We start from the raw sequence: 52375 nt of genomic DNA, 5'->3' as shown, positions 1-52375 counted from the left end.
GTCCCGGGCTCGCGGTCTTCAGCATAGGGGGGCCTCTTGTCCTGCGTGATCCTTTTAGAGGCCTTCGGGCCTTGATCCGCAACCCGTCGAAGGCCATCGAAAGCGGATGAAGACGCCTTCCGACCGCACCCGACTGATCGCCGGCGCCACCCAGAGGGGACGCGGGCGCCGACCCGTCAATCCGCCGGTGGAGCGCGCCTCCACCATGCTCAGCGATCGCGCCGATCAGATGCGCGACGAAAGCCTCGGCCCCGTCTACGGCCTGGCCGGAACCACCGCCGCGCGGGAGCTGCGCACGGCTCTTGCGGGGCTGGAAGGCGCGGCCGAGAGCTGGATCGTCCCATCGGGCCTCGCGGCCGTAACCGTGCCGCTGCTGGCGGTGGCCCGGCCGGGCGACGAGATCATCGCCTCCGACGCCGTCTATGGCCCCAGCCGTCGCTTCCTGTCGCGCTGGATGACCGCCCGGGGCGTCAGCGTGCGCTTCCATGCCGCGGAGGCGAGCGCCGAAGAAGTCGCCGGGCTGATCGGCGAGACCACCCGCGCCGTCCTGATCGAATCGCCGGCCTCCCTGACCATGGACATGCTGGACGCCCCGGCCCTGGCCGCCGCCGCGCGGGCGAAAGGCGTGATCAGCATCATGGACAACACCTGGGGCGCCGGGCTGGCTTTCAAGCCGCTGAGGCATGGCGTCGATATCAGCGTCCAGGCCGTGACCAAATACGCCGCGGGCCACTCCGACCTGCTTATGGGGGCCATCGCCACGAACGACGCCGCCTTGGGCCGGGCCATCGACGGCACGATCGAGGACGTGGGCTGGCACGTCTCGCCCGACGATGCCTGGCTGGCCCTGCGCGGCCTGCGCACCCTGCCCTTGCGGATGACCGAACAGGCCCGGTCGGCGCTGGAGATCACGACCTGGCTGGGGCAGCAGCCCGAGGTGGCGCGCGTCCTCTACCCGCCCCTGCCTTCCGACCCCGGCCATGCCCTGTGGGCCCGCGACTATTCGGGCGCGGCCTCCCTGTTCGGGTTGGAGATGAAGGGCGGCACGACCGAGGCCGGACGCGCCTTCCTCGACGCGCTCAGCCTGTTCGGTCTGGGCTATTCCTGGGGCGGCTATGAGAGCCTGGCCACGCACGAGACGCACCAGATGGCCTACCGCCAGTCGCCCGCGCGCCTGGCCGGCGAACTGCTGCGGTTCCACGTCGGCTTGGAGGATCCGGCCGACCTGATCGCGGATCTGGATATCGGCCTCGCCGCCTGGCGCAAGGCCCTGAAGGCCTGAAGAGCCTGGCCTAGTTGGCGCGCAGCTCGGGCATCAGGCCGAACACGACCTCGCGCATGTTCGACTGGGGCGGGGCCATGGCGCGCAGGAAGTTGACCGTGTTGCCGGCGGCGCCCTCAAAGGCGAAATGGGTGTTGGTGAAGCGGCAGTTGATGAAGTTGGGCGGCGTGCCGCCTTCATAGAGCAAGCGGGCGTCGACGAACTCGCAATCGCGGAAGGTGGCGCCGTCCAAGCGGATGATGCCCTTCAGCGTCTGGTTCTTCGTCTCGGCCATGCCGGCCTCCTGAACGGGCGGCCCGACGGCCGCATTGAAAACTGGCGCGCCCAGCAGGACTCGAACCTGCAACATCCCGCTTAGAAGGCGGGTGCTCTATCCGGTTGAGCTATGGGCGCCGGGTTAAGCCGTGAGGCCTGTGGTTGAAGTAGCGCTACGCGCCGTCGCCGCAAGGAGAATCCGGCTCAAGTAGCGCGAACGCGCGGTAGCCGAACGCAGAATGTGGCTCAAGTAGCCCGAAGTGCGGTAGCCACAACGATCAGTGCGTCCAGGACTGCTTGCGGTTGGTGGCGAAGTTGTCGGCGTAGGCCTTGAGGATCAGCGGCGGCTCCTGCGGCGTGTGCAGGCGGAACGGGATGCCGTAGCGGTCAGCGTAGGCGACGGCCTCTTCCTGGGTCTCGAAGGTCAGGCGGACCTGACCGTTCATGTCCGACGAGCCGATCCAGCCCATCAGGGGATCGGTGGTGCGCGCCGACGCCGGTTCGAACTCCAGCCGCCAGTCCTTCGACTTGGCCTTGCCCGACTGCATCGCGGTCTTGGCGGGGCGGTAGATGCGGGCCAGCATGGGCGGAGACTCTCGACAGGGAAGCGTTGTGAAGGCGTCTTATACCGCGTCGCAGCGAGGCGTCGAGGGCTCAAGCAGCGAGCGACCACGTCGCGAGCGGTAGCCTCTTCAAAAGGATGATTGGTCGGAGTGAGAGGATTCGAACCTCCGACCCTCTGGTCCCAAACCAGATGCGCTACCAGGCTGCGCTACACTCCGGCGGCGGGATTTGGCACACTCGGCGCCGCACCGCAAACGCGAACCGGCCCAGAGGCGCAGAAAGCTGACGCAGATAGCGGCCTCAGTTGTGGAAGAAGGGGTGGCGAACGACGTCGCCGGCCTTGGCGCCGATCTCCCCCATCCGGCCCGCACGGACCTCCAGCACGCCCTTGGCCGCACCGTTGGAGCTGAGCACCGCTTCCGAGAAGGGGGTGGCGTGCGAGGCGATGGAGACGATGTGGCCGTCTTCCGAGATGTAGACGATGTCCAGCGAGCTGGGGGTGTTCTTCATCCAGAAGCCCTGCTCGGCCGCGACCTCGAACTCGAACAGCATGCCGCGGTCCGCTTCAAGCGGCTGGCGGAACATCAGGCCGCGCTGGCGCTCGGCCTCGTCGTCGGCGATCTCGACCATGAAGGCGTGTTCGCCGGTCGCGGTGACCACGGTCAGGGGTTCCAGCGGACGGCCGGCCGAATCAACCGGGCCCTTCGTGCCCTGGGCGCAGGCGGCCAGGACCAGGAACAGGCCAGAAACGACAAATCGACGCGTGAAGCTCATGGGTACGCCCTCCAGGGGGCGAACCTTAGCCGCCCGGTTTGATCTCGGCCACCACCAGTCCCTTGGGACCTTCGGCGAACACCACCCGGACCGTCTCGCCCGGGACCAGATCGTCCAGGCCGAAGCGCCGCAGGGTCTCGATATGGACGAAGATATCGCCCGGGTCATTGGCGCGCACCACGAAACCATAGCCCTTGGTGCGATTGAACCATTTGACGGTGGCGGATTCCATCTCGCCGGCGGCGACGGAGGTCTCGGCGCGCGGCTGGACGCCGCGGCTGTCAGCGCGCAGGCCGTCATAGCCGGTGCGGCGTGGCGGGGCGACCTGCGCATCGCCCGCGCCGAGTTCGTGGACGAGCACGACCTGCCAGCCCTTGGCCCGGCGTGCGCAGTCAAAGGTGATCGACGCGCCCTCGCCCGCGGTCTCGTGGCCGCAGTCCCGCAGGCAGCTCACGTGCAGCAGCACGTCCTTGGCATCGGTCCGTTCAGGCTCGTCAGGCACGATGAAGCCGTAGCCCTTGCCCGGATCGAACCATTTCACCCGGCCGGTGATCCGGACCACGTCCGGCGCCTCCAGCCCCTCGTAATCAGACACAGTCACTTCCCCCTGTCCGCACCTCCTGCGGAACGGCGTACGTTTACCACGGTTCTGTGAACGAGAGAAAAGACAAAAACGCACGTTTCGCGCGCGTCAGGGGAATTTAGGGCAAGACATTTGCTGAAAAGACACGACTTTCCCGCTTCCGCGCAAAAACGGTCACTTTTCGTCAGGATGTCGGGGAAGATCCCGCTGGCAGTCCCTAGGGGAGTCGAACCCCTCTCTTCAGGTTGAAAACCTGACGTCCTAACCGATAGACGAAGGGACCGCTGTGCGAGAGCAGTCGATGTATTGCCGCCGATTTCCGGAGGTCCGCGTGGCAGTCCCTAGGGGAGTCGAACCCCTCTCTTCAGGTTGAAAACCTGACGTCCTAACCGATAGACGAAGGGACCGCTGCGCGAGAGCGGGCGATATAGCCGCCGATTCCGGGGGGCGCAACACCAAATCGACGATTGTTTTCAGGACGCCATTCGAGGGTCGGCGACGTCCTCGATTTCGAACTGGACGCCACGGCGGCCGTTCCAGTCGTCCGCCTTCAGACGACCCGCGACGCTCAGGCCGCCCTGCCCGGCCAGCAGCGCCTTGCCGAGCGGCAGATCGGCGCAGCGCCAGGCGATGGCCTTGACCGAGGCGCCGTCCGGTCCAACCAGGCGACAGCGCACATGGCCGCCATTCATGGCCACCGGCTCGCGCGCCTGCACCCCGGCCAAGGCGAACAGGGGCTCGGGGTTGGCGGGGCCGAAGGGAGCCAGTTGCTCGAAGGTCTCGAACAGGGCGCGGGTCGCGCCGCCGGGCTCGATCAGGGCGTCGATCTCGACCCGGTCCAGAACCTCGGCCTCGACCTGTTCGCCCGACAGGCGGTCGTTGAGGAAGTCGCGAAGCGCGTCGATGCCGTCGGTCTTCACCGTCAGCCCCGCCGCCATGGCGTGTCCGCCACCGGCGATCAGCAGGCCCTCGTTCCAGGCGGCCTGGATGGCGCGGCCCAGGTTCATGCCGGGCTGGGACCGACCCGAGCCCTTGCCGATGCCGTTCACGGCGTCGACGCCGATGACGATGACGGGCTTCCTCCAGCGTTCGCGCAGACGGCCCGCGACGATGCCGACCACGCCCGGGTGCCAGTCGTCGCCCGCGATGACGACCACCGCCGAGCCGTCGTCGTGGGCCTTGGTCTGTTCGACGCGGCGCGTGGCCTCTTCGGTGACCAGACGTTCGATCTCGCGACGGCCGATGTTGAGGGCGTGCAGCTCTTCGGCGATGACCCGCGCCTCCTCCGGGTCGTCGGTCGACAGCAGGCGGGCGCCGAGGTCCGACTTGCCGATCCGGCCGCCCGCATTGATGCGCGGCCCCAGGATGAAGCCTGCGTGATTGGTCTTGGCGGGGCCTTCCTCGGCCTTGGCGGCGGCCAGCAGGGCCTTGAGGCCGGGGTTCTTCCAGTCCGACATGACGCGCAGGCCAAGGCCCGTGAGCGCGCGGTTGAAGCCGGTCAGGCCGGTGACGTCGCAAACCGCGCCCATGGCGGCCAGATCCAGCCACTGGCGGATGTCGGGCTGGTCGCGCCCCCCGTTTTCAGCGGAGAACAGCCCCCTCGCCCGCGCCTCGCGGTTCAGGGCGGCCAGAAGCACGAAGACCACCCCGGCGGCGGCCAGATTGCCCTGACCCGAATTGTCGCCCGGCCGGTTCGGATTGACGACCGCCAGACACTGCGGCGGCTCCTCGCGCATCATATGGTGGTCGATGACCACGACGTTCAAACCGATGGCGCCGGCATGGGCCACCGCCTCATTGGCCGCCGCGCCGCAGTCGACGGTGATGACCAGATCGGCGCCCGAGGCCTTGAGCGTGTCAAAGGCCTTCGCGCTGGGGCCGTAGCCCTCGGTCAGGCGGTCGGGGACATAGATGGGCAGATCCGCGCCCATGGCCCGGAACCAGCGCACCAGCAAGGCCGCGCTGGACGCGCCGTCCACATCATAGTCGGCGAAGACGTGGATGCTCGATCCGGCCGTCAGGGCGTCGAGGATGGCCGAGGCGGCAGCGTCCATGTCCATGAAGCTGGACGGATCGGGAAACAGGGCCTTGAGTGTGGGTGTCAGGAAGTCCGCCCCCTGATCGGCCCGGACCCCGCGCGAGGCCAGGGCCCGGGCCAGGGGCTCGTCGAGGCCAAGGGCTTGCATATGGGCGCGGGTGACCGAGGGCTCGGCCGGACGCTGCCGCCAGGCCCGTCCCGACAGCGAGCGAGACACGTCGAGGAACTGGCTGATGCCGCCGGAAGGGATACCCCCGTCAGCCATTACAACGGCCGCGTCGTGCGGATGCGGCGCACGGTGTGGGTCGAGGAATCCATCACCACCGTATGGGTGCTGACCAGGCCGCGCTCGATCTTGACCCCGTCCAGCAGGGCGCCGCCAGTCACGCCGGTGGCGGCGAAGACGGCGTCGGTCGCGACGATCTCATGCAGGTCGTATTTGCGGTTCAGGTCGGTGATGCCGATCCGGTGGGCGCGGGCCCGTTCGTCGTCGTTGCGGAACACCAGCCGCCCCTGGAAGTGGCCGCCGACGCATTTCAGCGCCGAGGCCGCCAGCACGCCTTCCGGCGCCCCGCCCGAGCCCAGATAGAGGTCGATTCCGGTCGCGGGGTCCGTCGTATGGATGACGCCCGCCACATCGCCGTCGCCGATCAGCATGACCTTGACCCCGACCTCGCGCAGGGCCGCGATCAGTTCGGAGTGGCGCGGCCGGTCCATGACGCAGACGGTGATGTCGCGCGGATCGACGCCCTTGGCCGAGGCCAGGGAGCGCACATTCTCGGCCGGGCTCATATCGAGATCGACGGTGCCGGGCGCATAGCCGGGGCCGATGGCGATCTTGTCCATATAGGTGTCGGGCGCGTGCAGCATGCCGCCCCCGGCCGACATGGACAGGACGCACAGGGCGCCCGGCATGGCCTTGGCCGTCAGGGTGGTGCCTTCCAGCGGATCGAGGGCGATGTCGACGGCGGGGCCGCGGCCCGTGCCGACCGCCTCGCCGATATAGAGCATGGGCGCCTCGTCACGCTCGCCCTCGCCGATGACGATCAGGCCGTCGATCTCCAACTGGTTCAGCTGGGTGCGCATGGCGTCGACGGCCAGCTGGTCGGCCTGCATCTCGTCGCCCCGGCCGATCTGGGCGAAGGAGGCGACAGCGGCGGCCTCGGTCACGCGCACGGCGTCGGCGGCGAGGCTGGAAAACGGGATTTCGGTGGTCGTCACCTTGCGGCGCTCATCGAGCGGCCGGGTGTCGAAGGGGGCCGTATCGGCCATTGCGTGTCTCCTTGAGGAGCATGATCCCCGGATTCTTGGGTCCGGGCGAGACTAACTTCAGTCCGTGACGGCTATTGGGGCGCCGGCTGGGGTTGTGGCGTGGACGTGCGGCCGACCGGCGGCGGAGCCTTGGCGCGGTCGCGCAGGGACTGGGCATAGGCGTCCAGCTCGGCAGCCGTGCGGGCGGCGTCGGGCGAAACGGGCGTCGCGGCGACGCGGGCGGCGACCTCGCGCTCCAAAGCAGCCGGGTCGCTGTTCTGCCACTGCAGGGTCGAGACCTCATTGGCCAGGGCGCCGCCGGTCGCGCGCAAGGTATTGACCTGCTGGGCCACCTGGGCCGCGGGCGGCACGGGCTCGGACGAGCGCGGGAAGTCCTCCCAGCGCGGATAGGTGCGATTGGCGTCGACCAGGGCCTGGACGCGCGGGGCCAGCGGCGAACTGGCGTCCGTTTCCGGGTCGAAGGAGCCGACGCAGGCGGACAGGCCCGAGGCCATTCCCAGGACCGCGCCGGCCATAAGCATCGGCCGCATCATCTTTTTCACAACGCGAGCGTTCATTTCAGAGCCGGTCATATGCCATGATCGCATTCGGCGGAAGGGCGGCGTGCAGTCCCCCACGCCGGGAAACGCCGAAGGACCCCTGATGGCCAAGCGACCGACCAAGGCTTCCAAGACCGAAACGCCCGTCGCCGCGCCCAGAAAGGCCGGTCGCCCGACCTCCGCCAAGCCGCCGCGCCCCCGCGCGAAGAAGGCTGCCGACGCCGCTGTTGAGCCCGTCGTAGAGGCCGCCGCCCCTTCCCCGCCTGAGCCGAACTCTGAACCGAAGCCCGAAGCCGAGACCGCCAATCCCTTCGTCATGCCGGGCGCCGAGCAGATGCAGGCGCTGGAAACCCTGTCGATCAACATCGCCCGGGCCGCCATGACCGCCCAGTCGGCCATCGCCGAGGCCGCCCTGAGCCAGGCCGACCGCCCCGCCGCCCTGTCGCCCGATCCCTTCAACGTCGGCCCCGCCATGACCAGCGTCATGACCAGCCTGGCCGCCCGCCCAGACAAGCTGTTCAGCGCCCAGGCCGATCTGTTCAGCCGCTATATGGACCTGTGGGCCACGACCAGTCGCCGCGCGGCGGGCGAGACGGTCGCCCCCTCGGCCGGCGACCGGCCCGACAAGCGGTTCAAGGACCCGGCCTGGTCCGAGAACCCGATGTTCGACATGATGCGCCAGTCCTATCTGGTCACCTCGGACTGGATGAACGGCCTGATCGCCTCGGTCGAGGACGTCGATCCGATGACGCGCCGCCGGGCCGAGTTCTTCACCAAGCTGCTGACCGACGCCTTCTCGCCGTCCAACTTCCTCGCCTCCAACCCGGCGGCGCTCAAGGCCATGGCCGAGACCAACGGCGAATCCCTGGTCAGGGGGATGCAGAATTTCGCCGCCGACCTGGAGCGCGGCGCGGGCAAGCTGGCCATCAGCCAGGCCGACTACGGCAAGTTCGTCGTCGGCGAGAACGTCGCCACCGCCCCGGGCCAGGTCGTCTGGCGCGACGAGCTGTTCGAACTGCTCCAGTTCGACGCCGCGACGGACCAGCAGTACGCCGTGCCCCTGCTGATCTTCCCGCCGTGGATCAACAAATTCTACATCATGGACCTGCAGCCGGCGAACTCGCTGATCCGCTGGCTGTCGGCCCAAGGCTTCACCGTCTTCGTCTGTTCCTGGGTCAATCCGGATCAGGACAAGGCCGGGTTCGGCTTCGACGAGTACCTCGACAAGGGCATCTATCGCGCCGTCGAGAAGGTGCTGGAGCAGACGGGCTCGAAGACGCTGAACACCGTCGGCTATTGCATCGGCGGCACCCTGATGGGGGCGGCCCTGGCCCATATGGCCGCGAAGAAGGACAAACGCGTCGCCGCCACCACCTTCTTCGCCGCCCAGCACGATTTCGAGGAGGCCGGCGATCTGCTGCTCTTCACCGATGAGCATTGGCTGAGCTCGATCGAGCAGCAGATGGACGAGGCCGGCGGGGTCCTGCCCGGCGCGGCCATGGCCGAGACCTTCAACGCCCTGCGCGCCAACGACCTGATCTGGTCGTTCTTCGTCTCGAACTATCTGATGGGCAAGTCGCCGGCGGCCTTCGACCTGCTGTTCTGGAACGCCGACCAGACGCGGATGCCCAAGGCCCTGCACATGGACTATCTGCGCTCGATGTACGGCCAGAACCTCCTGGCAAAGGGGGAGTTTGGGATCGGCGGCCTCAAGGTCGACCTCGGCGACGTGACCATCCCCCTCTATTTCGTGGCCAGCCGAGAGGACCACATCGCCCCGATGAACTCGGTCTATCGCTCGGCGCGAGCGTTCCGGAACGCCGACGTCACCCTGACCCTGGGCGGTTCGGGCCATATCGCCGGGATCATCAATCCGCCGGCGGCGAAGAAGTACCAGCACTGGACCAACACTGCCCTGCCCGCGACCCTGGCCGAATGGCAGGCGGGGGCGCAGGAACATCCCGGCAGCTGGTGGAACCACTGGGCTGCGTGGCTTAAGGAGCGGTCGGGCGAACAGATTCCGGCGCGCGATCCCGCCAAGGGGCCGCTCAAGCCCCTCGAGCCGACGCCCGGCGCCTATGTGAAAGTGAAGTCTTGAAGCGTATCGAACCGAACGTCCTGCTGGCCATCAGCACGACCATCTCCCTGCTCCTGTTGCTGCTGACCGCGGTCGTCTACGGCGAGCTCGGCGCCGCGGGCGAAATCAAATACCCGCTGATGGCCGCGATCTGCATCGTCGGCTACGTCTTCGGCAACGCCCTGATGCAGCGCCAGCTGAAGCGGACGACGCCGCCGATGATCCACGCCGACAAGCCCTCGACGGCGGCCATGGCCGGGGTCTTCCCGCTGGTCGTCATGCTGCTGGCCGCCGTGCCAGTGTTCTGGTCCGGCCACGACTACGGCCTGTTCGTGATCATCGCCTCGGTGATGACCGGCGCGACGATCGAGTCCGCCCTCAAAGCCCGCAGCTGGCAGTGATCAGCCGGGCTTAAAGGTCAGCGCGACACCGTTGTTGCAGTAGCGTTTTCCGGTCGGCAGCGGGCCGTCATCGAAGACATGGCCTTGGTGCCCCAGGCAGCGGGCGCAGTGATACTCCGTACGCGGAAAGCCGATGGCGAAGTCGCTCTTCGAGCCGATGTTGGCCGGGTTGACGCGATAGAAGCTGGGCCAGCCGGTGCCTGAATCGAACTTCCACGCCGACAGGAACAGCGGCAGCTCACAGGCCTTGCAGACGAAGGTGCCGGGCCGATGCTCGTCATTCAGCGGGCTGGTGAACGGCCGCTCGGTCGCCTCGTGGCGCATGACATCGTAGCTGAGGCCCGGCAGGCGGGCGCGCCACTGGGCGTCGGTCGTCTGGCGGAACGGCGAGGACGCGAAGGCGTCGGCCGCCTGGGCCTTGCCCGACAGGGCCACGCTGAGAGACAGGGCGCCGGCGCCCATCAGCAGCGAACGGCGCGGGATCTGGATCGACTGGGTCATGATCCGAAGTACGCCGCCGATACGCGAAAGGTTTCAAGGCGTCAGGAAAGCCCCGTCGCCTCGTCCAGACCCAGCATGATGTTCAGGTTCTGCACCGCCGCGCCCGAGGCGCCCTTGCCGAGGTTGTCCAGCAGGGCGACCAGACGCGCCTGATGGCCGTGACGGTCGCCGAAGACGTGCAGGCGCATGCGATTGGTGCCGTTCAGCCCCTCCGGGTCGATGCCGGTCATGGCCTCGGTCGTCTCCAGGTCCGCGACCTCGACGAAACGCTGGCCGGCATAGGCCTCGACCAGGGCGCCATGGATGACCTCGACCGAGGTCGCCGGCAGGGCCGACAGCTGCAGCGGGATCTCGACCAGCATGCCCTGGCGATAGGTCCCGACGGCGGGAGCGAACAGGACGTCGTTGGCCAGCCCCGTGTGCTGCGTCATCTCCGGCACATGCTTGTGGTGCAGGTTCAGGCCATAGGCGCGGAAGGCGAGCGCCTTGTCCTTATCGGGACCTTCGAACTCGGCGATCATCGACTTGCCGCCGCCGGAATAGCCCGAGACAGCGTTGACGGTGACGAAGCTGGAGGCCGGAACGATGCCCGCCTTCACCAAAGGCCGCATCAGGCCGATGAAGCCCGTCGGATAGCAGCCGGGATTGCTGACCCGCGTCGAGACGGCGATGGCCGCCCGCTGACCCGCATCCATCTCCGCGAAGCCATAGGTCCAGCCCTCGGCGACCCGGAAGGCGGTGGAGGCGTCGATGACCCGGGTCGTGGTGTTGTCGATCATCGCGACGGCTTCCTTCGCCGCCTCGTCGGGCAGGCACAGGATCACCGCATCGGCCGCGTTCAACGCCTCGCGCCGCGCCGCCGGGTCTTTCCGCAGGTCGCCGGTCAGGGAGATGAACTCCAGATCCGCGCGACCTTCCAGACGCTGCCGGATCTCCAGCCCCGTGGTGCCGGCCTCGCCGTCGATGAAGATCGTGTGGGTCATCTGATGCTCCTGATGGAACAGGCAAAGAAAAAGGGCGCTCCGGTTTCCCGAAGCGCCCCGTTTCGTAATCGCTTTCGCGAAACGGCTTAACGCTTCGAGAACTGGAAGGAACGGCGAGCCTTGGCGCGGCCGTACTTCTTGCGCTCGACGACGCGGCTGTCGCGGGTCAGGAAGCCGTGCGGCTTCAGGACCGGGCGCAGGGCCGGTTCATAATGCGTCAGGGCGTGCGACAGGCCGTGGCGGATGGCGCCGGCCTGGCCGGACAGGCCCGAACCTTCGACGGTGCAGACGACGTCGAACTGGGTCTCACGACCGCAGACGACCAGCGGCTGGGCGATCATCATGCGCAGGATTTCGCGAGCGAAATACTGCATCTGATCCTTGCCGTTGATCGTGAACTTGCCGGTGCCGGGCTTGACCCAGACGCGGGCGATCGCGTTCTTGCGCTTGCCGGTCGAATAGGCGCGGCCTTGGGCGTCGATCTTCTGGACGTGTTCCGGAGCGGCCTCGGCCGTGGCGGACAGACCCTTCAGGGCGTCGAAACCGGTGGCGGTGTCTTGAGTGACGTCGGTCATGCTCAGATGCTCCGGGTGTTCTTGGCCGAGCGGCCGGCGAAGTCGATGGTTTCGGGCTGCTGGGCGTCGTGGTCGTGCGCAGCGCCGGCGAACAGGCGCAGGTGCGTCATTTGCGAACGGGCCAGCGGGCTTTCCTTCGGCATCATACGCTCGACAGCCTTCTCCAGAACGCGTTCCGGGAAGCGGCCGCCCAGCACCTTGGCCGGGGTGGTCGACTTCACGCCGCCCGGGTGACCGGTGTGGCGGTAGTAGATCTTGTCGGTGTTCTTCTTGCCGGTGAACACGACCTTGTCGACGTTGGTGACGACGATGTAGTCGCCCGAGTCCACGTGGGGGGTGTAGGTCGGCAGGTGCTTGCCACGCAGGCGCATGGCGATGAAGGTCGCGAGGCGGCCCACGACGACGCCTTCAGCGTCGATATGGATCCACTTCCTCTCGACCTCGGACGGCTTCAAGGCAGCCGTAGTGCTCTTCAGCATTTTCGAGGTTCCTGGGATAGACGAAACGGGTTGGCCCGCTCCAGCAGATGCCGGAACGAACGGAAGGCGCGCTGATAGAGGAAGGGATCACAGGCGTCAATGCGCATTGAACGCATGAATACGCCTTAGATATCTGATTTTATTCGATATTCTGAATGCGGTATTAAAATACCGCACAAATCCACGCCCGAAACCCCCGTTCGGGACCGCCGGATCGCTCCAGCGGCCCCGAAATGCGCCCGATCAGGCCGCCCGGGCGGCATAGGCCTTCATCGCCTCGGCCATCCAGTCGGTGAGCCCCGGCTGGATCGCCTCATAGCGGGCCCGGAAGTCCGGATTGCCCGTATAGAGGTCGGCGAGGCCGGCATAGGCTTCCGGCGTCGGCATGGTCTTCCAGCTGATGCCGACCCAGGCGCGGTGGCGCGACAGGATGGGGTCGAGGGCCGGATTGTCCGCCGCCACTCCCTGCCCCATCGCCTTGCCCAGATCGGCCTCGAGCTCGGCGACCTCGGCCATCCAGTCCTGACGCTCGGCCGGCGACATGGCCTCGACCACCGCCCGGCCCGCCTCGATGCGGGGCCGCGCCTGCTCGCCGTATTTGTCGATAATCCAGGCCTCGTACTCGGCCTGTTTTTCCGGGCTGAAGCCCTCGTAGAGTTGCTTGTCCATGACGGTGTCTCGTCCTTCCAGTTCGGCGATCGTGCGGTCGATCGTCCGGGCCAGTCGGCGATAGCGCTCCGCCTCCGCCTCGATCCGTTCCCGTTGCGCGCGCAGCGCCTCCAGACGGTCGAAGCCGGCGCTGTCCAGCAGGACGCCGATATCGCCCAGGGCGATGCCGAATTCCCGATGGACCAGGATCGACTGCAGTCGCAGCAGTTCCTCGCGTCCGTAGTAGCGATAGCCGTTCTCGCCGACCGACGCGGGCTTCAGCAGGCCGATCTCGTCATAGTGATGCAGCGTCCGGACCGAGGTTCCGGACAACCGCGCCAGCTGGCTGACGGTATAGGTTCTGTGGCGCGCGTCGTTCCGCATGGACGCCTCTATCGGGCCTCACGCGGCGTGAGGGTCAAGCGCGTTTTTCAGTCTTCCTTGCGGAGGAACAGCACCCGGGCGGCGCCGTAGTCGCGGGCGTCGAGCCGCTCATAGCCCGGCGTCTCGATCTCTGGCTCGCCGGAGCCGCGTTCGAACACGACAATCGCACCGGGCTTGAGCCAGTCGCCCTTGAGCAACTCGGCCAAGGTCTGTTCGCCCAGCCCCTTGGCATACGGCGGGTCGAGGAAGGCCAGGTCGAAGGCCTCGGCGATCGGGCCGGGGCGCGGACCGAGGTCGGTGGCGCTGCGGCGCAGGACGCGGGTCGAGCCGAACAGGTGCCAGGCCTCGACATTGTCGCGGATCGCGCCGCGCGCGCCGTCATCGGTCTCCACGAACAGGCAGAAGCCGGCGCCGCGCGATACCGCCTCAAAGCCGAGGGCGCCCGAGCCGGCATACAGGTCGATGACGCGCACGCCCTGCAGGCTCTCGGCCCAGGATGCGTGTTCCAGGACGTTGAACACGGCCTGACGGGCGCGGTCGGAGGTGGGGCGAGTGTTCTGTCCCTCAGGCGCGACGATGGCGCGGCCCTTCAGCGATCCGGCGACGATTCTCATGCGGCGACGGCGGCCGGACCAAAGCGCTTGGCGGCGAACACGCGGAAGCTGATCAGGAGGGTCAGGCTCACGGCCAGGCCGATCACGATCCACAACGGCGCGCGGCCGAGCGCCAGCAGTGTCAGGCCGCAGCACAGGCCGGGCATCAGAGTCTGCATCAGGAAGGCCGAAAAGCGCATCATCGCATGCTGGCGTGGCCGGATCACATCGGCGACGAAGGCCGCATAGCCATAGGTCAGGCCCTGGGCCACACCGGTCAGGGCAACCAGCGAAAGGTAGATCAGGAAGGCGTCGCCTCCGTGCGGATTCTCATAGAGCAGCGAGGTCGCGAACGGCATCAAGGCAATCCCGGCCAGGACGAACAGGTTCAGCACGAACACCCCGCTCGTGAACCGGGTCATCTTCAGGAAGCAGCGGCGGTGGGCGTTCCACAGCACGCCAATGACCGCGAAGCTGATGGCGAAGGCGCCCAGCATCTTCCAGCTGGCGTTCATCAGCCCGGCAAAGGAGCCGTCCCAGCCGTGCGGAACATGCAGCTCGATCGACAGGAGCGTGATCGCGATCGCGAACACCCCGTCCGAGAAGAACAGCAGCCGATCGAGGCCGGGGTCCCCCTGGTGGGCGATCTCGTGGGTATGGTCGGTCATGGCGTCCCCCGGCGGTGTCGGAACAGGTTCCAACGCCGCCCCTGCCGCGTCAACGGTCGGCGTCAGCCGCGCGGCTTGCGCGGACCGGTCGGGCGGGCGCCGCCGGCCGGGCGACCGCTCGTGCCGGAGGGGCGTGCGCCGCCTTCGCCGCGCGGCTTGAAGTCGCGCTTCGGCCTGTCCCCATCGCGGGCCCAGGTCGAGGATTTGGGACCGATGATCTGGTCCTCACGCGGCTTGAACGGGCGCTTGGGCCGGTCGCCGTCGGCGGCGGCGCCTTCACGCGGAACCCATGCCTTCTTGGTCGAGGGACCGCGCGGGCTGGGCGGCGCGGCCTTGGCCCAACCGGCCTTCTTGGCGGGGCGGTTGGCCTTTTCGATGCTCTGGGCGGTCGCGGTCTCGGCGGCGCGGACGCGGCTGGGCTTGCGCGACGGGTCGGACAGGGCCGAGCCGGACTTGCCCGTCACCACCGGCATGCCGCCGCGACGGCCGGGAACGGGCGCCGGGGTCTGGACGGTGTTGCCCTGGGGCAGGTTCTCGGGGCGGATATGTTCGCCCAGCAGTTCGCGGATGACCCGGGGACCAACCTCCTCGACCGCGCCGGACGGCAGGGTGCCGAGCTGGAACGGGCCGTAGGCCAGGCGGATCAGGCGGTTGACGGTCAGGCCGACCGACTCCAGCACCTTGCGGACCTCGCGGTTCTTGCCCTCGGAGATCTGGACGCTGATCCACAGATTGGCGGACTGGCCGCCGTCCTCATTGGTCTTGGCCTTGTCGATGGTCGCCTCGACCGGGCCATAGCGGACGCCGTCGACGGTGACGCCGTCCTTCAGGGTGTCGAGCGTCGCCTGGGTGATGCGGCCGCGGGCGCGGGCCCGGTACTGGCGCACCAGGGCCGTGGTCGGCAGCTCCAGCGCGCGGCTGAGTTCGCCGTCGTTGGTCAGCAGCAGCAGGCCTTCGGTGTTGATGTCCAGACGGCCGACCGAGATCACACGCGGCAGGCCGGCGGGCAGGCTGTCGAACACGGTCGGGCGTCCGCCCGGATCGTTGTGCGAGGTCAGCAGGCCGACGGGCTTGTTGTAGCGCCAGACGCGGGTCGCCTGAACCGCCGCGATGGGCTTGCCGTCCACGGTGATCACGTCGTCGCGGGTGACCAGGGTCGCCGGCGTGTCGAGGATGCGGCCGTTGACCGCCACCTTGCCCAGACCGATCAGCCGCTCGACCTCGCGGCGCGAGGCGATGCCGGCGCGGGCCATGGCCTTGGCGATCCGTTCGGTGCGCTTGGGCTCTTCGGGCGCCGCCTTGGCGTCCTTGCCCTTGGCCGGGCCCTTGCCGAAGCCCTTGCCCACCGCGCCCTTACCGGCGTTCTGGTCGTCAGCCGAATAGCGTTTGCCCTTGATCGGCTTCTCCGGACGCGCACCCTTGTCCGGAGCATAGGCCCGACCGCCGAAGGATTTGCCACCGCCGGAGCCCGGTTCCTTCTTCTCGGTCGTAAAGAATTTGGCGCTCGCCGAGCCGGGGCGCGCGGCGCCGCTCTTCGGCCGGTCGCCGGGTTTGTGCGCCCTCAACTCTTGACTGGGGCGGGGCTTCTTGTCGTTGTCGTCTGTATGGCGGGCCATGATGAGCGGTTCATGCGCATGGCATTGGACCTTGCGCAAGCGGCGGCGGACGCAGGCGAGGTCCCCGTGGGCGCCGTTATCGTCGACGAATCGACCGGCGAAGTGGTCTCCACGGGCGAAAACGGCCCCGTAGCGGCCCATGATCCCACCGCCCACGCCGAAATCGTTGCGCTGAGGCGCGCAGGCGCCGCACTGCAAAATTATCGCCTTACCGGCCTGACCCTCTATGTGACGCTCGAGCCCTGCGCCATGTGCGCCGGAGCGATCAGCCATGCTCGAATCGGCCGCGTGGTCTGGGCGGCGGACGATCCCAAGGGCGGAGGGGTCATCCACGGGCCGAAAATCTTCGACCAGCCGACCTGTCACTGGCGTCCCGTCGCCGAGGCCGGGCCCGACGCCGCCGAGGCCGGGGGAATGCTGCGCGACTTCTTCCGCAAGCGTCGCATGGGAACGGTGAAGCCTGACCGGCGTTAGCCGTCCAAGCGTCGCCTTGGAGGGCTCATTTCTTGACCAGACCGGATCTTCCGCAGTCGATCATCTTTTGCGGTCTGGCGGCCCTCGCCGTCCTGGCCGCCTGCGGCAAGGAGCCCAAGGCCGCTCCGACCAGCGGCGACGAGGTCAAGCAGCGCGCCATCGAGGCCCAGACCGCCCGCAAGCGCACCGGCGCCGAGGTTCAGGACCGGGCCCTGAACCGCGTGATCCGCACCGTCTACCTTTGCAACAACGGCGAACGGCTGTCGGTCGATTTCGACAATCCGCGCCAGATGGCCACGGTTCGCAACTCCAATGGCGAGGCCGTGGACCTGTTCCAGGAACGCGCCGCCGACGGCATCTGGTACAGGGCCAGCGCCTATGAACTGCGCGGCAAGGGCGTCATGGCCACCTGGACCGCCGACGGCCTGCAGCCGACCGACTGCCGCGCGGTGGATTGACGCCCAGACAACTTTTCCTTGAAAAACCCCGAAAGCCCGATTTAAAAACGACGTTGGGCGAACGGGGAAATTCTACATGCACGGCAAGAGGGCCGGTTACCACAGCCTTGTCTGTGGAGTGTTTCTAAGCGCGATGGCTGGCGCGGCTCTGGCCCAGACCGCGCCGCTGGACACGGTCACCACAACCACGACCACGGTCACCACCAGCCAGGTGTCCAATCGGAAGCCGATCGGCTGCGAGGTCGGGGGCCGCGGCCTGCTCGGGGTCAATGCCTTCCGGCAGGGCGATCTCCCGGCGCGGGAATGCGCGATCCAACTGCTGGAGCAGGACACCGCGCCCACGCCCCAGGCCTCCTATGCGACGACGCGAAGCCACGTCAGCCTGTTGCATGGCTTCTACATCCGCCGCGCCGAGCGCCAGCAAACCTTCATGGACCTTGGGGCGGCCATCACCGTCGTCGGAGCGGCAGGCGCGTTCGAGGGCGGCATATCCGACAGCACCCGCACCGCCTGGACCATCACGGCCATCGTCCCCAGCGTCATCAGCCGGTTCAACGCCTATGAGCCGACCCGGGAGCTGTTTCACGGCGGCGCGTTGGCCACGCAGCTGATCACCTACCGCTACGACCGCTTCAACCGACTGCTGTCACTCTCGACCCTCGCTCCGCCGATCGACTGCACCGGCATTGGAACCGTGTCGAAAGACATCGTGGCGAAGCGCGCCAGCCTCGGCATCGATCCCAACGGCGTCGTCCTTCAGGAGGTGCAGCGTCTGGAAAAGAGCTGCGGCGAAATGAAACGGCGCAATGACGCCATCACCTATTCGACCAACTACGCCAGCCGACTGGCCGGCATGATGGCCCAGGACTACGCAGGGGACATCCTGCTGCTGGATCAGGCGCTCGTCGCCCGGGACCGCGACCTTCGCTACACCCCCTTCGAAACCCTGACGGCCATTGTCGCGAGCCCGCTGAGGGCCGCCGATCTGCTGCTGACCGGTGAGGACACCAAGGCCGCAATCGACAGCCTGAAGATCACGATCGCCTTTTCGGGCCTGAACCGGAACCTCGCCCAGATCACCCTGCCCCCGCTTCCGGCGGCGCCCGCGGGTGGTGCGGTGACGCCTTCATTGTCGGCGGCCGCCGCGGGCCTCGGGGGCAAGGGAACTGCGGATCCGCTGTCCGTCATCGTCATAGACGCGCAGCGTGAAGGCGACCAGATCAGTGCCTGGCAGGATCAGACGGCGTTTCGCGAGACGCTGGCGACCCAGCTGATCGGCGTGGCGGGGGCGAACTATCTGAGCTTTACCTACGACGCGGCGACCAGCACGACAGTGGTCGCGCTCGGGCCGCCGCCGCAGACCTCGCCGATCGCGACGGCCACCACGGCAAACAAGCCCTAGTCGAACGTCGCCAGCCGCGCGTCCAGCCCATCACGCACCGACGGCCAGTCCTCGTCCAGAATGGCGAACTGGGCGGTGTCGCGGATGCGGCCGGTGAAGGTGATCTTGTGCTTGCGCAGGATGCCTTCGTCGCGGGCGCCCAGTTTGCGGATGGCGGCCTGACTGGCGGCGTTGACGCCGTCGGTGATGATCTCGACCCGCACCGCGCCCGCCGCGAAGGCATGGGCCAACAACAGGCGCTTGCAGGCCGGATTGACCGCCCCGCCCCGCGCCTCGGGCCATAGAAGGTCGAACCGATCTCGCAGCGACGATGCTCGGGCCGGATCTCATAGAGGCTGGTCGTGCCGACGAGGGCGCCGTCCTCTTTCCGGCGCACGGCCCAGGCGACGCGGCTTCCGGCCGCCATGGCGCTCATCGCCGAGGCCCACCAGCCGTCGAAATGTGGTCCGTAGGCGGCGCTGACCATGATGTCCCAGGAGGCGGCGTCGCAATCCAGCGCGGCGCGCATCTCGTCCTTGAGGTCGGCCGTCAGGGGCTCCAGCCGCACGAACCGGTCCTCAAGGACCACGGCCTCGATCCTCACGCGGCGCCCTGTTCCTGCAGGAAGGCCTTCAAGTCCGCCGCATCGACGGTCTTCTCGACGAAGGCGTCGCCGATGGCGCGGGCGATGACCAGCGTCAGCCGCCCGCCCTCGGCCTTCTTGTCACCGGCCATCCGGGCGATCAGGGCATCGGCGGTGAAGTCTCCCGCCTGTTTGAGGCGCGTCGGCAGGCCGGCGGCGGCGATGGCGGCGTCAACCGTCTCGACCTCCTCCGGATCGCACAGGCCGAGCCGGGCGGAATACTGGAAGGCCAGGACGCAGCCCAATGCGACGGCCTCGCCGTGCGCCAGGGCCGCCTCCTCGAAGCCGAGCTCGGCCTCGACCGCATGGCCGAAGGTATGGCCGAGGTTGAGCAGGGCGCGACGGCCCGCCTCCTTCTCGTCCTCGCCGACGATGCCGGTCTTGATCTCGACCGAGCGGACCACGGCGCGTTCCAGCGCGGCCGGATCGCCGGTCGCGCCCCCCGCCCCGTCTCCGGAGAGCCAGTCGAAGAAGGCGGCGTCGCAGATCAGGCCATGCTTGAGCACCTCGGCCCAGCCGGAACGCAGCTGCACCGGCGGCAGGGTGGCCAGGACGTCGATGTCGGCCAGGACCAGCCGCGGCTGGTGGAAGGCGCCGACGAGGTTCTTGCCGCGCGGGGTGTCGATGGCCGTCTTGCCGCCGACAGAACTGTCGACCTGGGCCAGAAGGGTCGTGGGGACCTGAACGAAGTCGATGCCGCGCATATAGAGAGCCGCCGCCAGACCGGCGAGGTCGCCGACCACGCCGCCGCCCAGGGCCACGACCACATCCTTGCGGTCTAGCCCGGCCTCCAGCAACCGGTCCATCAGCCGTTCCAGCTCGGCGAAGGATTTGGAGCCCTCCCCCGCCGGCACGGCGATGATCTGGTTCGCGACACCCGCCGCCGTCAGGGAGGCCGACAAGGCCGGGCCGTGGATCGCCGCCACCGTCTCGTCGCTGATGACCACCGTCCGGCCACGCGTCAGGGGCGCGATCCGCTGGCCCGCCGTCGCCAGCAGTCCCCGTCCGACCACGACGTCATAGGGGGCGAAGGCGCCGCCGCCGACCGGGACGACGGTCACGGGAAGGTCGGTCATCGGGCGCCCTCCCCGGTCTTGGCCCCGGCTTCGGCCCGATACGCATCCAACGCCTTGACGATAGCCTCCACGGCCTCGGCGTGGGCGCCACCGCCGACATCGACGGTGACGTCGGCCTGGCCATAGACGGGATAGCGGACCTCGGCCATGGCGCGCAGGGCCTCGGCCGGGTCCTTTCCGCGCAGCAGGGGCCGGGTGTCGCGGCGCTGGACCCGGGCGGCGATGATCCTGATGTCGGCCCTGAGCCAGACGGTGATGGCGTGCTGCTTCAGCAGGGCCCGGGTGTCGGCGTTCAGTATGGCCCCGCCGCCGGTCGCCAGCACCATGGGCGGACCTTCCAGCAGCCGCTTCATGACCCGGGCCTCGCCGTCGCGGAACTCGGCCTCGCCCAGCCTGGCGAAGATGTCCGACACCGTCATCCCGGCCGCCGCCTCGATCTCGTCGTCACCATCGGCGAACGGCAGGCCCAACCTCTGGCCCAGACGCCGTCCGACCGTGGATTTTCCCACACCCATGAGCCCGACGAGGGCTATGGTGCGGTCATGACGCTTCTGGGCATCGGGATTCGGCGTAGGGGACGGGGAAGCCATAACCGTTCGATCCTCTACACGATGCATTCCATGTCGCCAGACCTTCCAGACCAAAGCTTGGGCGCAAAAGCATGAGCGGGATCGTCTCCTCGCCCCGGATCGAGGCCTTTCTGGAGATGATGGCGGTCGAGCGCGACGCCTCGCCCCACACCCTGTCGGCCTATGCGCGCGATCTGGCCGACGCCGAGGCGGGGGTCGGGAAAGGCGGGCTGATCGCGGCGGACGAGACGGCGATCGAGGACTGGTACGCCTCCCTCTCCCTGCGCGGCCTGTCGGCCGCGACGGCGGCGCGGCGGCGCTCGGCCGTGCGGCAGTTCTACCGATTCGCCCTGGGCGAGGGTTGGCGACAGGACGATCCCTCGCGCCGCCTGGACGCGCCGAAGCAGGGCCGCCCCCTGCCCAAAACCCTGAGCCGCGAGGAGATCGAGGCCCTGCTGGCCGCGGCGGGCAAGGACGACGGCGCGGGTGCGACGCGGATGCTGGCCCTGGTCGAACTAGCCTATGCCTCGGGCCTGCGGGTGTCGGAGTTGCTGGCGCTCAGGGTCGAGGCCGTGCGGCGCGACCCCGCCTGGCTGATCGTGCGCGGCAAGGGCGGCAAGGAGCGGCTGGCGCCCTTGAACAGCGCGGCGCGCGCGGCGGTGAAGGCCTGGCTGGAGGTCCGCGACGCCAGAAAGCCGAAAAAGGGTCCGGACAGCCCGTGGCTCTTCCCCTCGACCGGCGCCGAGGGCCATCTGACGCCGCGCCGTTTCGCCCAGCAGCTGGATCAGGCCGCCATCGACGCAGGCATCGACCCGGCCCGGGTCAGTCCCCACGTCCTGCGCCACGCCTTCGCCACCCACCTGCTGGAGGGCGGCGCCGATCTCCGCGTCGTCCAGACCCTGCTGGGCCACGCCGACATCGCCACCACCCAGATCTACACCCACGTCGCCACCGACCGCCTGACCCAGGTGGTCAACCAGCACCACCCCTTGGCGAAGGACGACTAGGCGCGCATATTCGAGACCATGAGCGAGCCCTTCTACGTCAAGGCGATCTGGGATCCTGAAGCCGGGGTCTGGTACAGCGAATCCAACATCCAGGGCCTGACGCTGGAGACGGCGACCCTGGCCGAGTTCGAGTCGCTGGCGAAACATTTCGCGCCGGAACTTCTGGCGGAAAATCTGGGTCTGAGCGGGGAAGTGCCGGTTCGGTTCGAAGCTTCGGGCGGCTTCGACGTCATCGCAGCCTGATCCCCCAACCTTCGGCTCTGATTTTACAACAACTTGGTGAAACAGCGCCCAAATCCGGATTGAAAACGCGGGATTTTTTTCAGCTCCGTCCACCCCCTCACCCCGCCACCTCACTGTCGCGTCAGACCTGACTGGATGTTCGCGATGCCCAAGGATTTCTACCCCGAACTGACCGCCCTCCTTCTCACCGCCGGCTGGCGTCGGGCCGAGAACGCCAAGGGGAGCCATGAGAAATGGCGTCATCCCGACAAGGGCTATGCGATCACCGTGCCGCGCTCCAAGAGCCGGCACACCGCCAACGGCGTCCTCAAACAGGCCGGATTGCCAAAGGCCTTCTGAACCCCGCTTGCCGCGAAGCGTTACCGGCTCTAGGTTCCGCCGCTTCTCAAGGGCGGCCCTTCCCCGCTCGCCCATCCGGACGCCACATGGCCACGCACTACCTCGATTTCGAAAAGCCCATCGCCGAACTCGAGGAGAAGATCGAGGAGCTGGGGCTGCTGGCCTCGACATCCGGTTCGTTCGAGACCGAGATCGCCGGCCTGCGCAAGAAGGCCGAGCAACTGCGCAAGAAGACCTATGCCGGCCTCGACCCGTGGATGAAGACCCAGGTGGCCCGCCATCCCGAGCGTCCCCACTTCGTCGACTATCTGGACGGGCTGTTCACCGACTATGTCGAGCTGCGCGGCGACCGCCAGTTCGGCGACGACCAGGCCATCCTGGGCGGTCTCGCCCGGTTCCGCGGCCAGGCCGTGGTGGTCATGGGCCACGAGAAGGGCCACGACACCGCCACCCGCCTGACCCACAATTTCGGCATGGCCCGGCCCGAGGGCTATCGCAAGGCCGTGCGGCTGATGGATCTGGCCGATCGGTTCGGCCTGCCCGTCCTGTCCTTCGTCGACACCGCCGGCGCCTATCCGGGCCTGGGCGCCGAGGAGCGCGGTCAGGCCGAGGCCATCGCCCGCTCGACCGAGCGCGGCCTGACCCTGGGCGTGCCCTTCATCACCACGGTGACCGGCGAAGGCGGATCGGGCGGCGCCATCGCCCTGGCCGCCGCCAACCGGGTGCTGATGCTGGAGCACTCCATCTATTCGGTGATCTCGCCCGAGGGCGCGGCCGGCATCCTGTGGCGCGACGGCGCGCGGGCCAAGGACGCGGCCATGGCCATGAAGATCACCGGCCCTGACCTGATGGCGCTGAAGATCGTCGACCGCCTGATCCCAGAACCCGTCGGCGGCGCACACGCGGACCGGGAAGAGACGGTCAGGGCCGTCGGCGACGTGGTCGAGGAAGAGCTGAAGGCCCTGACGCCCCTGTCGCCTGATCAGCTGCGCAAGCAGCGGGCGGACAGGTTCTACGCCATCGGTCGCGCGGCCTGATCAAACCCCACATAGGGGTTCGGCCACACCTTGCGTTAACCGCTTGTCCACGGCCGCCTGACACCTTGCGGTAGTGAAACAAACTGCGCACCGGTCATGAGCAACAGCTTCAACGAGAACCTGCGTGAAAGCGCGGTGTTCAACCTCAGCAATGCCGTGACCATGGTGGTGGACGATTCGGCCTTCGGGCTCGATCTCACCACCCTCGCCCTGCGCGGTTTCGGCATCCAGGTCCGCTATTCCTGCTTCAGCGCCGCCGACGCCATCAAGATCCTGGGGGACCATCAGGTCGATCTGATCCTCGTGGACTGCGAGATGCCTGGCATGGACGGCCATGAGTTCGTTCGCTGGGTCCGCAACTCGGGTCTGGAACCCAACGCCTATATCCCGATCATCATGACCGCCGCCCACGTGCGCAAATCCAAGGTCGGCGACGTGCGCGACTGCGGCGCCAACTATCTGGTGACCAAGCCGTTCAGCGCCGCGAGCCTGCTGGAGCGGCTGATCTGGGTGGCCCGCGACACCCGGCCTTTCCTCGAGGTCGGCGAATACAAGGGGCCCGACCGCCGGATGCGAGAGGCCCGCCCCCGCGACCGCAACGAACGGCGCGCCGACATGATCGCCCTCAATGAAAAGAAGGCACGGACCTTGGCCGAGGCCATCGAAACCGCGGAGCCCATCTGATGGTCGTCGTCCTCAGAAAAGAGCGGAAGTCGCGACTGTCGGCCATGATCGATCAGGCCGGCGGCATCAGCGTCGGCGTGGCTCTGGCCCAGGCCCGGGCCCATCTGGAAACCCTCCAGGCCCAGAGCCAGGCCATCGTCGGCGAACGCGTCGCCGAACTGGCCGCCTTGAAGCCCCCCGCCCCCGACGCGCCCGACGCCCGGCAGGTGCTGGAGCACGTCTATGATCTGGCCAGCGCCGTCATCGATGCGGCGGGACCGTTCGAGCTGATCGACCTGTGCGCCGTCGCCGCCGGCCTGTGCGACCTGATCGACGCCGCCGCCGAGGATCGCCCGTTCGACTGGCGTATCGTCACAGTCCACGCCCAGTCGATGCAGTTGATCCTGAGCCTGCCGCCCGAAGCCGTGGCCGAGCGCGCCCAGGTTCTGGACAGCCTCAAACAGGTCATGGCCAAGAAGATTCCCGCCGCTCCCGGTGAAGCCAACGAGATCGACCCGGCCTGATCAGTCGCTCGCCTGCAGGGCCTCGGCCCGGGCCGCACGGGCGCCGCGCGTCTGCTTCTTCCACAGCGCCGCATATTCCCCGCCGACACGGGCCACCAGTTCGTGGTGCGCGCCGCGCTCGACGATGCGCCCGGCCTTGAGCACCAGAATCTGATCGGCGTCGGCGATGGTCGACAGCCGGTGGGCGACGACCAGGGTCGTACGGCCCGCCTGGGCCTTTCTGAGCGTCTTCTGGATCGCGGCCTCGGTGCGGCTGTCCAGGGCGCTGGTCGCCTCGTCGAGAATCAGCAGGCAGGGGTCGGCCAGCAGGGCGCGGGCGATGCCGACGCGCTGACGCTCGCCGCCCGAAAGTTTCAGGCCGCGCTCGCCGACCTTGGTGTCCATGCCGTCGGGCAGATTGCGGATGAAGTCCGCCAGTTCCGCCGCCTCGGCCGCGGCCCAGATCGCCGCCTCGTCCGCATCAGGGCGGGCGAAGGCGATGTTGACCCTCAGACTGTCGTTGAACAGGGCCACGTCCTGCGGCACCAGGGCGACCGCCTGACGCAGTGAGGACTGGGTCACGTCGCGCAGATCGCGCCCGTCGATCAACACCCGGCCCGACTGCGGGTCCAGAAGCCGCAGCGCCAGCTTGACGATGGTCGATTTGCCCGAGCCCGAGGGGCCGACAAGGGCGGTGGTCGTGCCGGGCGCGGCGAAGAAATCGACATCCTCCAGCCCATTGGCGCGGGCGTCATGGCGGAAGGAGACGCCCTCGAAAGCGATCGAACCGCCGCGCGCATCCGCCGCCCGGGGCAGGTCCGGCGCGCCCGCCGCATCGGCGACCTGGGGCGTCTGGCGGGTGATCTTGAGCATCTCCTCCATGTCGATGAAGGACTGGCGGATCTCGCGATAGGCGAAGCCGAGGATGTTCAGCGGGGCGTAGAGGGAGATCATGATCAGGACGGCGGCGGTGACGTCGCCGGGGCCCATCCGGCCGGCGGCGGCCTCGAACCCGGCCAGCACGGCCATGACCCCGAGCCCGACGTTCATGATCAGGGCCTGGACGCCGTTCAGCAGGGCCAGGGAGGTGTTCGCCTTGAGCGCCGCGACATTATAGGCGCCGAGCGCCCGGTCGTAGCCCTCGGCCGCGCGCGCCTCGGCCCCGAACGACTTGACCGTCTCGTAGTTGAGCAGGGCATCGACGGCGAGGCCGGCGGCCTCCGAATCGGCGGCGTTCATCACCCGGCGGTGCTCGATCCGCCAGTTGGACACCCCGAAGGTCAGGCCGGTGTAGATGACCACCACGACGACGGCGACGGCTGCGAATCGCCAGTCGTACTTGCCGCCCAGCACGGCCGCGGCCAGCGCCAGTTCCACGACCGTCGGGACCAGGTTGAAGGCCAGGATGCGCAGCAGGAAATCGACCGACCGCGCGCCCCGGTCCATCGTCCGCGACAGGGAGCCCGACCGCTTGGTCTGGTGGAAGTCCAGCGACAGATTGAGCGCGTGGGCGAAGGTCTCGGCGGCCGTGCGTCGCTGGGCCGCAGCCCGCACGGGAGCGAAGACGACATCGGAAATCTGGGGCGTGGCCGCCGACAGGAAGCGCACCATGGCCCAGCCCACGGCAAAGGCCGCGAAGCCCAGGCCGACGGAGACGCCCGCCCCCTGCCCGCGCGACAGGTGATTCACCGCCGCGCCCAGCACCAGGGGCGCCAGCACGCCCAGACCCTTGCCCGCCAGGGTCAGCAGAATCGCCGCGATCAGCCTCAGGCGGAGCTGCGGCGCGCCCGAGCGACCGACCAGCCGCGTCAGATCGGCCAGGGCGGCGAAGGTGTTGGGGTCCTCGAGTTTGTCGGTCGGAGCCCCCGCCCGGGCCTCCGGACCCTTGTTGCGTCCGCCACGCCCGCCGCGCTCACTGCCTCTCATCGTCATCGCCTGCATATGGATGGCGCCGCACCCGGAAGAAAGGGCGATGGACGAACCGTCCCCTGTGACAATCCCCTCCCCCCGCGGCGACGCTTCGTCACACCACCATGGGGATAAAAAATCTTTCGCAGGATCAGCAACTTAGACAGGCTGTAACACGCCTTGACCAAAGCGCCCCTCGCCTATAGGTTCCGCGCCGAATTCAGACCCCGTCCGGGCTTGCCGGGACGTCGAGCCGATACAACCCATGTCCCAACCGACGGAATCGCGCGAAGAGGCGATCAAACGCCTCAACGACAGCGCTTCCTCGCTGGAGGCGCGGACCCGGAGCCAGATCTCTCAGGAGCTGGCGGGTCAGAAGGCAGCCTCGCAGGCATGGCGGATTCTCGCCGACCTGCTGGGCGGCGTATTTGTAGGCCTGATCCTGGGCCTGCTCGTGGACCGGTTCGCAAACACCAGTCCGTGGGGAACGATCGGCGGCGTCCTTCTGGGCTTCGGCGTGTCACTGTGGATGGGCTGGCGGACGTCGCAACGTCTTATGGCTGAAGCAAAAGCAACTGGAGTGGAGCCGGAGACGGTTCCCCTCGACGAAGACGAAGAAGACTAAGGGGCCCATGGCTGATCCGCTTCACCAGTTTCGAATTCAGAAATACGTCGATCTCCCCGACGTAACCCTGCCTGTCATCGGTCACGTCGACCTCGCCTTCACCAACTCGCACCTGGCGATGACCATCGGCTTCCTCGTCGTGGTTCTGTTCCTGCAGCTGGTGACCATGAGCGCCAAGGTCGTTCCGGGTCGTCTTCAGGCTTCGGGCGAGACCCTGTTCGGCATGATCGACAACATGACCGACTCGATCATCGGTCATGACGGCAAGAAGTATTTCCCGTTCGTCTTCGCCATCTTCACCTTCATCCTGGCGATGAACATCCTCGGCCTGTTCCTCAGCTTCACCGCGACCTCGCAGCTGGCCATCACGGCGACCTTCGGCGTCATCGCCTTCTCGGTCGTGGTGGTCGTCGGCTTCGTCAAGAACGGCCTGGGCTTCTTCAAGCTGTTCTGGCCCACCGGCGCCCCGCTGGTGATGCGCCCGGTCGTCGGCCTGATCGAGTTCTTCTCCTTCCTGCTGCGTCCCCTGACCCTCACCCTTCGTCTGTTCGGCAACATGCTGGGCGGTCACGTGGCGCTGAAGGTGTTCGCGGGCTTCGTGGCCACGGCCGTCATCGGCGGCGCCGGCTGGCTCGGCATCCTGATCGCCCCGCTGTCGATGGGCATGACCGTCGGCCTGACCGCGCTTGAGTTCCTCGTCGCCTTCCTTCAGGCGTTCGTTTTCGCTGTTCTGACCTGCATCTACCTGAACGATGTGGTCAACCTGGACCACGCCCACTAGGGGCCGGTTCAGTATTTTCCTACCAAACCAACTAACTAGGACTAGAGAATGATGGAAGTAGCAGCCGCCAAGGCCATCGGCGCCGGCCTCGCAATGACCGGCATGATCGGCGCCGGTATCGGCGTCGGCAACATCTTCGGCAGCTTCCTGACGGGCGCCCTGCGCAACCCGTCGGCCGCCGCCTCGCAAGTCGGCAACCTGTTCGTCGGCGCCGCCCTGGCGGAAGCCCTGGGCATCCTGTCGTTCGTCATCGGCTTCCTGCTGTACAGCGGCGCCAACTAAAACCGACATCGCGCGCGTGCGGGCCCTGGCGGTCCGCACGCGTCGACGATGACGTCACTGTTCAAAGACCAGGCGATCGATGACCACACCCCCCGTCCATGCCGTGCCCTCTGACGCGCCCCATGCGGTCGCGCCGGCAGACACCCACGCCACGACCGAAGCCGCCCACGGCGGCGAACACGGTTCCGGCGGCCTGCCGCAGTTCGAGTTCCAGCACTGGTTCGGGCAGATCGTCTATCTGGTCTTCCTGTTTGTCATTCTCTACGCGCTGATCGCCAAGGTCTTCGCCCCGCGCATGCGCCGGGTGTTCGACGAGCGCGCGTCGACCATTTCCACCGCCGTCGAGACCGCGCGTCAGGTCCAGGCCGAGGCCGCCGGCCAAGCCGAGCAGGCCAAGGCCGAGGTCGCCGACGCCCGCGCCAAGGCCCGCGCCACCGCCGCCGCCGCCAAGGCCCGCGTCACCGACGAAGCCAACCGTCGCGCCGCCGAGGAAGAAGCCGTGGTCAGCGCCCGCATCGCCGAGGCCGAGACCGCTATCGGCAAGACCCGCGACGCCGCCATGGCCAATGTCTCGACCATCGCCACCGACACCGCCTCGGCCATCGTCGAGCACCTGACCGGCAAGGCGGCCACCGCCGCTGAAGTCGCCGCCGCGGTCAAGGGAGCCGCCTGATGGAATTTTTCAACCCCGAACTCTATGCGCTCGACAACCCGGAACTCTGGGTCGCAGTCGCCCTGGCGCTGTTCTTCGTCATCCTGGTCGTCGCCGGTGTGTTCAAGATGGTCGGCGCCCAGCTGGACGCCAAGGCCGCCAAGATCCAGTCCGAACTGGACGAGGCTGCCCGTCTGCGCGCCGAGGCCGAAGCCCTGCTCAAGCAGATCCGCGCCGAGAAGGCCGAGGCTGAAGCCCAGGCCGCCGAAATGCTCCGCGCCGCCGAGGCCGACGCCCGCGTCATGGAGACCGAGGCCAAGGCCAAGCTGGAAGAAACCCTCGCCCGCCGTCAGGCCCTGGCCGAGCGCCGCATCGCCCAGGCCGAGGCCCAGGCGTCCGCGGAAGTGAAGGCCGCCGCCGCCGACTTGGCGTCGCGCGCCGCCGAGCAAATCCTGACCGCCCGCGTTTCGGGGCAGAAGAGCGATCCGATGCTCGACGCCGCCATCGCCCAGATCAGCGCCCGCCTCAACTAGAAGCGGCCGTTCCGGCAACGACATCAGGCCCCGCCGGCGACGGCGGGGCCTTTTTCGTGGCCCCGACCGAAGTCAGTGGGCGGGAATGCCGCCGGCCGACATCAGCTTGGCCGCCTTCTTCTCGCGCGTGACCAGCTCGCCATAGACGAGCCCCAGCACGATCCCGAACACCACATTGGTGATCAGCAGCCAGGCCACGACGCCGAAGCCGGCGTCACCGGCGAAGGTGCTCGGTCCGCCGAACAGGAAGACGCCCGTCATCATGATGACGAAGGCCCCCACCGAGAAGGCGATGCCCTTGGTGGCCTGGGTGTCGGTAGGCAGCCGGGGGCAGAGAATGCCGAACAGCGGCCCGAGGACGACGGTCCCCATCAGGAAGTGGGCGATCCAGCCGACGGCGACATTGCCGTCCATGCCGATCATACTGGCCACGATGGCCGGAAACGACGGGGTGAACCACGGCCCCGCGAACTGATTGATCCCTTCGAGAACGAAGACGACCACTGTGGCCGCCAAACCGGCGACCAGTCCCTTTTTAACGCGTGACATCATAACGACAGCGCCTCCCAACGCCTTTTTCCGTTCCGATAACGCAGGGACGAGTCTACGCCTGTCTCAGCAGGGCGCCATTCTGCCGTATTCACAAGCGCGTGCTTCGCGCGTGCGACAACGCAGGCGCGAAAAGCGTCGTTTTTGTCAGGGTCAGATCAGGCGAAGGCCGGCTTGCGCGGCGTGCGGCGCAGACGTTTGCGCCAGCCCTTGAGGGGCCGGTTGGCGCGGCGCAGCACCAGCTTCTCGGCCCGCAGCGCCTGTTGCCAGAAGACCGGCGCGAACTCCGGACGCTTCCGCATCAGGCGGCGGAACGGATAGACCCACTTCGGCCGGGCGTACTGGGCGCGGATAAACAGCCGCTTGGCCTTCCACGATCCGCGCAGGATCAGGACCAGACCCAAGGTCACCACCGGAATCCCGCCGGGCCCCGGCAATGGCCCGATCAGCAGGCCCAGGATGACCACCAGCACGCCCGCGAACACCAGCGCCGAGCGCTTGAGCGCGCGCAGCGGATCGCGGGAGCGAGGCTGGAAATCGGACAGGGTGGGTGCGAAGGTCACGGGAGGTCCAGATAGGAAGACAGTCTGTTCTGACAACGTCCCCGGGGTTCTCCGGGTCCACGATCTGGCCGGAAAGCCCGGACCGTGACGACCTTGCCACAACGGTGTTTACAATCTGCTTCGGTGGCTGAACCGAGGCTGAACGGTGAAGGTTTTGTAAGCCTGCCCCCACCTGCCCTCGCCCGTGCTCAGAAGGTCACGCCTGTCAGCCCCTCCGAGGCGGTCCAGAGCTTGGTCGCGACCTCGGGGTCCATCGCCTGGGGCCGGATGTCGGCGATTCCCGGTGGGCCCTTCATGTCGTTCCAGCCCTGAGGCCCGAAATACTGACCGCCGACGACACCCGACGCTGTCGCGGCCATCAGGGTCGGTAGCGCGCCGTCAGCCGCCGAATGGCTCAGAACGGGCGCCAGCAGGCTGACGCCCCATTCGAACAGGGAGCCGCCGTCCACCGCCGGGCCGTTGGCGATCAGATCGGTGCGGGCGAAGCCGGGATGGGCCGCGACGCTGGTCAGGCCCCAGCCGTTGGCCCGACTGCGGCGGTCCAGCTCGACGGCGAACATCAGCATGGCCAGCTTGGACTGCTGATAGACCGGCCAGGCTCGATAGCCGCGCTCATGGTTGAGGTCGTCCAGGCGGATACGGCCGCCCTTGTGGGCGATGCTGGCCAGTTGAACCACGCGTGCCTGCCCTGTTGTCAGCAGCGGCAGCAGCCGCGCCGTCAGGGCGAAGTGGGACAGGTAGTTGGTCCCGAACTGCATCTCGAACCCGTCCGCCGTCGTCTGGCGCCTGGGCAGGGCCATGACGCCGGCGTTGTTGATCAGGATGTCGATCGGCCGGCCCTCGGCCAGCATCTCGTCCGCGAACTCGCCCACCGAGCTCAGACTGGCCAGATCGACCTGTTCGAACCAGACCTTGGCGCCCGGGTGGCGCGTGCGGATCAGGGCCGCGGCGTCGCGTCCCTTGGCCGGATTGCGGCCGACGAGGGCCACCTCGGCGCCGGCGCCCGCGAGGGCAAGCGCCGTCTCCAGTCCCAGCCCGCCGGTCGCCCCTGTGACGACGGCCAGCTTGCCGGAAAGGTCGGGGATGTCGCGAACGGTGAAGGCGGCCATACCGACGATGTCGGCGCGATCCGCCCTCCCCGCAAGCCTATTCGGCGGCGATATTCGTCCCGGCCGGAGCCGACCAGCGCAGCACCGGCGAGCGGGCGGCGCGGGTTTCGTCCAGACGCTTGAGCGGGGCATGGAAGGGCGCGCCCTTGAAGCGGTCGACGTCGCCGGCCTTGGCCGCTTCCGCCAGCAGGCGCATGGCGTTGATGAACCGGTCCAGCTCCTGCTTCGATTCCGTCTCGGTCGGCTCGATCAGCATGGCGCCGTGGACGACGAGCGGGAAATACATGGTCATCGGGTGGAAGCCCTCGTCGATCATCGCCTTGGCGAAGTCGAGGGTGGTGACGTCCGTGCCCTTCAGCCATTCGTCGTCGAACAGGGCCTCGTGCATGCAGGGGCCGTCGGGGAAGGCCGGGCTCATAAGATCCGACAGGCGGGCCTTGATGTAGTTGGCGTTCAGGACGGCGTCCTCGGCAACCTGACGCAGGCCGTCCGAACCGTGGCTCATCATGTAGCTGAGGGCGCGAACATACATGCCCATCTGGCCCTGGAAGGCGCAGAGGCGGCCGAAGGCCTGGGCGGCGTCGCCCTCCTCCCGCTCGATCAGCGAATAGCCGTCAGCGTCATGCACGACCCAAGGGGCCGGGGCGAAGGGCGCCAAGGCTTCCGACAGCACGACCGGACCCGCGCCCGGACCGCCGCCGCCGTGGGGCGTGGAGAAGGTCTTGTGCAGGTTGATGTGCATGGCGTCGACGCCGAGATCGCCCGGGCGCACCCGGCCGACGATGGCGTTGAAGTTGGCGCCGTCGCAGTAGAAATAGGCGCCCGCCTCATGCGTCAGGCGGCTGATCTCCAGGATGTCGCGCTCGAACAGGCCGCAGGTGTTGGGGTTGGTCACCATGATGGCGGCGACGTCGTCACCCAGCTTGGAGGCCAAGTCGGCGACGTCCACGCGGCCGTCGTCGGTCTGGGCCACTTCCACGACCGTATAGCCGACGAAGGCGGCGGTCGCCGGGTTGGTGCCGTGGGCCGAGGTCGGGACCAGCACCTTGCGGCGCTTCTCGTGCTCGCCCTTGGCCTCGTGGGCCGCGCGAATGGCCATCAGGCCGCACAGTTCGCCATGGGCGCCGGCCTTGGGCGACAGGGCCACCGCGGGCATGCCGGTCAGGGTCTTCAGCCAGTGCGCCAGGGTGTCCATCAGCTCCAGCGCGCCCTGCACCGTCGACTGCGGCTGCAGCGGGTGGATGTCCGAGAAGCCCGGCAGGCGCGCCATCTTCTCGTTCAGACGCGGGTTGTGCTTCATCGTGCACGAGCCCAGCGGATAGATGGCCAGGTCGATGGCGTGGTTCTTCTGGCTCAGGCGCACATAGTGGCGCATCGCCTCGGGCTCCGACAGGCCCGGCAGACCGATCGGATCGCGACGGACCAGGTCGCCCAGGTCCCCGCCGTCGGTGGCGGGCTCGGGCAGGTCGACGCCAGTCTTGCCCCAGCCGTCGCTCTCGAAGATCAGATGCTCGTCCTGAAGCAGGCCGCGCGCGCCGGTCAGGGTCGCGGGCTTGGACTGGACTTGATTGGGGGCGGTCGGGCGGCCGATAGTGTTCATGGTGCTCATTACGGAGCCTTCTCGTCAAAGAAATAGGTGCCTTCGCAGACGGTATGTCGAAGATCGTCCCACAGGACGAAGTTGAGCGCTTTCCACGCGTTCGCACCGGGAGGCGGAACCTCGGTCGACGTGCCGGTCAGGTCGTTGCCGCTGTACATCAAACCCTCGATGTGCACGGTCCCGCCTTCCGCGCACTGGTATCTCTGGAGGATTTTGAACGACCGGAAGCCGACAGCCTCTGCGGTAGCAGCGTCGTAGATTTCCCAGTGCTGCCACGCCTCACCGAAGGCGTCAGCCTTGGTCACCGTGCTCCGATCCACCCAGACCACCGCTGAACCCGGAATCATCGTCGCCAGATCGAGGATGTTCTCGGACGGCACATTGTCCTTGATCCACTGAGCCAGCACCGAAGGCTCGGCGTAGGTCCCCTGCTCCCGCCGGATCAAGGGCGGCTGATTGCCTTGATTGACCTGAGCGTGGGCCGGCGCAGAAGCGACCAGAGTAAAAGCCAACGCGGCGACGCGAAGGATCATGCCGCCAGCACCTTCATAAGGCTCTTGGCGAGAAGCTGGATATCGACGTCCAGCGTGGTTTCGGTGGCGGCGACCAGCAGGACGTCATCCATGCCGGCGTCGGGCGCCAGACGGCTGTAGGGCACGCCGGCCAGCAGGTGGTGATCGGCCAGGGTCTGGACGACCTCGGCGGCGTTCTTCGGCAGACGCACCGCGAACTCGTTGAAGAAGCGCGGCGTCAGGATCTCAACGCCCGGAATGGCGGCCAGGGCGTCGCGGGTCGCCACGGCCTTCTCGTGGTTCAGCAGGGCCAGTTTGCGCAGGCCCGTCTCGCCCAGCAGGCTCATGTGGATGGTGAAGGCCAGGGTGCAGAGGCCGGAATTGGTGCAGATATTCGACGTCGCCTTGTCGCGGCGGATGTGCTGCTCGCGCGTCGACAGGGTCAGGACGAAGCCGCGCTCGCCGTCGGCGTCCACGGTCTCGCCGGTCAGGCGGCCCGGCATCTGGCGGATCAGCTTTTCGCGGCAGGCGAACAGGCCGACGTAGGGTCCGCCGAAGTTCAGGGCGTTGCCGATCGACTGGCCCTCGGCGGCGACGATGTCGGCCCCCATCTCGCCCGGCGACTTGAGCAGCCCCATCGACACGGCCTCGGTGACCACGACGATCAGCAGGGCGCCGGCGGCGTGCGCGGCCTCGGCGATCTTGGTCACGTCGGTCGCGGTGCCGAAGACGTTCGGGGTCTGGACGACGACGCAGGCGGTGTCCTTGTCGATCGCATCGATGACGGCGGCTTCCGCATCGACGGCAGCGGCCAGGGCTTCGGTCTCGACGCCGACGGCATGGACCACGGTCTCGGTGGCGCGGACATAGTGGGGATGCACCCCGCCCGAGATGACCGCCTTGTTGCGGCGGGTGACGCGGGTCGCCATCAGCACACCCTCGGCCATGGCGGTCGAGCCGTCATAGAGCGAGGCGTTGGCGACCGGCATTCCCGTAAGGTTCGCGACCTGGGTCTGGAACTCATAGAGGTACTGCAGCGTGCCCTGCGCGATTTCCGGCTGGTACGGGGTGTAGCTGGTCAAGAACTCCGAGCGCTGGATGATGTGATCCACCGTCGCGGGCACATGGTGCTTGTAGGCGCCCGCGCCGCAGAAGAAGGGCGCCGAGCCCGCCGCGACATTGCGCCCGGCCATCTTGGACAGGGCCCGCTCCACCTCCAGTTCGCCCGCCACGCGCGGCAGGTCGACGAAGCCCTCGCGCCTCGCGGCTTCGGGCACATCCACGAACAGGTCGTCGATCGATTTGACGCCGATGGCGGCGAGCATCGCCTCACGGTCGTCGGCGGTCAGGGGGAGGTAGCGCATGTTCTATTCCGCTCATCCCCGCGAAAGCGGGGACCCAGTGCTTTGGGCGAGGACTGTCGCCGGGGAGGACGATCCGCTCATCCCAGCCCGTGCCTCGCGACAGGGCTGGGTCCCCGCTTTCGCGGGGATGAGCGGAGAAACTAAAGCGTGGTCAGATATTCGTCGTACGCGGCCTGATCCATCAGACCGTCCAGCGCCGAGGCGTCGGAGATCTTGATCCTGGCGAACCAGCCGTCGGCTTCCGGGGCCGAGTTGACGGTCTCCGGGGCGCTGCCCAGGACGTCATTGGCCTCGACCACCTCGCCCGAGACGGGGGCGTAGACGTCCGAGGCGGCCTTGACGCTCTCGACCACGGCGAAGCTGTCGCCCTTGGTGACGGTCTTGCCGACTTCGGGGACTTCCACGAACACCACATCGCCCAGGGCGTCCGCGGCGTGTTTGGAGATGCCGACGGTGGCGATGTCGCCGTCGACGCTGACCCACTCGTGATCCTTGGTGAATTTCATGGCTGGGGCTCTCAGGCTTTGGGTTTGCGGTAGTAGCGGGAGGCGACGAAGGGCATGGCGACGACCTCGGCGGCGGCGGGCTTGCCACGCACCAGAACCTTCAGCTCCGTGCCCAGTTCGGCGAATGCGGGGGGCACATAGCCCATGGCGATGTTGCGGCCCAAGGTCGGCGACGGGCCGCCCGAGGTCACCTTGCCGATGAGGTTGCCGTCCAGATCGGCGACCTCGGCGCCCTCGCGGGCCGGGGCGCCTTCCTTGACGCTCAGGCCGACGCGGACGCGCGAGGGGCCCTCGGCCAGTTCCTTCAGGATACGCTCGGCGCCGTTGAAGTTCGCGGCTTCCTTGCGTGACTTGGACAGGGCGAAGGTCAGGGCGCCTTCGACCGGCGAGGTCGTGGGGTCGATGTCATGGCCGTGCAGAGGCAGGCCGGCCTCCAGACGCAGGCTGTCGCGCGCGCCCAGACCGATCGGCTTGACGCGGGCGTCCTCGAGGATGGTGTTCCAGATGCGCTCGGCGTCGGCGGCCGGGACCGAGATTTCATAGCCGTCCTCGCCGGTGTAGCCCGAGCGGGAGACGAAGCAGTCGACCCCGAACAGCATGAGCCGGGCGCAGTCCATGAAGCCGAATTCGGCCAGGACCGGCTCATGCTTCAGCATCACCTCGGCGGCTTCGGGACCCTGGATGGCGATCAGGGCGCGGTCGTCCAGCACCGTCAGGGTGGCGTCGCCTTCGAGATTGGCGGCCCAGAAGGCGAAGTCCTCGTCCTTGTTGCCGGCGTTGACGACGACGAACAGGCCGTCGTGGTCGGGCTTGCCGGCCATCAGGTCGTCGATGATGCCGCCGTCGGTGTTGAGCAGCAGGGAATACTTCTGCTTGCCCGACTTCAGGATCTGGTAGTCGCCCGGCACGAAGCGCTCGAACTGGGAAATGGCGTCGGCGCCGGTGATCTTGCACTGGCCCATGTGGCTGACGTCGAACAGGCCGGCGTGTTCGCGGGTCCAGCGGTGCTCGGCCAGGACGCCCTCATACTGGACCGGCATGTCATAGCCGCCGAAGCCGACCATGCGGGCTCCGAGCGCGCGGTGCGCGGCGTTCAGGGGCGTGGTCTTCAGGGTCTCGTCGGTCATGTGTCGGCTTTCCAGAGTCGCGTTCAGTGGCGGAAGCTCCGCCGTCCTCGCGCCCCCGCTGTCCTGAAGCCTGAGAGATTCCGACGCCCTTAAAAGAGGGGCGGCATTGCTCCGTCGGCGCGGTCCAAGGACCGACTTTCCAGCGTCCGAATGTCCTCGCGGTCCGTTTGCCTGAGCGTTTCCGGGGCGGTTGCGCCTTCGGCTCCGGGTCGCCCCGAAAGGCACCCGATCTCTCCCGCGAGAGCGAGGCGACCTAGGCCCCGACTCCGACCGGGAGTCAAGCTTGGGCGGAGGAACAACCGCGCGATATCGGGATTAACACCGGCATCGCCCCCCGCCTGAATATTCGGAGAAGCCTATGTCTATCCTCGACAAAATCCTCGGCAAAGACGACCAGCCGCGCAATACCCCCGCCAAACCCGACATGATGATGGGCAAGGTGCTGGACACCCTGGCAGGTCTGGGCGGCAAGCCGATCGAGACCCTGTCGCCGCAGGAGGCGCGCCTCCAGCCGACCCCGACCGACGCGGTGAAGAAGATTCTGCGGGAGACGATCAAGGACGAGGACCCGACCCTGGGCATCCAGACCCGCGACATCACCATCGACGGCGCCGCCGGCCCGCTGCAGGCCCGGATCTACAGTCCCAACCTCGACAGCGACGACCTGAAGCCGCTGGTCGTCTATTTCCACGGCGGCGGCTTCGTCATCGCCGACCTCGACGTCTATGACGGCGGCCCGCGCGGGCTCAGCCGCTTCGCCGACGTCGTGGTCCTGTCGGTCCACTACCGTCAGGCGCCAGAGAACAAGTTCCCCGCCGCCCATGACGACGCCGTCGCGGCGTACAAATGGGCGCTCGCCAATGCCCAGACCATCGGCGGCGATCCGCGCAAGGTCGCGGTGATGGGGGAAAGCGCCGGCGGCAACCTGGCCATCAACGTCTCCATCGCCGCCCGCGACCAGGGCCTGCAGGCCCCGGCGCATCAGGTGCTGGTCTATCCGCTGGTCGGCAATGACATGACCACCGAGAGCTATGTCGAGAACGCCGCCGCCAAGCCGCTTAACAAGCCGATGATGGAGTGGTTCGTGAAGCACACCTTCAACGATCAGAGCGAAACCGCCGACCCGCGCATCAATGTCGTGGGCGCGGCCGACCTGCGGGGCCTGCCCTCCTCCACCGTGATCACCGCCGAGATCGACCCCCTGCGCACCGAGGGCGAAAACCTGGCCGAAAAGCTGGAGGCGGCCGGCGTCGACACCCGCGCGAAGACCTTCAACGGCTCGACCCATGAATTCTTCGGCATGGGTCTGGTGCTGCCAGACGCGGCTGTGGCGCAGCAATTCGCAGCCCACGACCTGAAAAAGGCCTTCGGGACGGCGATCCTGCCGATCTGATCCGGATCAGAGGGCGGCGTACGCCTCGACCTCGTCGATGTACGCCGCCTTCTCCGCCGAGGTCAGGAACGAGCCCTCGAAGCTGTTCTTCGCCAGACCGATCAGCTGCTCGCGCGTCAGGCCGACGGCGGCCGTCAGCTGACGCCAGTTCTCGTTCACATAGCCGCCGAAATAGGCGGGGTCGTCGGAGTTCAGCGTGACGTGAAGCCCCTGCCGCAGCATCTCCGGCACGGGATGATCTTTGAGGTCGTCGACGACGCAGAGCTTGTGGTTCGACAGCGGGCAGACGGTCAGGGTCATCCCCTCCTTCGCGAGCCGTTCGACCAGTTTCGGGTCCTCCATCGACCGGTTGCCGTGATCCATCCGGTCGATCTTGAGCAGGTCCAGCGCCTCCCAGACATACTCCGGCGGCCCCTCCTCCCCGGCATGGGCGACGCGCTTCAGCCCCATGGAGCCGGCGGCGGCGAAGACGGATTTGAACTTGGACGGCGGATGGCCGACTTCGGAGGAGTCCAGCCCCACGCCCCGGATCCGGTCCAGCCAGGGCTCGGCCTTCCGGAGCGTCGCGAAGGCCGCATCCTCATCGAGGTGGCGCAGGAAGCAGAGGATCAGCTGGGACGAGACGTCCAGATCCGCCTCGGCCGCCTTCATCCCCGACAGCAGGCCGTCGGCGACCACCTGGAACGGAATGCCCCGGTCGGTGTGGGTCTGGGGGTCGAAGAAGATCTCGGCGTGGCGCACCCGGTCCGCCGCCGCCCGCTGGAAATAGGCATAGGCCAGGTCGTGGAAGTCCTGCTCGGTCTGCAGGACATTGGCCCCGGCGTAATAGATGTCGAGGAAGTCCTGCAGGTTCGAGAAGTCATAGGCCGCGCGCACGGCTTCGACGCTGTCGAACGGGATCTCGACCTTGTTCCGCCTTGCCAGCTCGAACATCAGCTCGGGCTCGAGACTGCCCTCGATGTGCAAATGCAGCTCGGCCTTGGGCAGGCTGTTGATGAAGGCGTCGAGGGACATGGCAGGCTCCGGATCGGGATCGACGCAGTCTAACCCGAATCCGGAGAAGCTTCGCTACATGCGTTCCGGCGTCGCGATGCCCAACACGCCGAGCGCCAGCACCAGCTGGTCCAGCGCCGCCTTCGACAAGGCCAGCCGCGAGCCGCGCGTGGCCTCGTCCGGCGCGACCAGCACCGGGCAGGCCGCGTAGAATTTCGAGAAAGCCTGGGCCAGACGATAGGCGTGTTCCGCGATCAGGTGCGGCATCCGCTTGTCATAGGCGTCCGAGATCGCCTGATCGAAGGCGTCCAGTGTCAGCACCAGATCGCGCTCGGCCGGCTCCACGACGGCGATCGGGCCGGGCGTGGCGCCCTGCTCCGCCCCGCGCCGCAGCAGCGAGCGAATGCGGACGACCTGATAGAGCAGATAGGGGCCGGTCTTGCCCTCGAAGCTCATGAAGCGGTCGAGGTCGAAGATGTAGCTGGTGGTTCGGCTGTTCGACAGATCGGCGAACTTCAGGGCGGCGATGGCCACCTTGTGGGCGATGGCCTCGAACTCGGCCGGATCGACGTCGGCGCCGAGGTTGGCCTCGTGCAGACGGTCGCGCGCCTTGTCGGTCGCCTGGGTAATCAGGTCGTGCAGCTTGAGCACCCCGCCCGCGCGGGTCTTGAACGGCTTGCCGTCGGTGCCGTTCATGGTGCCGAAGCCGAGGTGCTCCAGCTCGCCCGGCTTCGCGTAGCCGGCCAGATAGGCGGCGCGATAGACCTGTTCGAAATGCTCGGCCTGCCGCTCGTCGACGACATAGAGCATCAGGTCGGGATCCAGCGTCTCGCGGCGGTCGACGATGGTCGCCAGATCGGTCGTGCCGTACATGGCCGAGCCTTCGGAGCTCACCACCAGCAGCGGCGGCGGGCTGGGCGCCTCGATCACCGAACCATCTGCCAGCTTCTTCTTGCGCGTCTCACCCGGCCTGGCGACGTGGACCACCTGGGCGCCGTCGTCCTCGACCAGCAGGCCCTTGGCGGTCAGATCGGCGATCATCCCGACCATGCGCGGATCGGCGTCCGATTCCCCGTTCCAGAGGTCGAAGGTGACGTCCAGGGCGCCGAACTCGCGCTCCAGCGCGGAGCGGCTGACGGCGACAAAATGCTTCCACAGGGCGCGATAGCCGGGGCGACCGCCCTGCAATTCGGCCGTCGCCTTGCGGGCGCGGTCGCGATAGGCGGGGTCTTCCTTGGCAGTCGAAGCGGCGGCCGGATACAGGCGTTCGAGGTCATCAAGACTGACCGGGCTCTCGGCCGGGAACGGGCCTTCGCCTTCGACAAGGAAGCCGTCGGCCTTGCCTTCATCGCCCACGGCGACGATCAGCAGCCCCATCTGGAAGCCCCAGTCGCCGAAGTGGGCGTCGCCCCAGACGGTGTCGCCGCGCAGGCGGAACAGCCGCTTCAGGCTTTCGCCGATGATCGAGGAGCGCAGGTGACCGACGTGCATCGGCTTTGCCACGTTGGGCCCGGCGTAGTCGATGATCACCTTGCGCGATTCGGCAACGGCCGACGCCCCGGCCAGGGTCGCATCGGCGGCGACGGCCTGGGCGCGCTTCGCGAGGGTGGCGTCCGAGACCTTGAAATTGATGAAGCCGGGTCCGGCGACCTCGACCGAGGACAGGCGCGGATCGGCGGCCAGGCGCTCGGCGACCTTGCCCGCCAGCTCGCGCGGATTGGCCTTCAGCGCCTTGGCGGCGGCCAGGGCCCCGTTGGACTGGAAGTCGGCCAGGTCCGGCCGATCGGACGGGGTCACCCGCGCCAGCGCCGCGTCCACGCCTTCGGCAGCGAAGGCGGCCGCGACCGCTTCGCCCAACTCTGACTTGAGATCGGTCATTACTGGGCCGGCGGCTGGGTGGCGGGCGCGGGGGTCGGCGCGGTCCCGGCGTTGACGCGGAAGCGGCTGCCGTCGCGATTGAAGGCGGCCATCTCCGGCGTGACGTCAAAGCCGACAAGGACCTCGAAGTTCGAGCCGCTGACGCTGACGTCCTTGCGCGGGATCACGATGGTGCGCTCTTCCTCGACCGAGGCGGTCTGCTGGCCTTTGAAGTCGACCGGCAGGTCGAAATATTCCTTGGCCAGGACGGCGGCGTTCCGCTCGGTCACGGCGATCCAGTAGCGATAGGTGCGCTGATCGCTCGTCGCCTGAGCGCCACGGCCCAGATCGAACAGGACGTTCATCTGCACGGTGATCGGATCGTCGGAACGATAGCTGCAGCCGGCGGTGACGCCTTCGATCTCGCCGGTATAGCCGACATTGGCCAGGGCGGCGCGGTTGTCGGCCAGCTCCACATAGCGGGCGGCGTCATAGAGAATCTTCACATAGGGGCACGGGCCGGCGTTGGCTTGCTGGCGCAGGACGCCCTGGCGCGGGCCACGGCGGGAGGCTCCCTCCTCGTCGTCGCCTCCCTGCTGCTGACCGCCGGTCGGGCGCTGGCCCTGCTGTTGCTGACCGCCGCTGAACTGGGCATGGGCCACGCTGGGAAGCACACCGGCCATCAGGACAATGGCGGACAAGGCAGGGACAAGGCGACGCATCAAGGGAATTTCCGACAGCCGAATGGGCGCGCAGCAAAGTGTCGGCGCCCGACACCGCCACGCTGGGTGCTGATAGCGGCTAAAGCGAGGCGCGGCAAACGTCATGGGCGTAGGATTTGGGGCGTGGGGCATGGGCGTGGCCATAATCACCCATCATGGCGATGACCCCGCCTCCTTGCACCATACCCCACACCCCACACCCGTACCCCAGAGAGACGGTGGCGGTCGCCAGAGACGGTGGCGGTCGTCGGCCAGAACCGTTACCCTGGCGCCATGAACGCCCATGCGCCGATCAAACGCCCGCTCAAGGTCCGCCTCGCCACCCCGCGGGGATTTTGCGCCGGGGTGGACCGCGCCATCCAGATCGTCGAGCGCGCCATCGAGAAGTTCGGCGCCCCGGTCTATGTGCGCCACGAGATCGTCCACAACCGCCACGTCGTCGAGCGGCTGAAGGCCATGGGCGCCGTCTTCGTCCAGGAGCTGGACGAGTGCCCCGATGACCGGCCCGTCGTGTTCTCGGCCCACGGCGTGCCCAAGTCGGTGCCCGCCAGCGCCCGCGCTCGCGAGATGCTGTTTCTTGACGCTACCTGCCCCCTGGTCTCCAAGGTCCATGTCGAGGCCGAGCGCCACCACAATGCCGGTCGCCACATCCTGCTGATCGGCCATGCCGGCCATCCCGAGGTCGTCGGCACCATGGGCCAGCTGCCCGAGGGCGCCATCACCCTGATCGAGACGGTCGAGGACGCCGAGACGGTTCAACGGCCCGGCGACATGCCCCTCGCCTACGCCACCCAGACCACCCTCTCGATGGACGACACGGCCGAGATCCTGAAGACGCTCAAGGCCCGCTTCCCCGAACTGCCCGACCCGCACAAGGAAGACATCTGCTACGCCACCACCAACCGTCAGGAGGCGGTCAAGGTGCTGGCCGACGGCTGCGATCTGGTGCTGGTGGTCGGCTCGCCCAACTCTTCCAACTCGGTGCGGCTGGTCGAGGTGGCCCTGCGCGGCGGAGCGAGGGACGCCCGGCTGGTCGATGACGCCACCCAGGTCGACTGGACCTGGTTCGAGGGCGTGGACACGGTCGGCGTCACCGCCGGCGCCTCCGCCCCTGAGCCCCTGATCCAGGCCCTCCTCGCCGCCATCACCGACCGATTCGACGCGACCATGGTCAATGATCCGGGCGAGCGCGAGACGGTGACGTTCAAACTTCCGCGCGCGCTGACGGCCTAGGCAGGAGGTGGCGATGCGGTTCTGGTCGATGGTCGTCCTCGCGGTCGCTCTACTCGTCAGCGCCACGCCCGGCGCGGCCCGGACCGTTCCCGATCTCGCACTCGGCCAGATCTGGACGCTCTCCGATCCCGCCTCCCCCTCGGTTCGGGTGACCATCGGGCGCATCGAAAAGGTCGGCGATCAGGATGTCGTGCATGTGACGCTTCGTGGCGTTCCACTTCCCGACGGCGAGAAGATTGAAGTGGGGCACATGCCGTTTGCCGCCGCCGCCCTGCGGGGCTCGCTGGGCTCTTTGGAAGCGACGAACGGACGGACTGCCCGGACATTCTCGCAAGGCTACGACTACTGGAAGGCCGATCACGGCGGGTTTTATACGATCCCCGTTCCACAGGCGATCGCCGCCATGGTCCAGTCTCTGGCAAGCCGGTAGCGACCTAGTCCCCCACGAAATCCTGGGCGAACTCGGGCTGGTCGCCGTCCTCGATGGGGTCTTCCTCATCGGCGTCGGAGCCGCGCGAGGGGTCGGGCACCTCGAAGCCGGTGGGCAGGGACAGGTCCAGCAGGCCCGCCGCCTTCATCTCCGCCGCGCCCGGCAGATCGTACAGGCTGGCCAGGCCGAAATGCTCCAGGAAGCGGTCGGCGGTGGCGTAGGTGACCGGACGGCCCGGCGTCCGACGCCGCCCGCGCAGCCGCACGAAGCCCATCTCCAGCAGCAGATCCAGCGTCCCGCGCGAGATCGACACCCCGCGCACGCTCTCGATCTCGGCCCGAGTGACGGGCTGGTGATAGGCGATGATGGCCAGGGTCTCGAGCGCGGCCTTGGACAGGCGGCGCGGCTCCTCCCGCTCCTCGGTCATCAGGAAGGCGAGGTCGGGCGCGGTACGGAAGCGCCAGCGGTCGGCGACGCACTCCAGCTCCACCCCCCTGCCCTCATAGCGTTTGCGCAGGCCCGAGATGGCGGCGCCGACGTCGGTCCCCTCGGGCAGGCGACGCGCGATCTCGGCGGCCGACAACGGTCCGGCGGCGGCGAACAGCAGGGCCTCGACGCGGCGCTCCATCTCGGTCTCGTCGGGCACGAACTGGAGATCGGTCACGGCTGCAGCTCCAGCGGGAAGCCCACGCCCCGCCGCTTCAGATAGATGTCCTCGAACGCCCCGTCCTGACGCACGTCCATCGCCCCTTCCTTGACCAGCTCCAGACTGGCCGACAGGGTCGAGGCTGTGAAACTGGCCTGGCTGGGGCCGTCGCCCTCCTCGTCACGCAGTGGCGCGACCTGATCCAGCGTAGTCCACTCCTCCAGCCGGGGCAGGACGTCGCGCAGCCAGTCGCGCGCCGCCTCCAGCCCGAAGGCCTCGACCCGCTGCCCGGGCGTATAGTGTCGCGCCTGTTCGCGCCGCCGCTGGATCACATAGGCGCTCATCAGCTCGTACAGGCTGGCGTCGATGCGGTCGGACGGCACGATCACCGTGGCCTCCGGGTCGCCGCGGGTGAAGACGTCGCGCTTCAGCTGGGGCCGGGCCTGAATGGCCTCGACGGCCTTTCGCATCGCATCCAGCTTCTGCAGGCGGAAGGCCAGGATGGCGGCCATGTCTTCGGCCGGAGGCTCGTCGCCCTTGCCCTTGTCGGTGCGCGGCAGCAGCAGCCGCGACTTCAGATAGGCCAGCCATGACGCCATCACGAGATAGTCGGCCGCCAGCGAGAAATTCCGCCGCCGCGCCTCATGCACGAAGGCCAGATACTGTTCCGCCAGCTTCGTGATCGACAGCTTGAGCAGATCGACCTTCTGGGTCCGCGCCAGAGCCAGCAGGACGTGCAGCGGCCCTTCATAGCCCTCCAGATCGACCACGAAGGCCTCGCCCGCGTCGATCTGCTCGACGGCGGCGAAGTCCAGATTGGGCTGGAAGGCCTCGGTCATCCTTCTGGCCTAACGCGCGTTCGCGCTACTTGAGGCCGGACCTTCACGCCTGCGCCTCCCCCACATCGGCGCCCCTGGCGGCGTCCAGACGCCCCTTGAGCATGGCGTCGAAGCGTTCGCGGGCCTCGACCAGATCCAGCGGCTCCGGTGTATGGACTATGCGGGCGAGCGCGGCCTCGGCGCGGCGGGCGGCGCCGCCCTTCAGCCGGCCCACGCCCTCGGCGACCTGACGCATCTCGGCGAGGTCGCCGTTCCAGTGGATGACCAGATCGCAGCCGGCCTTCAGCGACTTCTCGGCCCGCTCCTTCAGCGTCCCCGACAGGGCGTTCATGACGAGGTCGTCGGACAGCAGCAGGCCGCCGAAGCCCAGACGCTCGCGGATCAGCCTGATCGCCTTCTTCGACTGGGTCGCCGGACGCTTCCTGTCTATGGCGGTGAAGACGATGTGGGCCGTCATCCCGATCGGCATGTCCGACAGGGCCTTGAACGGGGCGAAGTCCCAGGCGTCCAGAGTGTCGAGGTCGGAATGGACCGTCGGCAGCTCCTTGTGGGTGTCGGCGAAGGCGCGGCCGTGGCCGGGCATGTGTTTGATCACCGGCAGGACCCCGCCGGCCAGCAGCCCCTCGGCCGTCGCCCGGCCCAGCTGGGCCACCAGAGCGGGATCGCGGGCGTAGGCGCGGTCGCCGATGATGTCGTGGGCGCCGGGCACGGGCACATCGAGCACCGGGGCGCAATCGACGTTGATGCCGACGGCCTTCAGATCATGGGCCATCAGCCGTCCGCCCAGCCGCGCCAGTTCGCGCGCGGTCATCGGGTCGTTAGTCGCCTTCAGATAGGCCTCGCCCGGCGGATACTTCGCCCAGTGCGGCGGGCCCAGTCGCTGGACGCGGCCGCCTTCCTGATCGACCAGCACCGGCGCCTCCCACCCCACGCTGTCACGCAGGGCGTCGGTCAGGCGGCGCACCTGATCGGGCGTCTCCACATTGCGGCGGAACAGGATGAAGCCCCACGGCCGGGCGTCGGCGAAGAAGGCCCGCTCGTCGTCCGTCAGGGCCGTACCCAGACACCCATAGATGGCCGCGCTGTTCACCGGGCTCAGCGCACCAGGCAGTCGCCGCCGGCGCCCTGGATGGCAGCGCAGAAGGCCTGGGCCCGCTCGCGGCTCAGGCCGAAGAAGGTGGTGCGATAGACGGTCGAACCGTTGGAGGCGGTGACTTCCTGAACGCGCTTCTGGGCCCCGCGCGCATATTGCGGGAAGCGGGCGGCGACGGCGGCGTATTCGCGGTCGGCAATGGCGGTCGAGGAGAAGGCGCCGATCTGCACCGCCGAGGACCCGTTCGCGGCCGCCGGGGTCGGCGGGGTCTGGGTCGCCTGGGGCGAAGGCCGCACCACCGGCGCGGTCGGGGCCGGACGGGTCGTGGTCGCCGGGGCCGGACGCCCCGGAACAGGACGGACCGGCGGCAACTCGTCGGAGACCACCGGCGGCAGGGGCCTGGGCGCCGGGCGCGGCTGGGCCTGTTCCGGCGGCGCCGTATAGGTCGGGGCGGTGTCCACCGGCGGGGTCTCGTCACGATAGACGTCGACGCCGGCCTCCTCATCGACCGGCTGGGCGTCCACCGGCGCCTCGACCTTCATCTGGCCCACGGGCGTGCCCACGGCCGGCGGCACGTCGTTCGAAGCGCGCAGGCCCGAGCGGTAGAAGACCACCACGGCGATGATCAGCACCAGCAGCACCACGGCGCTGACGATGAGGGTCACGGGCGGCGCCTTCGCCGGGGGTCCGCGACGCGCGTCGAAACCGCCGCGATTGAACGGCAGGTCGTCGTCGGTCGGCGGCGTATAGGGGCCCCGGTCGCGGCTGTCGTTCGGGCGGTTGTTGTCGTCGTAGGACATGGTCGCTTGATCTCTGGGTCCGGCGCGAATCGGCGCGCGGCCTGACACTCTAACCCGCCCGCCCCCGCAGACGAATCACAGTTGGGGTGAATTCACAGGTCGCGGATCAGGTCGATGCTGAACAGCCGCCGGTGTTCCTCGATCGCATAGCGGTCGGTCATGCCGGCGATATAGTCGCACACCGCCCTCGCCCGCCGGTTCAGATCGTCCGACCCGGCCCGCCCGAACCATTCCGGCGGCAGAACCTCGGGCTCGGCCATGAACAGCTGGAACATCTCGGCCAGGATCCGCCGCGCCTGGCTGCGGGTCCGGTTGACGCGATAATGGCGGTACATCCGCTCGAACAGAAAGGCGCGCAGCACGCCCAGGTCGGCCATCATGGCGTCGGAGAACTGGATCAGGGTTCGCCTGGCCGTGCGCACGTCCTCGGGCGTGACGATCCGGTCCGCAGCGAGCCGCCGCTCGGTCTCGGCCAGGACGTCATCGACCATCAGGCCGATCATCCTCCGCACAGCCTCCAGCCGCACCATCCGCTCGTCCAGATCGGGCCAGTCGGCGCGCACGCTCGCCAGCGCCGGTCCGATCAGCGGCACCTCGGCCAGATCGGTCAGGGTGAACAGCCCGGCCTGCAGCCCGTCGTCCACGTCGTGGTTGTTGTAGGCGATGTCGTCCGCGATCGCCGCTGCCTGGGCCTCCAGCGAGGCGAAGCTGTTCAGCCTCAGATCCCAGTCGGGATTATTGCTGGTGCGCGTGTAATCGGCGATGGCCTTCCAGGCCGGGTCATCCAGCTTGTGGGTCACCGGGCCGTTGTGCTTGACCACCCCCTCGACCGTCTCCCACGACAGGTTCAGCCCGTCGAAGCCCGGATAGCGGCGCTCCAGCTTCGTCACCACGCGGAAGGTCTGGACATTGTGGTCGAAGCCGCCGAACGGCTCCATCTGCACCTGCAGCTCGTCCTCGCCCGCATGGCCGAACGGCGGATGGCCCAGGTCGTGGGCCAGGGCGATGGTCTCGGCCAGATCCTGGTCCAGCCCAAGGGCGTGGGCCAGCGACCGGGCGATCTGGGCCACCTCCAGACTGTGGGTCAGGCGGGTGCGGTAGTGGTCGCCCTCATGCGCCACAAACACCTGGGTCTTGCCCTTCAGGCGGCGGAAGGCGGTCGAATGGATGATCCGGTCGCGGTCGCGGGCGAAGGCATTGCGCGTCCGGCTGGCGGGCTCCGGAACCAGCCGCCCGAAGGTGTCGGACGGGATCTCCGCATAGGGGGCGAAGCCGCAGGTATCGGCGAACGGCGTGTCGTTGGGGGGTGTCTGGCTCAAGCGGGTCGCGTTTCGTGATCGGCCGGGCCTTTGCGCTCGGCCCTTCGCGTCTCATATAGACAGCCATGACCAGCGTCCAATCCACGGCCCCGTTCGAACTGAAGGTCGCCACCCGCACGCCCGAGGGCATCGTCCTGTCGCCCAGCGCCGCGAAGCGTCTGGCCAGGCTCGGCGCCGCCGAGGGTCATACGGTCATGCTCCGCGTCGCCGTCGAGGGCGGCGGCTGCTCCGGCTTCCAGTACCAGATGGACCTCGTCCAGACCGCCGAGCCCGACGACCTGCGCATCGAAACCGACGGCCAGACCCTGCTGGTCGACCCGATCTCGGTTCCCTTCCTCAAAGGTTCGGAGGTGGCTTACGTTGACGAACTGGCCGGGGCGCAGTTCGTGGTGCGCAATCCGAACGCTGCAAGCAGCTGCGGATGTGGGGTGAGCTTCTCGATCTGAGCATCTCCTCCCCGTTCGCCGCTGGGCGAATGGGGAGGTGGCTCCGAGCCCTTGCGAGGAGACGGAGGGGGCGAGGCCATGATGAAGGTGACGGATTCTGCGGCGAGCACGGCGTCGCCCCCTCCGTCACGGCGCTGAAGGAGCGCCGCGCCACCTCCCCATGCTTCGCACGGGGAGGAGATGGGCTGTATCAATCCCGCACCAACCCCCCATCGACCACCAGATTCTGCCCCGTCACGGCCCGGCTCCAGGGCGAGGCGAAGAATAGCACCGCGTCGGCGAACTCCTCCGGCGTGGTGACGCTCCGCAGCGGGGTCATGCCGGCGATCAGGTCGAAGACGGCGTCGGGCGTCGCGGCTGAGGCGTCGGTGGTCCGCAGCAGGCCGCCCGAGACCATGTTGACGGTGATCCCCTTGGGCCCCAGGTCGCCCGCCGCCGTGCGGGTCAGGGACAGGAGCGCGGCCTTGGCGGCGGTGTAGTCGTGATAGGGCACGACCGGGTTCTGGAACAGGTTGGTGCCGATGTTGACCACCCTGCCGCCCCCGTTGCGGCACATGCCGGGCACGGCCGCCTGGATGACGTTCAGGGCGCCGCGCACCACGGTCGAGAACTGGCTCTCCATCTCGGCCCAGCCGATGTCGGTCAGGACCGAGCGCGCATCGCCGTTGAAGCTGTAGTCCAGCGCATTGTTGATCACCGTCGTGATCGGTCCGCCGAACTTCGCCTCGGTCGCCGCGACCATGGCCTCGACCGCAGACCGGTCGGCGACGTCGGCCTGGTACGCCATGACGCGGTCACCGAGCTCGGCCGCCAGCGCCTCGGCCTTGTCGCCGCTGGCCCGCCAGTTGATCACCACCCGCGCGCCCTGCCCCGCGAAGGCCCTCACCACCGCCGCGCCCACGCCGCGCGCCCCGCCGGTGACGAGGACGATCTGGTCGCTGATGTTCATGAGCCGGCTCCTTACAAGATGCGCCGGTTCAACCCTCTCCCGGCGCCGCTTGCAAGCCTTTCGCAACAACCGCTTCCGACCTTCTTAGGCAACTGCCGAAACAAGACTTGCGATTAGGAAAATCCCTAATTAGGGTCCTGACTCATGAACACCCTGTTCAAGGCCCTGTCGCACCCGGTCCGCCGCCGCATCGTCGCGATGCTGCGCAAGGGCCCCATGGCGTCCGGCGACATCGCCGCCGCTTTCGACATGAGCTGGCCGACCATCACCGGCCATCTGAACGCGCTCAAGGAGGCCGGCCTCGTCAGCCCCGAGCGCGAGGGCCAGACCATCCGCTACCGGCTGGAGATCTCCGCCGTCGAGGAGGCCATGGCCTTCCTCATGGAGATCGCGGGGACGGGAAGCACAGCCGCGGACGCGTTGGTAGCCGCAAAGGGGGAGACTGAACGATGACCCTGAAACTCACGCCGCTCGACAAGCTCAGCGGCCTCGTCTTCGCAGCCCAGATGATCCTCGCCGGCAACACGGCCATCAACGGCCCGACCGGCCCTATCCCGACCCATTTCACCCTCTCAGGTCAGCCCGATGGCTGGAGCGACCGGACCGAACTGGCCCTGATGATCGCCGGGATGGCGACACTCGGCCTCCTGCTCAGCGGCGGCCTTGGGCTGGCGGCCGCCCGGGCCGAAGAGGATGGCGACACGAGGCGGCGCCGTGGCCTGAAGGCGGCCCAGGCCGTGATCCTGATCGCCTTCGTCGGCATCGCCGGTCTGACAGTCGCCCTCAGCCTAGGCGGCGTGGGCGACCGCGCCGACGGGCCCGGTACGATGATGGCGGTCTTCGGCCTGCTGCTCGCCGCCATCGGCGCCCTTCTGGGCCGCGTCGGGCCCAATCCCTGGGTCGGGGTCAAGACGCCCTGGGCCTACAAGAGCCGAACCGCCTGGGACCGGTCGAACCGGCTGGCCGGCCGGCTCTGGTTCTTCGGCGGGATTGGCGCCATCGCCCTCTCGACGGTCATTCCACAGCCGCTGGGCCTGCAGGCGTTGTTCGTGTTCGTGATCGCCAGCGCCCTGCTGGCCGTGTTCGAAAGCTGGCGTGTCTGGCGCACTGACCCCGACCGCCAACCCTTCTAGTACCCGCGTCAAACCTCTCACCGGAGACTGAACGATGCTGACCCTCCTGCTCGCGGGCGCCCTTGCGCTCGCCCAGACCGCCGCGCCGGTTTCGACCGACGTCGCCCTGCCCTCCCGGCCTGCCCCCCTCCACGGGACCTTGCTGACGCCTGCCGGAGCCACGACGGCGGTTGCGGTGATCATCCCCGGATCCGGCCCCACCGACCGGGACGGAAACTCACCCCAGTTCGGCTTCGCCGCCGGCAATCTTCGTCTCCTGGCCGAGGGGCTTGCCACACACGGCGTCGCAACGCTGCGGATCGACAAGCGAGGAATCGCCGCAAGCGCCGCCGCCGGACCCTCGGAGACCGACGCGCGATTCGACGCCTATGCCGAGGACGCGCGCGCCTGGGCCGCGGAGGCCGCCCGCCGCGCCGGCCAGCCCTGCGCCTGGCTTGTCGGCCATAGCGAAGGCTCGCTCGTCGCCCTCCAGGCCGTACAGACTCCGGACGACCGCATTTGCGGCGTGATCTCCCTGGCCGGCGCCGGACGCCCCGCCGGCGTTGTGCTGCGCGAACAATTCTCCGGCCTGCCCGAGCCCCTCAAGACCCAGGCCTATGCGGCCTTTACGGAGCTGGAGGCCGGCCGCACCGTTTCGGACTTCCCGGCCGAACTTGCGAGCGTCTTCCGCCCCTCGGTCCAGCCCTATCTGATCTCCTGGCTGCCGCTCGACCCGGCCAAGCTGGCGGCGACGTATCGCGGGCCCCTGTTCATTGGTCAGGGGACGACCGACCTTCAGGTCAGCATGACCGATGCCGAGGCCCTGGCCGCCGCGCGCCCGGACGCGACCATGGTTCGCTTCGAAGGGGCCAATCACATGTTTAAAATCGCGCCGGCCGATCGCGACGCGAATATTGCGACCTATCGCGACCCGTCCCTGCCTCTGGCCCCGGGCGTCGTCGACGCGGTCGCGGCCTTCATCGCCTCACACTAGCTCTCGGGACCATCCAGTTCCGCACGCGCCTCGTCCGCCAGGGCGAAGAACCGCTCGCGGACCCCGGCGGCGAAGGGATTGTCGCGCTCGATGGCCCGGAACACCGCAGGGCTGTCGTGGCGCACCATCTCCACCGCCTGCATGATCCGCTCGAAGCTGGCGGTCGTCATCCGGCTCGGCAGTGGCTCCATGGCCAGCAGGACCCGGGCGATCAGATGGGTCAGCCCCTGCACCACCGCCGCCTCGCGGTCGTGGTCCTCGGGCGAGACGGCGAAGACCTTCAGCCCCAGCGCCCTCCTGCAGAAGGCGGAGACCCGCCGCGCCGCCCGGTCGTCGTTGATCGGACAGACGGCGATCCTCAGTCCCGCGATCCCGTCCTTGCCGCTCTGCGGCCCGAACAGCGGATGGGTCCCGACCAGACGCACGCCGTCGGCCAGGCCCTCGGCCATCAGCCGCGCGGGCAGCACCTTCACCGAGCCGACGTCGATGATCAGGGCGTCGGGCGCCACATGCGGCGCTATGGCCCTGACCGTCGCCGCCAGCGCCTCCACGGGCACGGCCAGAATGACGATCGGACAGGCCGCGGCCTCTTCCAGCCCGGCCAGCCGGATCAGCCCCAGATCGTCCGTCGCCGCCGGATCGTACGCCAGGATCTCGAACCGATCCGACAGATGGCGTGCAGTCAGCCGCCCGAAAGCGCCGAAGCCGATCAGCCCCAGTCGGCCTCCGGTCCTGCCGCCGGCCTTCGAGGTCACGGCTTCAGGGTTTCCTGGAAGCGCACGGGACGCCCGCCCGCCTTGCCGATCAGCTCGC

63 protein-coding genes, 4 tRNA genes and 2 riboswitches (2 of these 69 cut by a window edge) are annotated in these 52375 nt (G+C 68.1%); of the genes, 24 read left to right on the top strand and 43 right to left on the bottom strand.

Annotated elements, in window-relative coordinates; genetic code table 11:
- On the bottom strand, nucleotides 1–25 hold the start of the coding sequence (locus IFJ75_RS05795) for an amino acid ABC transporter substrate-binding protein (protein WP_225897013.1). Its footprint begins 1100 nt before the window's first position; 25 of the gene's 1125 nt are visible here — the first part of the coding sequence; its start codon is at nucleotides 23–25; the stop codon falls past the left edge of the window.
- Nucleotides 26–106: 81 nt separating this feature from the next.
- On the opposite strand from IFJ75_RS05795, the gene metC reads away from it, so the two are divergent.
- Nucleotides 107–1282 carry a cystathionine beta-lyase gene (gene metC / locus IFJ75_RS05790; protein WP_207931672.1) on the top strand — a complete coding sequence of 392 codons (1176 nt, stop codon included), beginning with the start codon at nucleotides 107–109 and terminating at the stop codon, nucleotides 1280–1282.
- A 10-nt stretch (nucleotides 1283–1292) separates the two neighbouring features.
- Here metC and IFJ75_RS05785 read toward each other — a convergent pair whose 3' ends face one another.
- The 11 genes from IFJ75_RS05785 to IFJ75_RS05735 form a co-directional block, all read right to left on the bottom strand.
- Nucleotides 1293–1556 carry a hypothetical protein gene (locus tag IFJ75_RS05785; protein ID WP_207931671.1) on the bottom strand — a complete coding sequence of 88 codons (264 nt, stop codon included), beginning with the start codon at nucleotides 1554–1556 and terminating at the stop codon, nucleotides 1293–1295.
- 42 nt (nucleotides 1557–1598) lie between these two features.
- Nucleotides 1599–1675 (bottom strand) — tRNA-Arg (locus IFJ75_RS05780).
- 140 nt (nucleotides 1676–1815) lie between these two features.
- Entirely contained in the window at nucleotides 1816–2121 is a 306-nt protein-coding gene (locus IFJ75_RS05775) for an ETC complex I subunit (RefSeq protein WP_207931670.1), read from the bottom strand.
- A 121-nt stretch (nucleotides 2122–2242) separates the two neighbouring features.
- A tRNA-Pro gene (locus tag IFJ75_RS05770) sits at nucleotides 2243–2319 on the bottom strand.
- An 82-nt stretch (nucleotides 2320–2401) separates the two neighbouring features.
- Nucleotides 2402–2875, bottom strand: a complete 474-nt coding sequence (locus tag IFJ75_RS05765; RefSeq protein ID WP_207931669.1) for a DUF192 domain-containing protein — start codon at nucleotides 2873–2875, stop codon at nucleotides 2402–2404.
- 25 nt (nucleotides 2876–2900) lie between these two features.
- Entirely contained in the window at nucleotides 2901–3470 is a 570-nt protein-coding gene (locus tag IFJ75_RS05760) for a cold-shock protein (RefSeq protein ID WP_207932489.1), read from the bottom strand.
- A gap of 196 nt (nucleotides 3471–3666) precedes the next feature.
- Nucleotides 3667–3741, bottom strand: a tRNA-Glu gene (locus tag IFJ75_RS05755).
- Nucleotides 3742–3790: 49 nt separating this feature from the next.
- A tRNA-Glu gene (locus IFJ75_RS05750) sits at nucleotides 3791–3865 on the bottom strand.
- 66 nt (nucleotides 3866–3931) lie between these two features.
- The gene (recJ, locus tag IFJ75_RS05745; RefSeq protein ID WP_207931668.1) at nucleotides 3932–5761 is read right to left on the bottom strand and encodes a single-stranded-DNA-specific exonuclease RecJ; all 1830 of its coding nucleotides are present in this window, start codon (nucleotides 5759–5761) and stop codon (nucleotides 3932–3934) included.
- The gene (glpX, locus tag IFJ75_RS05740; RefSeq protein WP_207931667.1) at nucleotides 5761–6768 is read right to left on the bottom strand and encodes a class II fructose-bisphosphatase; all 1008 of its coding nucleotides are present in this window, start codon (nucleotides 6766–6768) and stop codon (nucleotides 5761–5763) included. The genes recJ and glpX overlap by 1 nt, the downstream gene beginning before the upstream one ends.
- Nucleotides 6769–6839: 71 nt before the next feature.
- Nucleotides 6840–7289: a hypothetical protein gene (locus tag IFJ75_RS05735; protein WP_225897012.1), complete on the bottom strand. Its 450-nt coding sequence runs from the start codon at nucleotides 7287–7289 to the stop codon at nucleotides 6840–6842.
- Between the two features lie 121 nt (nucleotides 7290–7410).
- On the opposite strand from IFJ75_RS05735, the gene phaC reads away from it, so the two are divergent.
- Complete coding sequence (gene phaC / locus IFJ75_RS05730; RefSeq protein WP_207931666.1) at nucleotides 7411–9405, top strand: class I poly(R)-hydroxyalkanoic acid synthase; 1995 nt, start codon at nucleotides 7411–7413, stop codon at nucleotides 9403–9405.
- The gene (locus IFJ75_RS05725; RefSeq protein ID WP_207931665.1) at nucleotides 9402–9785 is read left to right on the top strand and encodes a hypothetical protein; all 384 of its coding nucleotides are present in this window, start codon (nucleotides 9402–9404) and stop codon (nucleotides 9783–9785) included. Before phaC ends, IFJ75_RS05725 begins: the two co-directional genes overlap by 4 nt.
- On the opposite strand, the gene msrB is transcribed toward IFJ75_RS05725, so the two are convergent.
- From msrB to IFJ75_RS05685, 8 genes are all read right to left on the bottom strand, one after another.
- Nucleotides 9786–10286 (bottom strand): peptide-methionine (R)-S-oxide reductase MsrB, encoded by a 501-nt coding sequence (gene msrB, locus IFJ75_RS05720; protein WP_207931664.1) that lies wholly within the window; start codon nucleotides 10284–10286, stop codon nucleotides 9786–9788.
- Nucleotides 10287–10327: 41 nt separating this feature from the next.
- Complete coding sequence (gene argC / locus IFJ75_RS05715) at nucleotides 10328–11269, bottom strand: N-acetyl-gamma-glutamyl-phosphate reductase (RefSeq protein ID WP_263973024.1); 942 nt, start codon at nucleotides 11267–11269, stop codon at nucleotides 10328–10330.
- A gap of 86 nt (nucleotides 11270–11355) precedes the next feature.
- Nucleotides 11356–11844 (bottom strand): 30S ribosomal protein S9, encoded by a 489-nt coding sequence (gene rpsI, locus IFJ75_RS05710; RefSeq protein ID WP_207931663.1) that lies wholly within the window; start codon nucleotides 11842–11844, stop codon nucleotides 11356–11358.
- Nucleotides 11845–11846: 2 nt separating this feature from the next.
- On the bottom strand, nucleotides 11847–12323 hold the full coding sequence (gene rplM, locus IFJ75_RS05705; protein ID WP_207931662.1) for a 50S ribosomal protein L13: 477 nt from the start codon (nucleotides 12321–12323) through the stop codon (nucleotides 11847–11849).
- A gap of 243 nt (nucleotides 12324–12566) precedes the next feature.
- Nucleotides 12567–13355: a MerR family transcriptional regulator gene (locus IFJ75_RS05700; protein ID WP_207931661.1), complete on the bottom strand. Its 789-nt coding sequence runs from the start codon at nucleotides 13353–13355 to the stop codon at nucleotides 12567–12569.
- 47 nt (nucleotides 13356–13402) lie between these two features.
- Nucleotides 13403–13969, bottom strand: coding sequence for a 16S rRNA (guanine(966)-N(2))-methyltransferase RsmD (gene rsmD / locus IFJ75_RS05695; RefSeq protein WP_207931660.1), 567 nt, complete (start codon nucleotides 13967–13969; stop codon nucleotides 13403–13405).
- Nucleotides 13966–14616, bottom strand: a complete 651-nt coding sequence (locus IFJ75_RS05690) for a TMEM175 family protein (protein WP_207931659.1) — start codon at nucleotides 14614–14616, stop codon at nucleotides 13966–13968. Before IFJ75_RS05690 ends, rsmD begins: the two co-directional genes overlap by 4 nt.
- Before the next feature lie 62 nt (nucleotides 14617–14678).
- Nucleotides 14679–16232, bottom strand: a complete 1554-nt coding sequence (locus IFJ75_RS05685) for a pseudouridine synthase (RefSeq protein WP_207931658.1) — start codon at nucleotides 16230–16232, stop codon at nucleotides 14679–14681.
- A 12-nt stretch (nucleotides 16233–16244) separates the two neighbouring features.
- On the opposite strand from IFJ75_RS05685, the gene tadA reads away from it, so the two are divergent.
- From tadA to IFJ75_RS05670, 3 genes are all read left to right on the top strand, one after another.
- Nucleotides 16245–16706, top strand: a complete 462-nt coding sequence (tadA, locus tag IFJ75_RS05680; protein ID WP_207931657.1) for a tRNA adenosine(34) deaminase TadA — start codon at nucleotides 16245–16247, stop codon at nucleotides 16704–16706.
- 32 nt (nucleotides 16707–16738) lie between these two features.
- Nucleotides 16739–17164, top strand: a complete 426-nt coding sequence (locus tag IFJ75_RS05675; protein ID WP_207931656.1) for an MliC family protein — start codon at nucleotides 16739–16741, stop codon at nucleotides 17162–17164.
- Between the two features lie 133 nt (nucleotides 17165–17297).
- Nucleotides 17298–18566 (top strand): hypothetical protein, encoded by a 1269-nt coding sequence (locus IFJ75_RS05670; protein ID WP_207931655.1) that lies wholly within the window; start codon nucleotides 17298–17300, stop codon nucleotides 18564–18566.
- Here the strand turns inward: IFJ75_RS05670 and IFJ75_RS20075 are convergent.
- The 3 genes from IFJ75_RS20075 to IFJ75_RS05655 all read right to left on the bottom strand — a co-directional run bounded on the left by IFJ75_RS20075 (nucleotide 18563) and on the right by IFJ75_RS05655 (nucleotide 20854).
- Complete coding sequence (locus IFJ75_RS20075) at nucleotides 18563–18796, bottom strand: GNAT family N-acetyltransferase (RefSeq protein ID WP_318781074.1); 234 nt, start codon at nucleotides 18794–18796, stop codon at nucleotides 18563–18565. The genes IFJ75_RS05670 and IFJ75_RS20075 overlap by 4 nt on opposite strands.
- A gap of 349 nt (nucleotides 18797–19145) precedes the next feature.
- Nucleotides 19146–20264, bottom strand: a complete 1119-nt coding sequence (gene aroB, locus IFJ75_RS05660; RefSeq protein ID WP_207931654.1) for a 3-dehydroquinate synthase — start codon at nucleotides 20262–20264, stop codon at nucleotides 19146–19148.
- Nucleotides 20261–20854 carry a shikimate kinase gene (locus IFJ75_RS05655; protein WP_207931653.1) on the bottom strand — a complete coding sequence of 198 codons (594 nt, stop codon included), beginning with the start codon at nucleotides 20852–20854 and terminating at the stop codon, nucleotides 20261–20263. The genes aroB and IFJ75_RS05655 overlap by 4 nt, the downstream gene beginning before the upstream one ends.
- A 71-nt stretch (nucleotides 20855–20925) precedes the next feature.
- Between IFJ75_RS05655 and IFJ75_RS05650 the strand changes: the two genes are divergently transcribed.
- The 6 genes from IFJ75_RS05650 (at nucleotide 20926) to IFJ75_RS05625 (ending at nucleotide 24646) form a co-directional block, all read left to right on the top strand.
- Complete coding sequence (locus IFJ75_RS05650; RefSeq protein ID WP_207931652.1) at nucleotides 20926–21840, top strand: site-specific tyrosine recombinase XerD; 915 nt, start codon at nucleotides 20926–20928, stop codon at nucleotides 21838–21840.
- A gap of 18 nt (nucleotides 21841–21858) precedes the next feature.
- On the top strand, nucleotides 21859–22083 hold the full coding sequence (locus tag IFJ75_RS05645) for a DUF1902 domain-containing protein (protein ID WP_207931651.1): 225 nt from the start codon (nucleotides 21859–21861) through the stop codon (nucleotides 22081–22083).
- 144 nt (nucleotides 22084–22227) lie between these two features.
- Nucleotides 22228–22422, top strand: coding sequence for a type II toxin-antitoxin system HicA family toxin (locus IFJ75_RS05640; RefSeq protein ID WP_207931650.1), 195 nt, complete (start codon nucleotides 22228–22230; stop codon nucleotides 22420–22422).
- A gap of 86 nt (nucleotides 22423–22508) precedes the next feature.
- Entirely contained in the window at nucleotides 22509–23459 is a 951-nt protein-coding gene (locus tag IFJ75_RS05635) for an acetyl-CoA carboxylase carboxyltransferase subunit alpha (protein WP_207931649.1), read from the top strand.
- Between the two features lie 96 nt (nucleotides 23460–23555).
- A complete protein-coding gene (locus tag IFJ75_RS05630) occupies nucleotides 23556–24143 on the top strand; it encodes a response regulator (protein ID WP_207931648.1) in 588 nt (195 codons plus the stop codon).
- Nucleotides 24143–24646, top strand: a complete 504-nt coding sequence (locus tag IFJ75_RS05625; protein WP_207931647.1) for a chemotaxis protein CheE — start codon at nucleotides 24143–24145, stop codon at nucleotides 24644–24646. The genes IFJ75_RS05630 and IFJ75_RS05625 overlap by 1 nt, the downstream gene beginning before the upstream one ends.
- Here IFJ75_RS05625 and IFJ75_RS05620 read toward each other — a convergent pair whose 3' ends face one another.
- Nucleotides 24647–26551 carry an ABCB family ABC transporter ATP-binding protein/permease gene (locus IFJ75_RS05620; protein ID WP_207932486.1) on the bottom strand — a complete coding sequence of 635 codons (1905 nt, stop codon included), beginning with the start codon at nucleotides 26549–26551 and terminating at the stop codon, nucleotides 24647–24649. It lies immediately after the preceding gene.
- A gap of 247 nt (nucleotides 26552–26798) precedes the next feature.
- Between IFJ75_RS05620 and IFJ75_RS05615 the strand changes: the two genes are divergently transcribed.
- The 5 genes from IFJ75_RS05615 (at nucleotide 26799) to IFJ75_RS05595 (ending at nucleotide 29406) form a co-directional block, all read left to right on the top strand.
- The gene (locus IFJ75_RS05615) at nucleotides 26799–27158 is read left to right on the top strand and encodes an AtpZ/AtpI family protein (protein WP_207931646.1); all 360 of its coding nucleotides are present in this window, start codon (nucleotides 26799–26801) and stop codon (nucleotides 27156–27158) included.
- A 7-nt stretch (nucleotides 27159–27165) separates the two neighbouring features.
- Nucleotides 27166–27939, top strand: coding sequence for a F0F1 ATP synthase subunit A (locus IFJ75_RS05610; protein WP_207931645.1), 774 nt, complete (start codon nucleotides 27166–27168; stop codon nucleotides 27937–27939).
- 51 nt (nucleotides 27940–27990) lie between these two features.
- Nucleotides 27991–28221 (top strand): F0F1 ATP synthase subunit C, encoded by a 231-nt coding sequence (locus IFJ75_RS05605; RefSeq protein WP_207932485.1) that lies wholly within the window; start codon nucleotides 27991–27993, stop codon nucleotides 28219–28221.
- Nucleotides 28222–28300: 79 nt separating this feature from the next.
- Nucleotides 28301–28894 carry a F0F1 ATP synthase subunit B family protein gene (locus IFJ75_RS05600; protein WP_207931644.1) on the top strand — a complete coding sequence of 198 codons (594 nt, stop codon included), beginning with the start codon at nucleotides 28301–28303 and terminating at the stop codon, nucleotides 28892–28894.
- Nucleotides 28894–29406 carry a F0F1 ATP synthase subunit B gene (locus IFJ75_RS05595; RefSeq protein WP_207931643.1) on the top strand — a complete coding sequence of 171 codons (513 nt, stop codon included), beginning with the start codon at nucleotides 28894–28896 and terminating at the stop codon, nucleotides 29404–29406. The genes IFJ75_RS05600 and IFJ75_RS05595 overlap by 1 nt, the downstream gene beginning before the upstream one ends.
- Before the next feature lie 72 nt (nucleotides 29407–29478).
- Here IFJ75_RS05595 and IFJ75_RS05590 read toward each other — a convergent pair whose 3' ends face one another.
- From IFJ75_RS05590 to gcvT, 8 genes are all read right to left on the bottom strand, one after another.
- Nucleotides 29479–29955 (bottom strand): DUF6789 family protein, encoded by a 477-nt coding sequence (locus IFJ75_RS05590; protein ID WP_225897011.1) that lies wholly within the window; start codon nucleotides 29953–29955, stop codon nucleotides 29479–29481.
- A 158-nt stretch (nucleotides 29956–30113) separates the two neighbouring features.
- Complete coding sequence (locus IFJ75_RS05585; protein ID WP_225897010.1) at nucleotides 30114–30518, bottom strand: hypothetical protein; 405 nt, start codon at nucleotides 30516–30518, stop codon at nucleotides 30114–30116.
- A gap of 188 nt (nucleotides 30519–30706) precedes the next feature.
- Nucleotides 30707–31627, bottom strand: a complete 921-nt coding sequence (locus IFJ75_RS05580; protein WP_207931641.1) for an SDR family oxidoreductase — start codon at nucleotides 31625–31627, stop codon at nucleotides 30707–30709.
- A 37-nt stretch (nucleotides 31628–31664) separates the two neighbouring features.
- Nucleotides 31665–33236 carry an aminomethyl-transferring glycine dehydrogenase subunit GcvPB gene (gene gcvPB / locus IFJ75_RS05575; protein WP_207931640.1) on the bottom strand — a complete coding sequence of 524 codons (1572 nt, stop codon included), beginning with the start codon at nucleotides 33234–33236 and terminating at the stop codon, nucleotides 31665–31667.
- Nucleotides 33236–33760 (bottom strand): surface-adhesin E family protein, encoded by a 525-nt coding sequence (locus tag IFJ75_RS05570; RefSeq protein WP_207931639.1) that lies wholly within the window; start codon nucleotides 33758–33760, stop codon nucleotides 33236–33238. Before IFJ75_RS05570 ends, gcvPB begins: the two co-directional genes overlap by 1 nt.
- The gene (gcvPA, locus tag IFJ75_RS05565) at nucleotides 33757–35103 is read right to left on the bottom strand and encodes an aminomethyl-transferring glycine dehydrogenase subunit GcvPA (protein ID WP_207931638.1); all 1347 of its coding nucleotides are present in this window, start codon (nucleotides 35101–35103) and stop codon (nucleotides 33757–33759) included. Before gcvPA ends, IFJ75_RS05570 begins: the two co-directional genes overlap by 4 nt.
- 140 nt (nucleotides 35104–35243) lie before the next feature.
- On the bottom strand, nucleotides 35244–35609 hold the full coding sequence (gene gcvH / locus IFJ75_RS05560) for a glycine cleavage system protein GcvH (RefSeq protein ID WP_207931637.1): 366 nt from the start codon (nucleotides 35607–35609) through the stop codon (nucleotides 35244–35246).
- Nucleotides 35610–35620: 11 nt separating this feature from the next.
- On the bottom strand, nucleotides 35621–36736 hold the full coding sequence (gcvT, locus tag IFJ75_RS05555; protein WP_207931636.1) for a glycine cleavage system aminomethyltransferase GcvT: 1116 nt from the start codon (nucleotides 36734–36736) through the stop codon (nucleotides 35621–35623).
- A gap of 56 nt (nucleotides 36737–36792) precedes the next feature.
- Nucleotides 36793–36881: riboswitch (glycine riboswitch) on the bottom strand.
- A 4-nt stretch (nucleotides 36882–36885) separates the two neighbouring features.
- A riboswitch (glycine riboswitch) is annotated at nucleotides 36886–36984 on the bottom strand.
- A gap of 110 nt (nucleotides 36985–37094) precedes the next feature.
- Here gcvT and IFJ75_RS05550 point away from each other — a divergent pair.
- The gene (locus IFJ75_RS05550) at nucleotides 37095–38129 is read left to right on the top strand and encodes an alpha/beta hydrolase (protein WP_207931635.1); all 1035 of its coding nucleotides are present in this window, start codon (nucleotides 37095–37097) and stop codon (nucleotides 38127–38129) included.
- 6 nt (nucleotides 38130–38135) lie between these two features.
- Here the strand turns inward: IFJ75_RS05550 and IFJ75_RS05545 are convergent, their stop codons facing one another.
- The 3 genes from IFJ75_RS05545 to IFJ75_RS05535 are packed head-to-tail and all read right to left on the bottom strand — an operon-like array spanning nucleotide 38136 to nucleotide 41701.
- Complete coding sequence (locus tag IFJ75_RS05545) at nucleotides 38136–39143, bottom strand: adenosine deaminase (RefSeq protein WP_207931634.1); 1008 nt, start codon at nucleotides 39141–39143, stop codon at nucleotides 38136–38138.
- Nucleotides 39144–39197: 54 nt separating this feature from the next.
- On the bottom strand, nucleotides 39198–41000 hold the full coding sequence (gene argS, locus IFJ75_RS05540; RefSeq protein WP_207931633.1) for an arginine--tRNA ligase: 1803 nt from the start codon (nucleotides 40998–41000) through the stop codon (nucleotides 39198–39200).
- Nucleotides 41000–41701 carry a Tat pathway signal sequence domain protein gene (locus IFJ75_RS05535; RefSeq protein ID WP_207931632.1) on the bottom strand — a complete coding sequence of 234 codons (702 nt, stop codon included), beginning with the start codon at nucleotides 41699–41701 and terminating at the stop codon, nucleotides 41000–41002. Before IFJ75_RS05535 ends, argS begins: the two co-directional genes overlap by 1 nt.
- Before the next feature lie 273 nt (nucleotides 41702–41974).
- Between IFJ75_RS05535 and ispH the strand changes: the two genes are divergently transcribed.
- Both ispH and IFJ75_RS05525 read left to right on the top strand, forming a co-directional pair.
- The gene (gene ispH / locus IFJ75_RS05530; protein ID WP_207932483.1) at nucleotides 41975–42934 is read left to right on the top strand and encodes a 4-hydroxy-3-methylbut-2-enyl diphosphate reductase; all 960 of its coding nucleotides are present in this window, start codon (nucleotides 41975–41977) and stop codon (nucleotides 42932–42934) included.
- 13 nt (nucleotides 42935–42947) lie between these two features.
- Nucleotides 42948–43364, top strand: a complete 417-nt coding sequence (locus IFJ75_RS05525) for a hypothetical protein (protein WP_207931631.1) — start codon at nucleotides 42948–42950, stop codon at nucleotides 43362–43364.
- Between the two features lie 4 nt (nucleotides 43365–43368).
- Here the strand turns inward: IFJ75_RS05525 and scpB are convergent, their stop codons facing one another.
- The 5 genes from scpB to IFJ75_RS05500 form a co-directional block, all read right to left on the bottom strand.
- The gene (gene scpB, locus IFJ75_RS05520) at nucleotides 43369–43992 is read right to left on the bottom strand and encodes an SMC-Scp complex subunit ScpB (protein WP_207932482.1); all 624 of its coding nucleotides are present in this window, start codon (nucleotides 43990–43992) and stop codon (nucleotides 43369–43371) included.
- Nucleotides 43993–44024: 32 nt separating this feature from the next.
- Nucleotides 44025–44849, bottom strand: a complete 825-nt coding sequence (locus IFJ75_RS05515) for a segregation and condensation protein A (protein WP_207931630.1) — start codon at nucleotides 44847–44849, stop codon at nucleotides 44025–44027.
- A 43-nt stretch (nucleotides 44850–44892) separates the two neighbouring features.
- A complete protein-coding gene (gene nagZ / locus IFJ75_RS05510; RefSeq protein ID WP_207931629.1) occupies nucleotides 44893–45939 on the bottom strand; it encodes a beta-N-acetylhexosaminidase in 1047 nt (348 codons plus the stop codon).
- Nucleotides 45940–45944: 5 nt separating this feature from the next.
- Nucleotides 45945–46742, bottom strand: a complete 798-nt coding sequence (locus tag IFJ75_RS05505; RefSeq protein WP_207931628.1) for an SPOR domain-containing protein — start codon at nucleotides 46740–46742, stop codon at nucleotides 45945–45947.
- Between the two features lie 92 nt (nucleotides 46743–46834).
- Entirely contained in the window at nucleotides 46835–48061 is a 1227-nt protein-coding gene (locus IFJ75_RS05500; protein ID WP_207931627.1) for a deoxyguanosinetriphosphate triphosphohydrolase, read from the bottom strand.
- Nucleotides 48062–48126: 65 nt separating this feature from the next.
- On the opposite strand from IFJ75_RS05500, the gene erpA reads away from it, so the two are divergent.
- Nucleotides 48127–48507, top strand: coding sequence for an iron-sulfur cluster insertion protein ErpA (gene erpA / locus IFJ75_RS05495; RefSeq protein WP_207931626.1), 381 nt, complete (start codon nucleotides 48127–48129; stop codon nucleotides 48505–48507).
- A 190-nt stretch (nucleotides 48508–48697) separates the two neighbouring features.
- On the opposite strand, the gene IFJ75_RS05490 is transcribed toward erpA, so the two are convergent.
- Nucleotides 48698–49456, bottom strand: coding sequence for a 3-oxoacyl-ACP reductase (locus IFJ75_RS05490; RefSeq protein WP_207931625.1), 759 nt, complete (start codon nucleotides 49454–49456; stop codon nucleotides 48698–48700).
- Nucleotides 49457–49600: 144 nt separating this feature from the next.
- Here IFJ75_RS05490 and IFJ75_RS05485 point away from each other — a divergent pair, with 144 nt between their 5' ends.
- The 3 genes from IFJ75_RS05485 to IFJ75_RS05475 are packed head-to-tail and all read left to right on the top strand — an operon-like array spanning nucleotide 49601 to nucleotide 51562.
- The gene (locus IFJ75_RS05485; protein ID WP_207931624.1) at nucleotides 49601–49909 is read left to right on the top strand and encodes a metalloregulator ArsR/SmtB family transcription factor; all 309 of its coding nucleotides are present in this window, start codon (nucleotides 49601–49603) and stop codon (nucleotides 49907–49909) included.
- On the top strand, nucleotides 49906–50589 hold the full coding sequence (locus IFJ75_RS05480; protein ID WP_207931623.1) for an SdpI family protein: 684 nt from the start codon (nucleotides 49906–49908) through the stop codon (nucleotides 50587–50589). Before IFJ75_RS05485 ends, IFJ75_RS05480 begins: the two co-directional genes overlap by 4 nt.
- Before the next feature lie 34 nt (nucleotides 50590–50623).
- Nucleotides 50624–51562, top strand: coding sequence for an alpha/beta hydrolase (locus IFJ75_RS05475; RefSeq protein WP_207931622.1), 939 nt, complete (start codon nucleotides 50624–50626; stop codon nucleotides 51560–51562).
- Here IFJ75_RS05475 and IFJ75_RS05470 read toward each other — a convergent pair.
- Nucleotides 51559–52317, bottom strand: coding sequence for a prephenate dehydrogenase (locus IFJ75_RS05470; RefSeq protein ID WP_225897009.1), 759 nt, complete (start codon nucleotides 52315–52317; stop codon nucleotides 51559–51561). The genes IFJ75_RS05475 and IFJ75_RS05470 overlap by 4 nt on opposite strands.
- Nucleotides 52314–52375, bottom strand: partial view of a dihydroorotase gene (locus tag IFJ75_RS05465; protein WP_207931621.1) — the 3' end only. Its footprint extends 1270 nt past the window's final position; only the last 62 of its 1332 coding nucleotides appear in the window; the start codon falls outside the window, past its right edge; its stop codon occupies nucleotides 52314–52316. The genes IFJ75_RS05470 and IFJ75_RS05465 overlap by 4 nt, the downstream gene beginning before the upstream one ends.

Origin of the sequence: Brevundimonas goettingensis (assembly GCF_017487405.1) — a bacterium.
Classification (GTDB): domain Bacteria; phylum Pseudomonadota; class Alphaproteobacteria; order Caulobacterales; family Caulobacteraceae; genus Brevundimonas; species Brevundimonas goettingensis.
The sequence above is the reverse complement of the archived record's forward strand: the minus strand, read 5'-3'. Positions and strand labels throughout refer to the sequence as shown.

What these genes read in the sequence shown, in the direction of transcription:
- metC (WP_207931672.1), top strand. Translation starts at nt 107, where the DNA reads ATGAAGACGCCTTCCGACCGCACCCGACTGATCGCCGGCGCCACCCAG.
- IFJ75_RS05785 (WP_207931671.1), bottom strand. Translation starts at nt 1,556, where the DNA reads ATGGCCGAGACGAAGAACCAGACGCTGAAGGGCATCATCCGCTTGGAC.
- IFJ75_RS05775 (WP_207931670.1), bottom strand. Translation starts at nt 2,121, where the DNA reads ATGCTGGCCCGCATCTACCGCCCCGCCAAGACCGCGATGCAGTCGGGC.
- IFJ75_RS05765 (WP_207931669.1), bottom strand. Translation starts at nt 2,875, where the DNA reads ATGAGCTTCACGCGTCGATTTGTCGTTTCTGGCCTGTTCCTGGTCCTG.
- recJ (WP_207931668.1), bottom strand. Translation starts at nt 5,761, where the DNA reads ATGGCTGACGGGGGTATCCCTTCCGGCGGCATCAGCCAGTTCCTCGAC.
- glpX (WP_207931667.1), bottom strand. Translation starts at nt 6,768, where the DNA reads ATGGCCGATACGGCCCCCTTCGACACCCGGCCGCTCGATGAGCGCCGC.
- IFJ75_RS05735 (WP_225897012.1), bottom strand. Translation starts at nt 7,289, where the DNA reads ATGCTTATGGCCGGCGCGGTCCTGGGAATGGCCTCGGGCCTGTCCGCC.
- phaC (WP_207931666.1), top strand. Translation starts at nt 7,411, where the DNA reads ATGGCCAAGCGACCGACCAAGGCTTCCAAGACCGAAACGCCCGTCGCC.
- msrB (WP_207931664.1), bottom strand. Translation starts at nt 10,286, where the DNA reads ATGACCCAGTCGATCCAGATCCCGCGCCGTTCGCTGCTGATGGGCGCC.
- argC (WP_263973024.1), bottom strand. Translation starts at nt 11,269, where the DNA reads ATGACCCACACGATCTTCATCGACGGCGAGGCCGGCACCACGGGGCTG.
- rpsI (WP_207931663.1), bottom strand. Translation starts at nt 11,844, where the DNA reads ATGACCGACGTCACTCAAGACACCGCCACCGGTTTCGACGCCCTGAAG.
- rplM (WP_207931662.1), bottom strand. Translation starts at nt 12,323, where the DNA reads ATGCTGAAGAGCACTACGGCTGCCTTGAAGCCGTCCGAGGTCGAGAGG.
- IFJ75_RS05700 (WP_207931661.1), bottom strand. Translation starts at nt 13,355, where the DNA reads ATGCGGAACGACGCGCGCCACAGAACCTATACCGTCAGCCAGCTGGCG.
- rsmD (WP_207931660.1), bottom strand. Translation starts at nt 13,969, where the DNA reads ATGAGAATCGTCGCCGGATCGCTGAAGGGCCGCGCCATCGTCGCGCCT.
- IFJ75_RS05690 (WP_207931659.1), bottom strand. Translation starts at nt 14,616, where the DNA reads ATGACCGACCATACCCACGAGATCGCCCACCAGGGGGACCCCGGCCTC.
- IFJ75_RS05685 (WP_207931658.1), bottom strand. Translation starts at nt 16,232, where the DNA reads ATGGCCCGCCATACAGACGACAACGACAAGAAGCCCCGCCCCAGTCAA.
- tadA (WP_207931657.1), top strand. Translation starts at nt 16,245, where the DNA reads ATGCGCATGGCATTGGACCTTGCGCAAGCGGCGGCGGACGCAGGCGAG.
- IFJ75_RS05670 (WP_207931655.1), top strand. Translation starts at nt 17,298, where the DNA reads ATGGCTGGCGCGGCTCTGGCCCAGACCGCGCCGCTGGACACGGTCACC.
- aroB (WP_207931654.1), bottom strand. Translation starts at nt 20,264, where the DNA reads ATGACCGACCTTCCCGTGACCGTCGTCCCGGTCGGCGGCGGCGCCTTC.
- IFJ75_RS05655 (WP_207931653.1), bottom strand. Translation starts at nt 20,854, where the DNA reads ATGGCTTCCCCGTCCCCTACGCCGAATCCCGATGCCCAGAAGCGTCAT.
- IFJ75_RS05650 (WP_207931652.1), top strand. Translation starts at nt 20,926, where the DNA reads ATGAGCGGGATCGTCTCCTCGCCCCGGATCGAGGCCTTTCTGGAGATG.
- IFJ75_RS05645 (WP_207931651.1), top strand. Translation starts at nt 21,859, where the DNA reads ATGAGCGAGCCCTTCTACGTCAAGGCGATCTGGGATCCTGAAGCCGGG.
- IFJ75_RS05640 (WP_207931650.1), top strand. Translation starts at nt 22,228, where the DNA reads ATGCCCAAGGATTTCTACCCCGAACTGACCGCCCTCCTTCTCACCGCC.
- IFJ75_RS05635 (WP_207931649.1), top strand. Translation starts at nt 22,509, where the DNA reads ATGGCCACGCACTACCTCGATTTCGAAAAGCCCATCGCCGAACTCGAG.
- IFJ75_RS05630 (WP_207931648.1), top strand. Translation starts at nt 23,556, where the DNA reads ATGAGCAACAGCTTCAACGAGAACCTGCGTGAAAGCGCGGTGTTCAAC.
- IFJ75_RS05625 (WP_207931647.1), top strand. Translation starts at nt 24,143, where the DNA reads ATGGTCGTCGTCCTCAGAAAAGAGCGGAAGTCGCGACTGTCGGCCATG.
- IFJ75_RS05620 (WP_207932486.1), bottom strand. Translation starts at nt 26,551, where the DNA reads ATGAGAGGCAGTGAGCGCGGCGGGCGTGGCGGACGCAACAAGGGTCCG.
- IFJ75_RS05615 (WP_207931646.1), top strand. Translation starts at nt 26,799, where the DNA reads ATGTCCCAACCGACGGAATCGCGCGAAGAGGCGATCAAACGCCTCAAC.
- IFJ75_RS05610 (WP_207931645.1), top strand. Translation starts at nt 27,166, where the DNA reads ATGGCTGATCCGCTTCACCAGTTTCGAATTCAGAAATACGTCGATCTC.
- IFJ75_RS05605 (WP_207932485.1), top strand. Translation starts at nt 27,991, where the DNA reads ATGGAAGTAGCAGCCGCCAAGGCCATCGGCGCCGGCCTCGCAATGACC.
- IFJ75_RS05600 (WP_207931644.1), top strand. Translation starts at nt 28,301, where the DNA reads ATGACCACACCCCCCGTCCATGCCGTGCCCTCTGACGCGCCCCATGCG.
- IFJ75_RS05595 (WP_207931643.1), top strand. Translation starts at nt 28,894, where the DNA reads ATGGAATTTTTCAACCCCGAACTCTATGCGCTCGACAACCCGGAACTC.
- IFJ75_RS05590 (WP_225897011.1), bottom strand. Translation starts at nt 29,955, where the DNA reads ATGTCACGCGTTAAAAAGGGACTGGTCGCCGGTTTGGCGGCCACAGTG.
- IFJ75_RS05580 (WP_207931641.1), bottom strand. Translation starts at nt 31,627, where the DNA reads ATGGCCGCCTTCACCGTTCGCGACATCCCCGACCTTTCCGGCAAGCTG.
- gcvPB (WP_207931640.1), bottom strand. Translation starts at nt 33,236, where the DNA reads ATGAGCACCATGAACACTATCGGCCGCCCGACCGCCCCCAATCAAGTC.
- IFJ75_RS05570 (WP_207931639.1), bottom strand. Translation starts at nt 33,760, where the DNA reads ATGATCCTTCGCGTCGCCGCGTTGGCTTTTACTCTGGTCGCTTCTGCG.
- gcvPA (WP_207931638.1), bottom strand. Translation starts at nt 35,103, where the DNA reads ATGCGCTACCTCCCCCTGACCGCCGACGACCGTGAGGCGATGCTCGCC.
- gcvH (WP_207931637.1), bottom strand. Translation starts at nt 35,609, where the DNA reads ATGAAATTCACCAAGGATCACGAGTGGGTCAGCGTCGACGGCGACATC.
- gcvT (WP_207931636.1), bottom strand. Translation starts at nt 36,736, where the DNA reads ATGACCGACGAGACCCTGAAGACCACGCCCCTGAACGCCGCGCACCGC.
- IFJ75_RS05550 (WP_207931635.1), top strand. Translation starts at nt 37,095, where the DNA reads ATGTCTATCCTCGACAAAATCCTCGGCAAAGACGACCAGCCGCGCAAT.
- IFJ75_RS05545 (WP_207931634.1), bottom strand. Translation starts at nt 39,143, where the DNA reads ATGTCCCTCGACGCCTTCATCAACAGCCTGCCCAAGGCCGAGCTGCAT.
- argS (WP_207931633.1), bottom strand. Translation starts at nt 41,000, where the DNA reads ATGACCGATCTCAAGTCAGAGTTGGGCGAAGCGGTCGCGGCCGCCTTC.
- IFJ75_RS05535 (WP_207931632.1), bottom strand. Translation starts at nt 41,701, where the DNA reads ATGCGTCGCCTTGTCCCTGCCTTGTCCGCCATTGTCCTGATGGCCGGT.
- ispH (WP_207932483.1), top strand. Translation starts at nt 41,975, where the DNA reads ATGAACGCCCATGCGCCGATCAAACGCCCGCTCAAGGTCCGCCTCGCC.
- IFJ75_RS05525 (WP_207931631.1), top strand. Translation starts at nt 42,948, where the DNA reads ATGCGGTTCTGGTCGATGGTCGTCCTCGCGGTCGCTCTACTCGTCAGC.
- scpB (WP_207932482.1), bottom strand. Translation starts at nt 43,992, where the DNA reads ATGGAGCGCCGCGTCGAGGCCCTGCTGTTCGCCGCCGCCGGACCGTTG.
- IFJ75_RS05515 (WP_207931630.1), bottom strand. Translation starts at nt 44,849, where the DNA reads ATGACCGAGGCCTTCCAGCCCAATCTGGACTTCGCCGCCGTCGAGCAG.
- IFJ75_RS05505 (WP_207931628.1), bottom strand. Translation starts at nt 46,742, where the DNA reads ATGTCCTACGACGACAACAACCGCCCGAACGACAGCCGCGACCGGGGC.
- erpA (WP_207931626.1), top strand. Translation starts at nt 48,127, where the DNA reads ATGACCAGCGTCCAATCCACGGCCCCGTTCGAACTGAAGGTCGCCACC.
- IFJ75_RS05490 (WP_207931625.1), bottom strand. Translation starts at nt 49,456, where the DNA reads ATGAACATCAGCGACCAGATCGTCCTCGTCACCGGCGGGGCGCGCGGC.
- IFJ75_RS05485 (WP_207931624.1), top strand. Translation starts at nt 49,601, where the DNA reads ATGAACACCCTGTTCAAGGCCCTGTCGCACCCGGTCCGCCGCCGCATC.
- IFJ75_RS05480 (WP_207931623.1), top strand. Translation starts at nt 49,906, where the DNA reads ATGACCCTGAAACTCACGCCGCTCGACAAGCTCAGCGGCCTCGTCTTC.
- IFJ75_RS05475 (WP_207931622.1), top strand. Translation starts at nt 50,624, where the DNA reads ATGCTGACCCTCCTGCTCGCGGGCGCCCTTGCGCTCGCCCAGACCGCC.